General features: G+C 40.3%; 47 protein-coding genes. 20 read left to right on the top strand and 27 right to left on the bottom strand.

Annotation, left to right across the window (positions count from 1 at the left end; genetic code table 11):
• Positions 1-531: 531 nt before the first annotated feature.
• The 3 genes from NE848_RS16495 to NE848_RS16505 all read right to left on the bottom strand — a co-directional run bounded on the left by NE848_RS16495 (position 532) and on the right by NE848_RS16505 (position 6,956).
• Positions 532-2,430: a putative porin gene (locus NE848_RS16495; protein WP_252115707.1), complete on the bottom strand. Its 1,899-nt coding sequence runs from the start codon at positions 2,428-2,430 to the stop codon at positions 532-534.
• A 114-nt stretch (positions 2,431-2,544) separates the two neighbouring features.
• Entirely contained in the window at positions 2,545-3,912 is a 1,368-nt protein-coding gene (locus NE848_RS16500) for a RagB/SusD family nutrient uptake outer membrane protein (RefSeq protein WP_252115708.1), read from the bottom strand.
• Positions 3,913-3,923: 11 nt separating this feature from the next.
• Positions 3,924-6,956 carry a SusC/RagA family TonB-linked outer membrane protein gene (locus NE848_RS16505; protein WP_252115709.1) on the bottom strand — a complete coding sequence of 1,011 codons (3,033 nt, stop codon included), beginning with the start codon at positions 6,954-6,956 and terminating at the stop codon, positions 3,924-3,926.
• A 186-nt stretch (positions 6,957-7,142) separates the two neighbouring features.
• On the opposite strand from NE848_RS16505, the gene NE848_RS16510 reads away from it, so the two are divergent.
• From NE848_RS16510 to NE848_RS16520, 3 genes are all read left to right on the top strand, one after another.
• Positions 7,143-7,739 (top strand): ribonuclease HII, encoded by a 597-nt coding sequence (locus NE848_RS16510; RefSeq protein ID WP_252115710.1) that lies wholly within the window; start codon positions 7,143-7,145, stop codon positions 7,737-7,739.
• A gap of 33 nt (positions 7,740-7,772) precedes the next feature.
• Positions 7,773-10,208 (top strand): hypothetical protein, encoded by a 2,436-nt coding sequence (locus NE848_RS16515; RefSeq protein ID WP_252115711.1) that lies wholly within the window; start codon positions 7,773-7,775, stop codon positions 10,206-10,208.
• 78 nt (positions 10,209-10,286) lie between these two features.
• On the top strand, positions 10,287-10,685 hold the full coding sequence (locus tag NE848_RS16520; protein ID WP_252115712.1) for a hypothetical protein: 399 nt from the start codon (positions 10,287-10,289) through the stop codon (positions 10,683-10,685).
• 7 nt (positions 10,686-10,692) lie between these two features.
• Here NE848_RS16520 and lipB read toward each other — a convergent pair whose 3' ends face one another.
• On the bottom strand, positions 10,693-11,400 hold the full coding sequence (gene lipB, locus NE848_RS16525) for a lipoyl(octanoyl) transferase LipB (protein ID WP_252115713.1): 708 nt from the start codon (positions 11,398-11,400) through the stop codon (positions 10,693-10,695).
• A 2-nt stretch (positions 11,401-11,402) separates the two neighbouring features.
• On the bottom strand, positions 11,403-11,561 hold the full coding sequence (locus tag NE848_RS16530) for a YqaE/Pmp3 family membrane protein (RefSeq protein ID WP_108173096.1): 159 nt from the start codon (positions 11,559-11,561) through the stop codon (positions 11,403-11,405).
• Positions 11,562-11,760: 199 nt separating this feature from the next.
• On the opposite strand from NE848_RS16530, the gene lysS reads away from it, so the two are divergent.
• The 4 genes from lysS (at position 11,761) to NE848_RS16550 (ending at position 17,221) form a co-directional block, all read left to right on the top strand.
• On the top strand, positions 11,761-13,452 hold the full coding sequence (gene lysS / locus NE848_RS16535; RefSeq protein ID WP_252115714.1) for a lysine--tRNA ligase: 1,692 nt from the start codon (positions 11,761-11,763) through the stop codon (positions 13,450-13,452).
• Between the two features lie 121 nt (positions 13,453-13,573).
• Positions 13,574-16,069: a zinc-dependent metalloprotease gene (locus NE848_RS16540; RefSeq protein WP_252115715.1), complete on the top strand. Its 2,496-nt coding sequence runs from the start codon at positions 13,574-13,576 to the stop codon at positions 16,067-16,069.
• A gap of 129 nt (positions 16,070-16,198) precedes the next feature.
• Entirely contained in the window at positions 16,199-16,690 is a 492-nt protein-coding gene (locus NE848_RS16545) for a hypothetical protein (protein ID WP_252115716.1), read from the top strand.
• Between the two features lie 105 nt (positions 16,691-16,795).
• Positions 16,796-17,221, top strand: coding sequence for a hypothetical protein (locus NE848_RS16550; protein ID WP_252115717.1), 426 nt, complete (start codon positions 16,796-16,798; stop codon positions 17,219-17,221).
• Positions 17,222-17,274: 53 nt separating this feature from the next.
• Here NE848_RS16550 and NE848_RS16555 read toward each other — a convergent pair whose 3' ends face one another.
• The 13 genes from NE848_RS16555 to NE848_RS16615 all read right to left on the bottom strand — a co-directional run bounded on the left by NE848_RS16555 (position 17,275) and on the right by NE848_RS16615 (position 33,135).
• On the bottom strand, positions 17,275-18,498 hold the full coding sequence (locus tag NE848_RS16555) for a permease (protein WP_252115718.1): 1,224 nt from the start codon (positions 18,496-18,498) through the stop codon (positions 17,275-17,277).
• Positions 18,499-18,636: 138 nt separating this feature from the next.
• Positions 18,637-21,144, bottom strand: coding sequence for a heavy metal translocating P-type ATPase (locus NE848_RS16560; RefSeq protein ID WP_252115719.1), 2,508 nt, complete (start codon positions 21,142-21,144; stop codon positions 18,637-18,639).
• 255 nt (positions 21,145-21,399) lie between these two features.
• The gene (locus NE848_RS16565) at positions 21,400-21,720 is read right to left on the bottom strand and encodes a four-helix bundle copper-binding protein (protein ID WP_252115720.1); all 321 of its coding nucleotides are present in this window, start codon (positions 21,718-21,720) and stop codon (positions 21,400-21,402) included.
• Between the two features lie 134 nt (positions 21,721-21,854).
• Positions 21,855-22,850 carry a potassium channel family protein gene (locus NE848_RS16570; RefSeq protein WP_252115721.1) on the bottom strand — a complete coding sequence of 332 codons (996 nt, stop codon included), beginning with the start codon at positions 22,848-22,850 and terminating at the stop codon, positions 21,855-21,857.
• Positions 22,851-22,937: 87 nt separating this feature from the next.
• Positions 22,938-23,453 (bottom strand): helix-turn-helix domain-containing protein, encoded by a 516-nt coding sequence (locus tag NE848_RS16575; protein WP_252115722.1) that lies wholly within the window; start codon positions 23,451-23,453, stop codon positions 22,938-22,940.
• Between the two features lie 127 nt (positions 23,454-23,580).
• The gene (locus NE848_RS16580; protein ID WP_252115723.1) at positions 23,581-24,156 is read right to left on the bottom strand and encodes a DUF3347 domain-containing protein; all 576 of its coding nucleotides are present in this window, start codon (positions 24,154-24,156) and stop codon (positions 23,581-23,583) included.
• Between the two features lie 51 nt (positions 24,157-24,207).
• Positions 24,208-24,951 carry a PepSY domain-containing protein gene (locus NE848_RS16585; protein ID WP_252115768.1) on the bottom strand — a complete coding sequence of 248 codons (744 nt, stop codon included), beginning with the start codon at positions 24,949-24,951 and terminating at the stop codon, positions 24,208-24,210.
• Positions 24,952-24,991: 40 nt separating this feature from the next.
• Positions 24,992-25,480: a DUF305 domain-containing protein gene (locus tag NE848_RS16590; protein WP_252115724.1), complete on the bottom strand. Its 489-nt coding sequence runs from the start codon at positions 25,478-25,480 to the stop codon at positions 24,992-24,994.
• Positions 25,481-25,500: 20 nt separating this feature from the next.
• The gene (locus tag NE848_RS16595; RefSeq protein WP_252115725.1) at positions 25,501-27,195 is read right to left on the bottom strand and encodes an efflux RND transporter periplasmic adaptor subunit; all 1,695 of its coding nucleotides are present in this window, start codon (positions 27,193-27,195) and stop codon (positions 25,501-25,503) included.
• A gap of 8 nt (positions 27,196-27,203) precedes the next feature.
• Complete coding sequence (locus tag NE848_RS16600; protein WP_423748010.1) at positions 27,204-28,502, bottom strand: TolC family protein; 1,299 nt, start codon at positions 28,500-28,502, stop codon at positions 27,204-27,206.
• Complete coding sequence (locus NE848_RS16605; protein ID WP_252115726.1) at positions 28,492-28,860, bottom strand: four helix bundle protein; 369 nt, start codon at positions 28,858-28,860, stop codon at positions 28,492-28,494. The genes NE848_RS16600 and NE848_RS16605 overlap by 11 nt, the downstream gene beginning before the upstream one ends.
• The gene (locus tag NE848_RS16610) at positions 28,853-32,644 is read right to left on the bottom strand and encodes an efflux RND transporter permease subunit (protein WP_252115727.1); all 3,792 of its coding nucleotides are present in this window, start codon (positions 32,642-32,644) and stop codon (positions 28,853-28,855) included. The genes NE848_RS16605 and NE848_RS16610 overlap by 8 nt, the downstream gene beginning before the upstream one ends.
• A 98-nt stretch (positions 32,645-32,742) precedes the next feature.
• Positions 32,743-33,135 (bottom strand): HYC_CC_PP family protein, encoded by a 393-nt coding sequence (locus tag NE848_RS16615; protein WP_252115728.1) that lies wholly within the window; start codon positions 33,133-33,135, stop codon positions 32,743-32,745.
• A 231-nt stretch (positions 33,136-33,366) separates the two neighbouring features.
• Here NE848_RS16615 and NE848_RS16620 point away from each other — a divergent pair, with 231 nt between their 5' ends.
• Positions 33,367-34,314: an NmrA/HSCARG family protein gene (locus tag NE848_RS16620; protein WP_252115729.1), complete on the top strand. Its 948-nt coding sequence runs from the start codon at positions 33,367-33,369 to the stop codon at positions 34,312-34,314.
• Between the two features lie 16 nt (positions 34,315-34,330).
• Here the strand turns inward: NE848_RS16620 and NE848_RS16625 are convergent, their stop codons facing one another.
• Both NE848_RS16625 and xrtF read right to left on the bottom strand, forming a co-directional pair.
• Complete coding sequence (locus NE848_RS16625; protein WP_423748011.1) at positions 34,331-34,771, bottom strand: exosortase F system-associated membrane protein; 441 nt, start codon at positions 34,769-34,771, stop codon at positions 34,331-34,333.
• Positions 34,768-35,313, bottom strand: coding sequence for an exosortase family protein XrtF (xrtF, locus tag NE848_RS16630; protein WP_252115731.1), 546 nt, complete (start codon positions 35,311-35,313; stop codon positions 34,768-34,770). The genes NE848_RS16625 and xrtF overlap by 4 nt, the downstream gene beginning before the upstream one ends.
• Positions 35,314-35,401: 88 nt before the next feature.
• On the opposite strand from xrtF, the gene NE848_RS16635 reads away from it, so the two are divergent.
• Positions 35,402-35,857: a GAF domain-containing protein gene (locus tag NE848_RS16635; RefSeq protein ID WP_252115732.1), complete on the top strand. Its 456-nt coding sequence runs from the start codon at positions 35,402-35,404 to the stop codon at positions 35,855-35,857.
• 345 nt (positions 35,858-36,202) lie between these two features.
• Here NE848_RS16635 and NE848_RS16640 read toward each other — a convergent pair whose 3' ends face one another.
• The 4 genes from NE848_RS16640 to NE848_RS16655 form a co-directional block, all read right to left on the bottom strand.
• Complete coding sequence (locus tag NE848_RS16640; protein WP_252115733.1) at positions 36,203-39,193, bottom strand: DNA polymerase III subunit alpha; 2,991 nt, start codon at positions 39,191-39,193, stop codon at positions 36,203-36,205.
• Positions 39,190-40,413, bottom strand: a complete 1,224-nt coding sequence (gene dinB, locus NE848_RS16645; RefSeq protein ID WP_252115735.1) for a DNA polymerase IV — start codon at positions 40,411-40,413, stop codon at positions 39,190-39,192. The genes NE848_RS16640 and dinB overlap by 4 nt, the downstream gene beginning before the upstream one ends.
• Positions 40,414-40,510: 97 nt before the next feature.
• Entirely contained in the window at positions 40,511-41,767 is a 1,257-nt protein-coding gene (locus tag NE848_RS16650) for an ABC transporter permease (protein WP_252115736.1), read from the bottom strand.
• Positions 41,768-41,872: 105 nt separating this feature from the next.
• Complete coding sequence (locus NE848_RS16655) at positions 41,873-42,598, bottom strand: DUF6503 family protein (protein ID WP_252115737.1); 726 nt, start codon at positions 42,596-42,598, stop codon at positions 41,873-41,875.
• Between the two features lie 230 nt (positions 42,599-42,828).
• On the opposite strand from NE848_RS16655, the gene purH reads away from it, so the two are divergent.
• From purH to rodA, 6 genes are read left to right on the top strand one after another with little or no spacing between them, the layout of a single operon-like run.
• Positions 42,829-44,361 (top strand): bifunctional phosphoribosylaminoimidazolecarboxamide formyltransferase/IMP cyclohydrolase, encoded by a 1,533-nt coding sequence (gene purH, locus NE848_RS16660; RefSeq protein WP_252115738.1) that lies wholly within the window; start codon positions 42,829-42,831, stop codon positions 44,359-44,361.
• A 41-nt stretch (positions 44,362-44,402) separates the two neighbouring features.
• A complete protein-coding gene (locus NE848_RS16665) occupies positions 44,403-45,431 on the top strand; it encodes a rod shape-determining protein (protein ID WP_072553762.1) in 1,029 nt (342 codons plus the stop codon).
• Between the two features lie 15 nt (positions 45,432-45,446).
• The gene (gene mreC / locus NE848_RS16670) at positions 45,447-46,268 is read left to right on the top strand and encodes a rod shape-determining protein MreC (protein ID WP_252115739.1); all 822 of its coding nucleotides are present in this window, start codon (positions 45,447-45,449) and stop codon (positions 46,266-46,268) included.
• A complete protein-coding gene (locus tag NE848_RS16675; protein ID WP_252115740.1) occupies positions 46,258-46,764 on the top strand; it encodes a rod shape-determining protein MreD in 507 nt (168 codons plus the stop codon). Before mreC ends, NE848_RS16675 begins: the two co-directional genes overlap by 11 nt.
• On the top strand, positions 46,761-48,629 hold the full coding sequence (gene mrdA / locus NE848_RS16680) for a penicillin-binding protein 2 (RefSeq protein ID WP_252115742.1): 1,869 nt from the start codon (positions 46,761-46,763) through the stop codon (positions 48,627-48,629). The genes NE848_RS16675 and mrdA overlap by 4 nt, the downstream gene beginning before the upstream one ends.
• Positions 48,630-49,877: a rod shape-determining protein RodA gene (rodA, locus tag NE848_RS16685; protein ID WP_252115744.1), complete on the top strand. Its 1,248-nt coding sequence runs from the start codon at positions 48,630-48,632 to the stop codon at positions 49,875-49,877.
• 133 nt (positions 49,878-50,010) lie between these two features.
• Here the strand turns inward: rodA and NE848_RS16690 are convergent, their stop codons facing one another.
• Positions 50,011-52,164: a carboxy terminal-processing peptidase gene (locus tag NE848_RS16690; RefSeq protein WP_252115745.1), complete on the bottom strand. Its 2,154-nt coding sequence runs from the start codon at positions 52,162-52,164 to the stop codon at positions 50,011-50,013.
• A 148-nt stretch (positions 52,165-52,312) separates the two neighbouring features.
• On the opposite strand from NE848_RS16690, the gene surE reads away from it, so the two are divergent.
• From surE to NE848_RS16710, 4 genes are read left to right on the top strand one after another with little or no spacing between them, the layout of a single operon-like run.
• Complete coding sequence (surE, locus tag NE848_RS16695; protein WP_252115747.1) at positions 52,313-53,095, top strand: 5'/3'-nucleotidase SurE; 783 nt, start codon at positions 52,313-52,315, stop codon at positions 53,093-53,095.
• Positions 53,088-53,369, top strand: coding sequence for a hypothetical protein (locus NE848_RS16700; RefSeq protein ID WP_252115749.1), 282 nt, complete (start codon positions 53,088-53,090; stop codon positions 53,367-53,369). The genes surE and NE848_RS16700 overlap by 8 nt, the downstream gene beginning before the upstream one ends.
• 1 nt (position 53,370) lies before the next feature.
• Positions 53,371-54,486 carry a lipid-A-disaccharide synthase gene (gene lpxB, locus NE848_RS16705; protein ID WP_252115751.1) on the top strand — a complete coding sequence of 372 codons (1,116 nt, stop codon included), beginning with the start codon at positions 53,371-53,373 and terminating at the stop codon, positions 54,484-54,486.
• Positions 54,486-55,046, top strand: coding sequence for a C40 family peptidase (locus NE848_RS16710; protein WP_423748012.1), 561 nt, complete (start codon positions 54,486-54,488; stop codon positions 55,044-55,046). Before lpxB ends, NE848_RS16710 begins: the two co-directional genes overlap by 1 nt.
• Before the next feature lie 45 nt (positions 55,047-55,091).
• Here the strand turns inward: NE848_RS16710 and NE848_RS16715 are convergent, their stop codons facing one another.
• Entirely contained in the window at positions 55,092-55,277 is a 186-nt protein-coding gene (locus tag NE848_RS16715; RefSeq protein ID WP_252115771.1) for a hypothetical protein, read from the bottom strand.
• Between NE848_RS16715 and NE848_RS16720 the strand changes: the two genes are divergently transcribed.
• Positions 55,198-57,111, top strand: coding sequence for a ComEC/Rec2 family competence protein (locus tag NE848_RS16720; protein ID WP_252115770.1), 1,914 nt, complete (start codon positions 55,198-55,200; stop codon positions 57,109-57,111). The genes NE848_RS16715 and NE848_RS16720 overlap by 80 nt on opposite strands.
• An 8-nt stretch (positions 57,112-57,119) precedes the next feature.
• Here the strand turns inward: NE848_RS16720 and NE848_RS16725 are convergent, their stop codons facing one another.
• Positions 57,120-57,662: a thioredoxin family protein gene (locus NE848_RS16725; protein ID WP_252115755.1), complete on the bottom strand. Its 543-nt coding sequence runs from the start codon at positions 57,660-57,662 to the stop codon at positions 57,120-57,122.
• Between the last annotated feature and the right edge of the window lie 9 nt (positions 57,663-57,671).

Below are 57,671 nucleotides of genomic sequence, written 5' to 3' on the forward strand. Positions count from 1 at the left end.
TGTAATCCCTGTCAATTCAATATATCAATGAACTCTTTTTCAGTTGGCAGTTCCCAGTCTCAGTTGGCAGTCTTATCACTGCCTACCGCTTACTGCTACTGCATACTGATTCGTTAAAACCCAGGGAATCGAACCCTTATCCTGCGCCCCATCCGGCGGTCTCTCTTAATCTATCAGTCTGTAATTATGAACGGCTGCTCGCTCTGAAAGCGGGTGCAAATATACAACGCTTTTTTATTCCCCACCAAAAGTTTTTTATAAAAAATTTCGGTTTCTCCTTAAAAGCCTCAACTCCAACTCCATCGCCCTTTTCAACACCCTAATGAACATCGCTTCGTTCTCAAAGCGGGTGCAAATATACAGCCCTATTTTAAATGCACAATAGCTTTTTCAATTATTAATCACTTTTATTTGAAATCAATAATTTCAGCCAAAAAACCAAGAATTAGATAAGCTTCATTGAGATAGAATCAATAAAAACCAAAACTAAGCCAGGTTGAGAAAGAATTCGGCAATAAAAACCACCAAGTTTTAAAGAAAAAGATCCCAAACAAGCCCAAAACGGACAAGAAAATCGGTATAGGGATAGCCGGGAGCGGAAAAATTATTATTCCCATCGAGCAGGGCATTAAGATGCTCAAGCTTGAAAAATATTCGGGCCTTATCTACTTTTCCATTAAAGAAATAATCAACCACAGGGTAACCTCCCTGTTCCTGATCATTCCTTACATAAAATTCTGCCAATACCGGATCATATCCATTCATCTGGTATTTACTAAAATACTTCAGGGTAAAACCAGTTTGCAAATAGAGGGCCTTCTCAAACCAATGGTCTTTATAATAGATAGAATTACGAGTAACAAATTCAGGTAAATTCAAAACACCCACACCCTGCAAGACATTCTGATACATAACTGTATTATACGAGCCAAACAAACCAAGATCAAATTCTTTTTCAGCCTTTAGTTTTAAATACCTCACCTGCTCGCCTGCCTGAAACGGCTTCACCATACCTTCCTCATTCGGGGCGAAATAGGTGTAATTCTCAACCTGTGAAATGCTCCCGTAAAGAGAGCCAAATTTACGAGACCTAAAATCTCCAAAAATCCTCTGGGACACCTCATTTTCAAAATCATTCTGCCAGTTGTAGTTCACATAATCGCTTTGGTAAAGGAGGAAATTAAGATTGGGAGCACTGCTGTTCTGATTGATCCCAAACCGGATCCAGTTCTCTTTATCGAATTCATAAAAAGCCGTAGCCGCAAGGTAATTCCCGGGGAATTCATCCGAAAGATTAAGCTTTGCATCAGCCTCCAGACCAAAACCTCCAATCATTTTTTTATAAGCCCCCCCTATATGTAGTAAATTACCATTTATTCGATTTCCGATAGTGTCCCCAGGTTTTATATAAACAGAATTATACCCATAATCATAATTAGTATGCCCTGCTTTAAATGCTAATTCCCCTAAAAGGCGGTTAGAATATTTAGCCGAAACCTCATTAAAGAGCTTTTCGAATTTTGTAATATCCTTTAGACGGGAAGATTCAAAGGACTCCCCAAAAATATTATTCGCTGCAGACTGTTGACGAAAAACGAACTTCTCATAACTAAAATCAAAGATATGTTCCAGACTGATCTTATTGATTGAGTCTACCACATTAGTCAGCTCATATTCATGATCGAGGAAAAACCTCTTCCCAAACAGAACACTTTCAGCGTTTTCAAAATTGACCTCCAGAACCGATCTATCGTCAAATTCCGGCTCTTTGTTCAGATATTGCTCAATAGCCTGATCTGTAAGTCCTCCATTTTCTTGGTTCAATAGATCCTGAGAGACAAAATGTGCCTTAGCGTGATACTTCTCATTATCTGAATCATAACTAAACCCAAGCCTCAGATTTCCGGTGCTGGTTAGAATATGCTGATATTTTCCAAGCGCCCTGGCACCCTTATAAGCGATGAACATGTTCAGATTCCTGGAAGTATTTATAGTAAAAAAAGCGTCCAACTGCTGTCCCTGCTCAGGGACCGTCTTAAAATACAACTCTGTCCACGGGGTAGGCACATGGTAATAATCTATATCTTCAACTTCCATGAAATTGAAATGTCGAGCTCGTGCCCCGAAAAGCGGGAAAGTCTTCTTATAATCTTTCTGGTAACTCAGACTATTATAAGTCTGACCAGTGTTAGAAAAAGGCAGTAATTCAAAATTGTCCTTTCTCAGGTAATTGAATTTATAATCCTTCAGAATTGTTAGTGTTGTATCAAGGAAAGTAGTGTCATTTTTTACCGAAATGATCTTATATAGATCTATAGTCGGCATGGTGTCCTTTTCCTTCAGAGTTTTGTTCTCCGGAATCTGATTGGGTTGTTGCGCCCAGGCCTGAACAGTAAAAAATACGATAACGTAAAAAAGAAGTTTTTTCATAAACACTACTATTCAGGCAAAAATATAATATTTAACGCAAGATAACCGAAGTTCGTAAAAACAAAAAACCACCCTTTTCAGGGTGGTTCTCAATAATCTTATTAATTAAATGGCTTAGTAACCATCATTCTGAACCATGTTAGAATTCGCGTTCATTTCAGAAAGCGGGATTGGCCATGCAAACAGGTAACTTGGATAATTGATAACTTCAATTACACCTCCATCAGTACCTCTAGCTTCCATATCCATTCCTACACGAAGTTGATCATCATATCTGAATCCTTCGAATGCCAATTCTTTACGTCTTTCCAGAATAATGTTCTCCTTGGTAGCTTCAGTATAAAGAGATGCCCCTCTGTTAGCAGGAAGCTTGTTAAGCTCAGTTAATGCATCACCTCCTGTTTCCAATAGAGCCTCGGCATAGTTCAATACTACTTCTTCATAACGAATTAGAGGAATATTGTCTGTGAAGTTTACGTTATCAGGGTACTTCCCTACGTTTCTGATAAAATCACCATCCGTAGAAATTACTCCAAGACGAACGTCAGAAGCTTCATAGATACCTAAAAGTTCTGAGGTAGCTGTCACATCACCGTAACCACTTCCATCGTCATTGATCTGGTAGATGTAAGCTAAACCGTTAATTCCAGCGTTATCTACCTGACTAGCTGCTAATTCGAAAATTATATTCGGACCTCCATCGGTAGTCCAGCTACTAACGAAATTATCGGCTGGAACAATAGAATAGAGACCAGAATTGATCACTTCTTCAGCAGCAGATACTGCCCTAGACCAGTCACCGAAATAAACAGCGACTCTAGACTCTAAAGCTTTTGCAGCATATTTAGAGATGTAAACATTAGTGTTATCATACTGAGCATCCATCATTGAAAAAGCCGTTTCCAAATCGCTATAAATAGCGGCTTTAACCTCATCGATAGTATTTCTAGCTGGGAAAAGATCTTCTCCTTTATACTCTGTTACAATCGGCACACCAAGATTTCCATTTCCAGTATGCTGCTGACCATACTCTCTCAACAGGTCAAAATGAGCTAAAGCTCTGATGGCAGTAGCCTGTCCCTGAATGTGACGACCATAATCGACATCTCCTTCTAGGCTTTCAACATCAGCATTGATGATAATGTTAGTATTCGCAATTACCTCATAAGCATTATTCCATATCAGGTCTGAATTGTTATTGTAAACATACTGACTTTCAGTAGTATACCTACCTGAACCACCATTAGAGAATGCATTATCACTACGAACTTCGTTGGTAATGATCACATCCTGCCCATAGTATCCACTTGTAGACAGAATGCTGTGAATACCTTTTAAAATACTGAACAGGTTATCTACCTTATTTACGCTTTCCTCAACACTCTTACTTTGAGCCAGCGTAGGTTCTAAATCTTCAGTTGTACAGGACGAGATGGCCACTGCAAATGCCATTACCAGTCCTCTATAAATATATTTTTTCATCAATTATTTTTTTAAAAAGTTAAGTTAACACCTACCAACACGGCTTTTGTAGGAGGGGTTTCCAATCCTGTTTCCCCACCTAGATCCTGCTCAGGATCGTAAAGAAGGTTGTCATCTTTCACCCAGGTAGCAAGGTTGTTTCCTCTTATAAATATTCTTGCAGAAGTCATACCAATCTGCTCCATTGCAGCACTAGGTATATCATACCCAATAGTAACTGTTCTAAGTCTCAAGAAATCTGCATCATAAAGATACTTAGAATGTCTCTGCCATGGCTCTCCAGAAGTTGTCGCTCTGCTATATCTGGCATTATCTCCAGGCTGCTGCCATCTGTCCATCATAGCTCCGTATCCATTGTAGAAAAATAGCGGATAAACGTTCGTTTGGTTCAAATATCTGTGCCATCCTTCGTAGATCTTATGCCCACCAGCATAGTAACCCTGCGCGTTGACAAAGAAACCTTTGAAACTGAAATTAAGGTTCATACCAGCTGTCACAGTAGGTATTGCATTACCTCCCTGGAATACAGCCTCAGCATCATTAAAGTTAGTAGTGGTTTCACCATCTACTCCGTTGACATAATATTCATTTAATCCAGTTTCCGGATTAACCCCAGCCCAAGTTGGCATGTAGTACTCTCTTACAGGGTGACCTGTTTCGATACGATCTATAGTAGTAGTAATAGTTCTCTCAATTCCGTTAGGATCCAATGGTAGTTTTGTTACTTCGTTCTCTACAGTAGCAAGGTTACCTCCTATACTTAGGCTTACATCATTAGTATTAACAATATTCGCGTTAAGTTCAAATTCAAAACCTTGGTTCACTAGCTCACCAATATTCTGAGTTTGCTCGCCAAATCCAGTAGTCTGAGAAAGCGGTACATCTAGCAACAGATCTTCAGAATTTCTTCTAAAGTAAGTAGCACTACCTGTTAAGGTATTTTGGAACAATCCGAACTCTAGACCTACGTCAAGAGTTTTATTGATCTCCCAAGAAAGGTCTTCGTTACCAAAAGTATCTACTACCTGAGCTCCTTCTCCGTTATAATCAACACCATAAGTAAATAATGACTGGTAGTTATTCAACCCAATGTTTGCGTTACCAGTTTTACCATATGAACTTCTTAACTTTAAATAATCAATAGCTCCTGCTGAACTAAGAAAGTCAAATTTATGAAGGTTCAACGCACCTCCCACAGAGTAAAAATCACCCCATCTATTGTCTCTAGAGAATCTTGAGTTACCTTCTTTTCTATAAGAAAGGTTCAATACAAATTTACTGTCAAAAGCAGAGTACTGAAACAAACCTAAGTAAGCACCCATGTACCAGTCACTAAAGCTAGAAGTAACCCCGGTTGGAGTACCTGCACTCGTAAGGAAAAACAATCCATCATCAGCAAAATTATTACCGTCACCTCCTAGGAAGTAGCTACGGTTAGCCTGATACTCCTGAAGAACTTTAAGATCAAAAACGTGATCTGGATTGATCTCGAAATCATACTCTAGATAGTTCTGGAATACATAAAACGCTGTAGTTCTATCATACTGAGAAGCTTCCCCTGAAACAGGAACACCATATCCGTAGTTTCTGTTTCCGTAAGTTCTGTAGTTATAAAGCTGGAAATCCACATTGAATTTAGTTCCTGCTTTAAATCCACCTCCTATATTCCAATCAAGGGAGTTACCCGAAATAATACGGGTAAAACGGTTTTCACTGAAGTCATCCCTAGTTATAATCAATGGGTTAGGCAATGCTCCCCCAACCTGAGCTGGAGTACCATCCTCATTATATGGCTGCCTTAATGGATTCATGAAGTAAATTGCAGTCCTTGGACTTGCGAAATAAGCACTTCTCTCCAAAAATGCATCCTGGAAAGAATGAGAAGCCGTGTTATTTGAAGAAAACTTCAAGCTTGGATTGAAATCCTTAGAGAAATTCAAAGATCCAGAAATCCTCTCAAATTCAGAACCGATAACAGTTGCTTCCTGCTGAAGATACCCAAGGGAGGCAAAAAACCTGTTATCCTCACCTCCACCAGAAGCAGACAAACTATACTGCTGATAAAGAGCATCGTCATTAGAAAGTACCTGCTGCCAGTTTGATTCAGGGCGACCAGCTTCATCCCATTGTGCGAATAATCCGCTACTTGTAATAAGATCTTCAGCTTCAGCTTCAGTAGCAGCAAGCCCATCATTAACATAAGCCTCAGCAGCAAGCTCTAATCTTTGAGCATTAGTTAGAGGAGTTGGCTGATCTATTGCATCATTCTGGAAACCTACCTGAGAAGTAAAGTTAAACTTGGTAGTTCCATACTTACCACCTTTAGTAGTAATTAAGATAACCCCGTTTGCACCACGAGCACCATACTGAGCAGTAGCAGAAGCATCCTTTAATACAGTGATAGACTCGATAGTTGACTGATCTATCGCAGCCAAGGCACTAATAGTAGAAGTAGCAGTACTCGCACTAACGTTTCCGTTATTAACCGGCACACCATCTATAACATACAATGGCTCATTACCAGCTGTAATAGAAGAAATACCACGAATCCTGATATTCGCAACAGAACCAGGAGTACCTGAAGAGTTAGATACTGTTAAACCAGCAACATTACCCTGAAGCGCCTGATCTACAGAAGCAGCAGCATACTCGCTAAGCTTCTCCTCACTAACTTCCACTAAGGAACCGGTAACATCGGATTTCTTTTGAGTAACATAACCAGTTACAACAACCTCCTCTAAAGCACCAGCATCAACAGCCATGGTTACATTATAGACATCAGAAGAACCTACTGTAATCTCCTGACTTGCAAAACCAACGTAACTAAATACCATTACGTTTCCAACTTCGACATCTATGTCGTAGTTACCATCAAAATCGGTTTGAGCACCATTACTTGTACCCTTAACAATGACATTTACTCCTGGTAAAGGCAAGCCATCTTCATCTAAAACCGTACCTGAGACGGTCTTTTCTTGCGCAAAACCAATTTGCACAACTAACACCAATAACAGTGTTAGAAATCCATTTAATCTTTTTTTCATTATTTGTTAAATTTGAATTAGCCGCGCCAAAAATCACAATAATTTCTTAATAAAACAAAATTATTTTGGAGATTATATCCCCGCAAGGAAACAGGCTATTCCTAACATGTACAGTTATTTAACAATCGATAATTTTTAAGATTTGTTAAGCCTAGATTATCGATAATTTCTTAATATTTTTGCCACATGCTGTCTTTTTACAATCTAAATTTTTCTGTCGCTGGAACCGATGAAGCAGGACGAGGCTGCCTTGCCGGACCGGTAACGGCCGCGGCTGTAATTCTACCCAAAAACTTTGACAATAAGCTTATTAACGACTCCAAGACATTAAACCTCGCTACAAGAAACAACCTAAAGAATTGTCTTGAAAAGGAGGCAATCTGCTATGGCGTAGCTCATGTCTTTATGGAAGAAATAGATAAAATAAATATCCTGAACGCTTCAATACTTGCCATGCACAGGGCTCTCGAAAAGTTAAACAAAACTCCTAACCATATAATTGTTGATGGGAATCGTTTTAAACCATTCAAGGATATCCCATATGAATGCATCATTAAAGGTGATGGGAAATATATGAGTATAGCAGCGGCTTCCATCCTGGCCAAGACTCACCGGGATGCGTATATGGAACAGATCCATCAGGAATTCCCCATGTATAACTGGAAAAAGAATAAAGGCTACCCAACTAAAGAACACCGCGCAGCCATAGAAAAATATGGTGTCACAAATTATCACCGAAAAAGTTTTAAACTACTTCCCGATCAATTGACGATTGATTTTTAAGTTCTTATTTTTGCCATAAACCAACCCCGGCATATGAAAAAACTGATCATACTGGTTCTCAGCTTTTTTGTTTTTGCATGTTCAGATAACACCAAAAAAGAATTCAGTTTAACAGATCACATTCCGCAGGACACCGAGATTTTTTTAGTTTCTCAAGACATCCAGGGATTTGTTCAGGAACTTGCCGCTAATGATTTTATAAAAAGCAACAAGTTCCCACTAAAAGAAAGGATCTCTTCCCAGTTGAAATTCCTTGAACACCTGAATCTAAACCATGAGACAGGGATTAGTTTTTCGAATCTCGCCTCCGAAACCTTTACGTTTACCATTACCACAAAAAAGGATTCGGCACTGGTACAACTGGATTCAGTAAAAAATAAAGCTGTAGAGACCATTACCGAAGGCAATGTTGATTTTCAAAGAATTGAACTCAACAACTCCACCTTTTTCCTCCATGAAAGTGGAAATACAGCAATAATTAGTAATTCCCGGCAGAAAATCCTGGATATAGGAAATCAGACCAAATTGTTAAAGAACGAAAGCTTCGAAAAAGCCTTTAATGCTTCAGATCCTAACAAGTCCTCTGTTTTCATAAAACATAATGCAATCGAAGAAATTTCAGATTTCTTCAATAAATTCAATTTTCCCAATTTTGAAAATTTCGCCGAATGGAGTGTTCTGGATCTTGATGTATCAGGTTCAGGGTTTAGGGCTAACGGGCTGAGCTTAGGGAGCAGTTCCACAAAACTATTAGAGGTATTTTCGGGTACAACTCCAAAGAATATCGAAAGTGCCAGGATATGTCCTGAGGACTTTTTGAGCATGTATGCTTTATCATTTTCATCTTTTGGAAAACTCCATTCAAACCTTCAGAAAATAAAAACGGACACTACCCAGGCTAATTATCCAAAAGTGCTGGATCATATACGAGAAATTGCGTCTATTCAACTAAAAAACGGCGATATGGTAGTTCTGAATGCTGTTGAAATTGAAGCTGCGAAAGAACAACTTGCGGGAATTGGAGATCCCATTGAAACATATCGTGGTTCTTCCATTGTAGAGTTGAACACAGATTTAGGTCTTCGGAAAGTGTTCTCGGGCCTTCTAAACATGAAAAGAAATAAGTTCTATACGATAATAGAGCATTTTATCCTTTTTTCGAATGATGCAGATGTGCTTAAAAAAGCGCTTACAGATTTTCAAAATTCAGATGTCATTTCGGAAAGATCATATTTCAATGAATTAATAGGATCTCTTTCTTCCGAATCTTCTATGATATTCATTGCACAACTTCCAGAATTTATTGAAGAAACTAGTGAGAATGATAAATCTCAAAAATTAAAATTAAAAAAGAACAGTCTGGCTGCATTGCAGATAATCAGCGAAGGGGATTTTGCACATCTTCATGGAATATTCTCGAATTCAGAAAATAGCGATGTTGCAGCAAATGGAGCCGAACAAATGGCTTCCATTAAACTGGATCACCCTCTTGTAACCAATCCCGTATTTTTCAAAAATCATCGTACAGACCAGATGGATATTGCCGTTCAGGACGAGAACAATCTGCTTTACCTTATCTCTAACAAGGGCAACATCTTCTGGAAAAAACAAATGGACAGCCAGATCACCAGCCCGATTTATCAGGTTGATCTGTTCAAAAACGGGAATCAACAACTGGCCTTTTCTACCGGCTATAATATGGAAGTCCTGGACCGGGATGGCAATAAGGTGAAAGGTTTCCCAATTAAATTCAACAGTGCACTCACCCAACCTCTTTCGGTTTTTGATTATGATAAAAACAGAAATTATCGTTTTGTTCTTACTCAAAACCAAAGGGTTTATATGGTAGGGCCAAAGGGAAAAGCGATAAGAGGATTTGATTTTGAAAAAGCAGGAAGTGATGTTATTAAAGCTCCCAAACATATAAGATTAGGCTCCAAGGACTATATACTCGTGGCCGAAGAATCCGGAAAGCTAAATATTCTAAGCAGGCAGGGAAACATACGGGTTCCGGTCACAGAGAATATTGATTTTTCTGAAAACGACTGGTATGGGTATAATGGAAAATTTGTTTCTACCGCTCCAGAAAATGAGCTGATAGAAATTTCACAACAGGGCCAGGTTTCAACAAAAAATCTGGAACTGGCAGAAAACAATCGGGTAGTCGCTAATGATGATCACCTTGTGTACCTGAATGAGAATCAGCTTTCCATTGATGGCAATATTATTAATCTAGATTATGGGTTATATACCGACCCCCAGCTATTTGAATTCAGAAAAAGAACTCTTATCGCTCTTACCGATACTCAGACTCATAAAGTGTATGTGTTTGATCAAAAAGGGAAACTACTTGATGGCTTCCCGGTCTACGGAAATTCTCCTGTAGATATCGCAAACGCCGATCTGGATTCAAGACTGGAACTAGTAGTAAAAGGCGAGGAAAACGAAATCCTGCTCTATAAACTTTAATAGTTTTAAGGGCGTTCCCGTATCGGAATCCTAAAGACTTCCCTTTAACTTTAATCCTCAGAACTATAAATGCTGATAATGGATTTAAGGTTACTTATTCTTGTTATTCTGTTAATTCTACCGGCCAGGCTAAACTCACAAAAGAAACTTCAAAGGCCTTCCGGAGGTATCGGTATTGAAAGCATCGACTCTGTAGTAGCTAATTCTTTCAATATATACGATTATATATTTGATTATAAAATGAGAATGGAGGCCGGAGAAATATTAAATGAAGAGGAAATGTGTCGGATAGAAGAATTTTCTGTGCATTCCGAAATTTTAGAAAAAAATGCCATAAAGGTTAGCTCATATTTAGATACTGAAAGTTTTTTAACCCGGGTAAAAGGAACCATACAGCTTCAACGTGCAAAAAGAGTCCTGGCTTACTGTCGCCAAACCAGCAATGAAATCATGATAAAGCAAAATGCAAATAATTAATCCTTTACTAGTTGTTCTTCACCAGTTGTGCTTCGAATAAATTCTGAAAATGCTTCAGAAGTTTTTCCTCCACTTCTACCAGATCAATTTCCTTCTTCCCGAGCTCTACATTTAGTGAAGTAACAGCCTTTCCTTTAATTCCACAGGGGATGATATTGTCAAAATAACCAAGATCTGCATTTACATTCAGCGCAAATCCATGCATGGTCACCCATCGACTTGCCCGCACTCCCATTGCACATATCTTTCGGGCAAATGGTGTTCCTACATCTAACCAAACACCAGTTTCACCTGGACTTCTTTCAGCCTTTAAACCATATTCTGCCAAAGTAAGAATGACCATTTCTTCCAGAAGTCGAAGATATTTATGTATGTCAGTAAAGAAATTATCAAGATCCAGTATAGGATATCCGACGATCTGCCCAGGGCCGTGGTAAGTGATATCCCCTCCTCTATTGATTTTATAGAAAGTAGCATTTTTTTCCTTAAGCTCTTTTTCAGAGATCAAAAGATTCTCCGAATCACCACTTTTACCCAAAGTATAAACATGAGGATGCTCCACAAACAAGAAATAGTTTCTGGTGTTAATATTAGTTTCCTCCCTCCTGTTCTTTATCTTCAGATCAAGGGTTTTCTTGAACAATTCTTCCTGATAATCCCAGGTTTCCTTATAATCTTTTACTCCTAAATACCGGACCTCAACTTCTTTGTTCATAGCTAGGATTTCGGATTATTTAAAATTATTAGTGCGGCGATCACCCCGGGAACCCACCCCAAAAGGGTAAGGATCAGCACGATCAGGATAGAACCACAGCCTTTATCATAGACCGCTAATGGCGGAAATAATACAGATAAGATAACTCTCCAAATACTCATTGAAGCAAATTTTCATGCAAAGATAGAATTATTATTTCGGCTTTTAATTGCGTTGTGTGGCAGGCTGATAGTCACTATATTTGCATCCGCATTTTGTTGAACCCTATCCCTAAACCTCTTCCCGATGGAGAGGAGAAAAAGAATCCTGAAAGGATTTTAACTTAAGGGCTGGGGAGATCAGTTAGAAAAACATAGATATATGCAGCAATTATCAGAACAGGAACAAATTAGACGAGAAAAATTAGCGGCTATTCGTAAAGCCGGCATAAATCCTTATCCGGCCGATCTTTTTCCGGTAGATCATACCACGACAGATATCAAGGAGAATTTTGAAGACGGAAAGAAAGTGGTGATCGCAGGAAGGTTAATGTCTAGAAGAATTCAGGGGAAGGCTTCTTTCGCAGAACTTCAGGACTCAAAAGGAAAGATCCAGGTTTACTTTAACAGGGACGAAATCTGCACAGGTGAAGACAAGTCTAAATACAACGATTTCTATAAGAAATGGCTGGATATAGGCGATTTTATCGGGATTGAAGGCGAATTATTCAAAACCCAGGTAGGTGAAATGACGGTGATGGTGAAAGATTTTCATCTCCTTAGTAAATCAATCAGACCGCTTCCGCTTCCAAAGACCGATAAAGAAGGAAATGTTCATGATGGGTTTAACGACCCCGAACAAAGATATCGTCAGCGTTATGCCGATCTTGCGGTGAATCCTAAAGTGAAGGAGATCTTCGTTAAGAGAACAAAACTGTTCAACGCAATGCGAAATTTCTTCAATGAAAAGGGATATTTCGAAGTTGAAACTCCTATCCTTCAGTCGATTCCCGGAGGTGCTGCGGCAAGACCATTTGTTACGCATCACAACGCGCTTGATATTCCACTATATCTAAGGATAGCTAACGAGCTTTATCTAAAAAGGCTGATCGTTGGTGGATTTGACGGGGTATACGAATTCTCCAAGAACTTCAGAAATGAGGGTATGGACAGGACTCATAATCCTGAATTTACGGCAATGGAGATCTACGTGGCCTACAAGGATTACAACTGGATGATGGAGTTCACCGAGAAACTGCTTGAACATTGTGCAATTGCGGTTAACGGAACTACCGAAGCGACTTTTGGCGAACATAAGATCAACTTCAAAGCCCCTTATAAACGGCTTACCATGACCGATGCCATCAAGGAATATACTGGATTTGACATTACGGGAAAATCTGAAAAAGAACTCTATGATGCAGCGAAGGGAATGGGAATCGAAGTTGACGAAACCATGGGTAAAGGAAAACTGATAGATGAGATCTTCGGTGAAAAATGTGAAGGTAACTTTATACAGCCTACTTTCATTACCGATTATCCCAAGGAAATGAGTCCGCTTTGTAAAGAACACAGGGAAAACCCTGAACTTACCGAGCGTTTCGAACTTATGGTCTGCGGGAAAGAGATCGCCAATGCATATTCTGAGCTTAACGATCCTATAGACCAGAGAGAGCGTTTTGAAGAGCAGTTGAAACTTTCAGAAAAAGGAGATGATGAAGCCATGTTCATTGACAATGACTTCCTTCGTTCACTGGAATACGGAATGCCACCAACATCCGGACTAGGTATTGGGATGGATCGTCTTATCATGTTCCTTACAAACAAGCAGTCTATCCAGGAAGTATTGTTCTTCCCGCAGATGAAACCTGAAAAGAAAGCGGTGGAATTAAATGAAGACGAAAAAGCGGTTTACAAGCTTTTAAAGGCTGATGAGATCTTCGAATTAAATGAGATCAAGGAGAAATCAGGCTTGAGCAATAAAAAATGGGATAAGTCCCTGAAAGGGCTTAGAAAACATAAAATGATCGAGGTCTTTAAAGAAGACGATGATATGAAAATCAAGATTTCTTAAAAATTCTTTAAACCATTTAGAATAAGATTAGTCCAAAGACTGCCGAAAGGCGGTCTTTTTTATTTTCTGATTTAAAATTTCCGTCTTCACATCAAATCTGTATTAACTAAAACAAGAATTTATGATCAAGAACCAGAGCCTAAAGCTGTTGCTTTTAGCCCTCTCATTATCGGTTTCCAGCTGTGCTGTTTTTCAGAAACAGGAAAAAGCACCTGCTTCTGCCGCCAGTAATGACTCCCAAAAAGATAAGAACGGAATTAAACCTTACGACAAGGTGATCACTAAGGATGCAAAAAGTGACGAAGGATTATTTACCGTTCATAAAGTTGAAGACAAATATTTCTACGAGATTCCAGACAGCCTGTTTAACCGGGAAATGCTCACCGTAACTCGTATTGCCAAGACCGCCAGCGGAATTGGTTTTGGCGGAGGCAAACAGAACACACAGGTTCATCGCTGGCAAAAGAAAGGCGATAAAGTACTGCTGAGGGTAGTTTCTTATGATATCTATGCCAATGATTCACTTCCCGTTCATGAGGCGGTGGTAAACTCAAATTTCGAACCTATCATACAGTCTTTCGATGTAAAGACAGTTGGTAAGGATTCTATCAGTAAAACTACCGTGATCGATGTGACCGATCTTTATACCAAAGATGTTCAGCCATTAGGCCTTCCAGATCGTACCAGAAAACAATACAAAGTCTCAAGACTTGACGAAAGCAGGTCTTACATAGACACTATTAGGAGCTATCCTGAAAATATCGAGATAAGACACGTAAAGACCTACAATGCAGGCGAGCCACCATCTAATGAGAGCATGGGATCTATTTCCATGGAATTCAGCAATTCCATGATCCTTCTTCCAAAAGTTCCAATGGAAAGAAGGTATTATGATGAGCGCGTTGGCTGGTTCACTACAGAGCAAACCGATTATGGCCTCGCTGCCCAGAAAAGTAAAACCGTAGAGTTCATTGACCGTTGGAGACTTGAAGTGAAAGAGGAGGACATGGAGAAGTTCAAAAATGGAGAACTTGTGGAGCCAAAGGAACCAATTGTCTATTATATAGACAGGGCCACTCCTGAAAAGTGGAGACCTTTCATTAAGCAGGGAATTGAAGACTGGCAGGTTGCCTTTGAAGAGGCCGGTTTCAAAAATGCAATTATCGCAAAAGATGCACCAACAGTTGAGGAAGATCCGGATTGGAGCCCGGAAGATGTAAGATATTCGGTAGTCAGATACCTGGCTTCCCCGATTCCTAATGCTAACGGTCCTCACGTAAGTGACCCGAGATCTGGAGAAATCCTGGAATCAGACATCAACTGGTATCATAATGTGATGACCCTTTTAAGAAACTGGTTCTTTGTACAGACTGCAGCGATCAACCCGGAAGCTCAGGACGTAGAATTCAAGGACGAAGTAATGGGAAGACTCATCAGGTTTGTTTCTTCTCACGAGGTTGGTCATACTTTAGGCTTACCGCATAATATGGGAAGCAGTGTTGCTTATCCTGTGGAAAAACTGAGGGACCCTGAATTTACCCAGCAATACGGTACCGCACCATCTATTATGGATTATGCAAGATTCAATTATGTCGCTCAGCCTGAAGATGGCGATGTAGCTTTGATGCCGGAAATTGGCCCATACGATAAATATGCCATTGAATGGGGTTATCGTCCGATTCCTGAAAAAGAAGGAAAGGAAGAAAAGCCGGTTCTTGATGAGTGGATCCTGGAACATGCCGGTGATGCTATGTATCGCTTCGGAAGACAGCAGGGTGGCGGTGTTATAGATCCAAGTTCACAAACCGAAGACCTTGGGGACGATGCGATGCTTGCAAGTGAATACGGAATTAAAAACCTGAAACGAATCGTTCCTAAACTTATAGAGTGGACGGCTGAAGACGGTAAAAACTATGAAGATCTGGACGAACTTTATGGACAGGTTCTTTCCCAGTATAATAGATATATGGGCCACGTGGCGGCCAATATTGGAGGTGTATATGAATATTATAAGACCTACGATCAGGACGGGGCGGTTTATACTCATGTAGACAAAGAAACCCAGGAAAGAGCGATGGACTTCCTGCAAGAGCAGCTTTTTGAAACTCCAGAATGGCTTATTAATCAGGATATTTTCAATAAAATTGAATTTGATGGAAACATTGAGCGCATTAGAAATATGCAACAAAGAGCACTGAATAATATCCTCGATTTCGGAAGAATGTCCCGTCTGATGGAAAATGAAGAGATCAACGGCAAAGAGGCTTATTCTTTACTGGATATGATGACCGAGCTTCGAAAAGGAATCTGGAGCGAGGTTTATTCAGGAAAGGAGATAGATCGCTACAGAAGAAATCTTCAAAGAGCTTATATAGAAAGACTGGAGCATTTGATGAATGAAGAGCAGGACGAGATCCCTGCCAGATGGAGAGAATGGGTAACCAGAAGTAATATTGACGTTTCACAGAGTGATATAAGGCCTGTTGTACGAGGTGAGCTGAACACACTGGAAAGACAAATTAGAAATTCTTTATACAGGTCTGGGGACACCCTAACGCGATATCATCTTCAGGATGTGCTTAAGCGTATAGACCTTATTCTTAACCCGGTAGAATAGCAGCTTTTAACATATACAAATGAAAAAACTATCACTTTAACAGTGATAGTTTTTTTTATGTTAAAACATATACTCGCAGATTCTATATCCCTTAATTTTAAGTGAGTATAAACCAAAACTTTTAAAGTGATGAAGAATATTAGCTTATTATTAGTTGTGCTATTCCTTTCTTTTGGGGTATTTGCCCAGGTAGACAAAAATAAGGGAAAAGCAAAAGGTCATGAAAAACAGGCTATGATGGATGATCCCGAACCACATGCCATGATGTACGCCGATAAAATGGCGACTCGCTTAAGCCTGAATGCAGAGCAGAAAGCAAAGATCAAAAAAGCTCAAATGAAGAGACTGGAAGCCCAAAAGGAACTCATGGCAGACCATATGGATGATATGGCTGATGAACCCGAAGATATGGCCGATGAAAAAGCAAATATGCATAAGCAAAGGATGAAAATACAGGACGATTTCAAAGAAGAGATGAAAGAGATCCTGAATGAAAGTCAATATGCCAAATGGAAAGTGATGCATGAAAGAGAAATGAAAATGCATAAGGGGGAGATGAAAATGCAAGGCAAGAAAAAAGGCAAAAAAGATAAGTCTGATGATGACGATACCGAATATTAGACTTTCAAAAAAAGCTTTTACAAAACAGGGCAAACGCCCTGTTTTGTTTTTAAACCAATTGAAACTTGAAGAGTCAAATAAACTCAACGTCAAAACCTTATGATTATGAAAAACCTAATCACTCTAATGCTCCTTCTTTTCAGCGTAGTCGCATTCGCCCAGGAAAGAGGAGAAAGAAGATCAGAAATGTCTGATGAAGAAATGGCAATTCTTGGAGCTAAAAGACTGGCTATGCAACTAGACCTCAACGAGGAACAGGAAGCCAAACTTAAGGAGCTCTATACTAAAAGAATTGGGGAACAAAGAGAACTGATGCAGGAGCGGCGTAAGGAACGTGAGGAAATTCGAAAGGAATTACAGAAGGAACGCGCCAAAATAAGAGAAGAACACCTGGAAATGAGTGAAGAATATAAAGCTGAACTGAAAAAGATCCTTACCGAAGAACAGTACACTAAATGGGAGCAGCTTCAGGAAAAAAGACGGAAAGGAAGAAAAATGCATATGCAAAAAGGAAGAAGAAATCAGGGATAAATCCCTGTTCCCAATTACTAACCTGTAGGGCCTAACGGCCCTTTTTTATTTTATCAGTTTACGAAAAACTTTATAGCAAGTCCCGCAATCAGCCAGGCATAACATACAAACGCAATATATTTAAGCGTTTTTTCTAAAACCTGGCTTTTAGGAGCCATTTCTTTCATAAACATCACATCCTTTCTTTTAAAGAATCCGAGATAAAGCAAATAGCCGGAAATTGCCAGAAATACCATGTTCAACCAGAAAGTATAATTGATCTTAAAGTATTCGGTATCCATGATCTTCACAGAAGAAGGATCTGGAAGAAGGTTTAACAAATTAAAGCCGTAATGCAATGCCAGTGATGCCCCGATTAAGGAAGTAAATAAAAGAAACAGGATAAAGAAACTCATTTTCCATCCATAATATTTGGCATTGATCCTCAAGATCGGGAAGACTACCAGGTCGCTGAAAATAAAGGCCATCACCCCGGCAAAACTAACGCCCTTTCCAAATAATAAAGCTGCCAGAGGAATATTCCCCATAGAACCTATAAAGGTGATAAATGCAGCCACCGGCCCTACAATAATATGTTCCAGGATGGTAAAAAATCCAAGATCTGCATTTCCCTGGCCACTATTGATAAATAAAGTCTGGAAAAAAGAATCGGGCACAAAAGCAGCAACAATACCCGCAATGGTAAACCCTATGGTGACATCCTTCCACACCATCTTCCATTCCATCGCGTATTGCTGAGAAACTTTTGCCCATCCTGTTTCAGATTTCATCTTTTTTTTCCAGGATTTATCAGGATCGGCATCATCATCGTCTTCACTGTCCAGGCGTTCACGCGCTTTTTTGATCAGTTTTTTAGGATTTATAAGTCTGATCAATAGCCAGCTTATGAGAATCAGTATTATTCCACCCACATATTCCCCAACCACAAATTGCCAGCCCAGGAAAATTGAAATAATAATTCCCAGTTCTATAACCAGGTTGGTGGAGGCAAGAAGAAAAGCGATGGATGAAACAAAGCTGGCACCTTTTTTAAACAGACTTTTGGTTGATGCGAGAGCAGCAAAACTACAGGAACTACTAATAAACCCGAAAAAGGTTCCGAGTAAGAGCCCTTTAGATTCTTCCTTTCCCATGGTCTTTTGCATTCGTTTTTCGGTCACAAAAACCTGTATCCCGCTACTTATTACATATCCCAGAGCAAACGCCCACAAGGCCATCCAGAAAAACCCGGCTGTAGTATAAGCCGCTTCTCCCCATTGACTTAAAAAATCCTGCATATTTAAAGTTCATTTTAAACCCTGAGACTAGTTCAAGGTAACATTATCAAATAAAATGTCATTTCGAAGGAGTCCCGATAACTAGCGGGAAGATTGAGAGATCTCTTTAGATTTCTCACTTCGTTCGAAATGACTATTTCAATCCAGTTTAGCGTTTCTTAACCTCAGGGCATTCCCTATTACAGAAACCGAGCTAAAGCTCATCGCCAAGGCTGCGATCATAGGTGAAAGCAAAATTCCAAATACTGGGTAAAGTACCCCTGCAGCTACAGGAACCCCTATAATGTTATAGATGAGTGCAAAGAATAGGTTCTCCTTGATATTTCTCATCACCTTTTCACTAAGCTTTTTCGCTTTCAACACTCCTTTTAGATCTCCCTGAACCAGGGTGATCGCGGCACTTTCTATCGCCACATCGGTTCCTGTTCCCATGGCAATTCCAATATTGGCCTTTGCCAAGGCGGGCGCGTCATTTATACCGTCACCCGCCATGGCTACTTTTCGTCCTTCTTTCTGAAGCCTTTCAACTTCTTTCAATTTATCCTGAGGCACCATTTCAGCTTTAAATTCAGCCAGATTCAGTTGCTTTGCCACGGCTGCCGCGGTCTTTGAGTTGTCACCCGTAAGCATGATCACCTTCACTCCATGTTCCTGCAGCTCCTTTAAAGCCTCTGCGCTGGTCTTTTTAATAGCATCGGTAATGGTGATATATCCAACCACCTTTCCATCTATGGCAAAATAGGATACGGTCTTACCCTGTTCGCGCTCTTCAATCACTTTCCCTTCTACTTCGGGGCTGATCTCGGCCTTTTCCGCCTCCATTAATTTATCATTCCCAAGGGCAAGCCTTTTTTGCTGAAGTATGGCATGAACTCCCTTTCCTGTAACCGCATTAAAATCTGATGCTTCTTCAAATTCAATATTCTCATCTTTTGCATAATTCACGGTGGCAAGGGCAAGCGGATGCTCACTCTGGGCATTAACCGAAGCTATGAGTTTTGCAATTTCCTTTTCCGAATGATCTGAATTTACCGAAACCACCTTTTCCACCGAAGGTTTTCCCTCGGTAATAGTCCCGGTCTTATCGATAATAAGCGTATCAATCTCATTGAATTCTTCCAGAGCCCGCGCATTTTTGATAAGTACACCATTTTGAGCTCCCTTACCTACCCCTACCATTACCGACATTGGAGTGGCCAAGCCAAGTGCACAGGGACACGCAATAATAAGTACTGCGATAGCATTCACGAGCGCATAGACATAAGCCGGCTCAGGACCGTAAATTGCCCAAACGATAAAAGTGATCACCGATACCAGTACCACGATCGGGACAAAATAAGCCGAGATTCTGTCAGCAAGTTTCTGAATAGGCGCCTGGGAACGGCTGGCTTCATTTACCATTTTAATGATCTGGGAAAGCAGGGTTTCATCCCCCACTTTTTCAGCTGTCATGGTGAAACTCTGATTTCCATTAATGGTACCGGAACTTACCTTATCTCCTTCGGCTTTATCAACCGGTATAGGCTCTCCGGTGATCATGGACTCATCGATGCTGCTTTTTCCACTTTTAATAATCCCATCCACCGGGATCTTCTCGCCCGGTTTAACGCGAAGCACATCGCCTTTTTCAATTTTATCTACCGAAATTGTTTCTTCTTTTCCGTCCTTTATCCTAACGGCGGTATTGGGAGCCAGTTTGAGTAATTCCTTGATGGCGGAATTCGTTCGGCTGTGGGCGCGGGCTTCAAGCACCTGGCCAAGCAAAACCAATGTAAGGATAACAGTTGCAGCCTCGAAATATACATGCACCGTTCCCATTTCGGTCTTGAACTGTGGCGGGAAGAAATCGGGAAAGATCAGTCCAAATACACTAAAAACCCATGCTACTCCGGCACCGATCCCTATCAGGGTGAACATATTCAGGTTCCACGTTTTGATAGAACGATAAGCTCGTTCAAAGAACATCCAGGTGGCATAGAATACCACGGGTAATGAAAGCCCGAATTGAACCCAATTCCATATTTTCATCCCGGCTACTTCATAAAGCGGGTTACCCGGGATCATCTCAGACATTGCAATAAGAAAGATGGGGACTGTAAAAGCCACCGAAATCCAGAATTTTCGAAGCAATTTTTTATATCCTTTTTCTTCGGCAGAAGCCTCTGGTTCCATTGGTACCAGGTCCATCCCACAAATGGGGCAGCTTCCGGGTTCATCCTTCACCACTTCCGGATGCATAGGGCAGGTGTATTTTGTAGAGGAAGATTTCAGGCTTACTTCTTCCACAAGGTCCATCCCGCATACGGGACAGTCTCCAGGCTTATCATAAGTTTTATCGCCTTCACAATGCATAGGGCAATACCAGGTTCCCGTACCCTTTCCTTTTTTCTCCGCTGCTTTTTTATTAGGATGGTGGTGCTTATGAGAATGGTCGCCTGGCATCATTATATGATAATTTCCTCCGGCTTCCTGAAGGGCTTTTTCAAATTCTTCAATTTCAATATGCTTTTCCATTGAAATCTCCGCCTCTGCCTTGTCCAGATCTACTGAAGCCTTAGTTACACCCGCAACACCATTTAAAGCATGTTCAACATGCGACCTGCATCCATTACAGGTCATTCCGGTTATTTTATAAGTATGTTTCATTTTATAAATGTGATCACCTGAAGTTATTATTTTTCAAAGAATTATAGAATACGAAGGTAAGACAGGTGAAATCGGGAGATGTTCAATCTTTTGGAAAAAACTTTTAAAAAATAATAGGCTGCCTAAAAAGTCTATACTTCGTCAAGCTGAACTAGTTTTCAGCTTCTAATCAACATTGATTTTTCAATACGCTAAGATCCTGAAATGAATTCAGGATGACCTTTTCCTGACCTTTTAGACAGCTATGATATTTCTTTAAGCCAGATAGGCTTCACATGCGCTTGCACATTCCCTACATGCTTTTGCACAATCCTGACAATGTTGAGCATCATGCTTTCCACACTCTGTAGCACAGTCCTGGCATATCTTTTTACAATATTCAACCAAAGCTTTTACATCGGCATAGTTCGTAGCTAAAACCTGGTTTAAAGTAGAACAAACCTCGGCACAAACTCGATCGGTTCTAATACAGTCTACCATCTTCTTTACATCCTGCTCATCCAGGCAGGCATCAGCACAATAATTACAGTGATTGATACAATTACCAAGTGCATTGATCAGTTTCTCATTCCTCATAAGTTGTTGATTTTTTATGGTTTATAATAAATATAGAAACGACTCAAAGGACCTACTTATAAAATTATGCTAAGTTCTTTCGGTTTTAAATATTTTTAACCTTGAGGATGAAAATTTAGGATATCATATAGAATTCAAACCATCTTCCAGCTCCATCCATCCTGTCTTACCAGGGTTTGAAATAACCTGCGGGTATTAATGAGTTCCTCGTTCACCTCTATATTAGACCTGTCCTCTATAATTAGACCCAGCTCCTTGAGTATACTGGTCTCAGCCAGAGGTGGGGCCTCCTCTATGATTTTAATATGTGTAACCTCAGTGATTACTTCCCGGTAGTTCTGAAAGGCAATTTCAAGAGGTTTTAAATCCATCTCATTTGGGCTTTTCTCTTTATCTATTTCATATTTGAGTAAATACAGTGCCTCGTGTAACCTGGCCAGCTGTAAAATCACCGCATTCTTTTCTTTCCAGTTATGGAAATAATGGATTACCGGATAGGCCCGGTGATTCTGACTGTGATGCACAAGTGATTCAGAAAGGTCATTGATCTTTTCTGTAAATTCTCTAAAATCCTTACCGTTCCAGGAATTAACGAGTATTTCTTCCGGGCTGTTCCCTAAATTACTTAATCTAATTCCTAATTTTCGTTGTTCTATAATTGCCGAAAGAACCGGAATAAAATAAGTCACGGACATGGTCAAAAGAATAAGACCTGTAAATGAATAAATGGCAGAAATTATTCTCCAGCTATTTAAAGCTGGGATGTAATCGCCAACGCCAAGGGTAGAAATAGTAAATCCGGCATAGTAAATCTTTTCTAACAGACCGGTGGCCTCCTTTGTTGTACTGTTTATTACCGAACCTTCATGCGATGCAAGAAGTAGCACAAAGCTTGACCAGAGAAGAAATACCCAGATCAGAACAATAGAGATAAGTAATATGTATCCGGTGTGGGATAATATCTTCTTCTTTCCATCTCTTCCAGACATTTTCAGAAACAGGGTCCAGAATCCATGGGAGAACCTGCTTGTTATCAATCCGCCGCCTTGCATGGATAAAGTTGTTTGAACAATATCCAGGACTGTGAATAAATAGATAAGGACTCCCAGGCTAAGAAGGATTATTTCCATAAAGGTTTATCAAATCAGAGATTACCAATATGAATGAACAAAATTATAAAAGAATCTTTCCTAAAATAGCCTTAAATCTTTGGAAGTCTATACGGCATCCAAGCTGTTCCTGTCATTCAGCTTAAGGCTTTTGTATTCTGAAGGAGTATAACCGGTAGCTTTTTTGAATGAGGTAGATAAGTATGCCGGAGTGGAATACCCGAGAAGATCTGCAATTGCCGCCAGGCTGTATTCGTCATTATCTATTAGTTCTTTAACCCGTTCAGTTCTCACAGCGTTGTAAAACTTCTGAATGCTCTGACCTTCTTTCTCGGTGAATAGATGAGTAATATGACTGTAATCGTAATTCAGCTTTTGAGTCAGTATCTCAGATAGTTTTTTATTGGAAGGATCATTGGAATACACCTCATCAATAATAGTAGATTTGATCTGGTTGATCATTTTTTCATTCCTATCCTGAACTATCTCAAAACCTACTTTCTCAAATTCCTTCTGAAGTTCGTGCTGCTCAATACTGCTGAGGCTCCTATGTAAATTGGCTTTCCCCAACTGTACATCCTTAAAGGGAATATCCAGTTTATTTAAAATGTTTTCTACCGTCATGATACATCTCTGACAGACAACATTCTTTATTTGAATTTGAAATTCTTCCACTTAAGCCTAATATAGCCTTATAAAATTAGTAAAAAAATCAGGCTGAAAAATTCCAGCCTGATTTTAAATATCGATCTTACATGATGGTTTCCTCTACCCTGCCACATTTTAGCATTTTATCACCAAAATATGGGTTTCTGATCTGCTCAGAGTCTGAATACCAGTAATCTCCTCTTCCTCCAAAAGCCATAGGACAAAACTGTTTATATATCTTTCCTGAAGAAATAGCTTCCTTTAATACTGGTTCCATAGCTTTGGTAAGGCTGGAAAATATATCTCTTTGTTCCTCAATATTTGAAACATCTAGAAACCGCTTAGCTCGTAAGGCTATCTCATTAGTTCTGGCCTTTTCACCATAGACATCTACCAATTTACCTGCAGCTTCCTTTACGGCAACATGGTCACTTTCTACTAAAGCCGTCTTTATAGACAGATAATGTTTATAAGCCTGTTCTACCGTATCGTTTTTAAATTCTACCATACTTTTTTCAGTTTCCTTGGTATGGTCCATACCTTCAGCTTCTTGATGCATCTCATGCCCATCGTGAGTCGAGGAATCTTTCTTATCTTTTTTGCTATCGCCACAAGATGTTAAAACCAAACTTCCTGCGATCATACTCAATGTGATTAAACTTCTTAAATTTCTTTTCATCTTTTTAATTATTAATCTGTTATTATTTTTTGACGTATTTAATTATTGTTATTACACTCTTGTTTTTTTCTTTTTAGCTTTCTTCTTTTTTTTCTTTGGCTGCACCACTTTCCTTACTGTTGGTGAAGAAATATACCACAGTAAAAAACCACTAAGAACAGTGATCAAACCGAGTAAAGAGAAACTGCGTAAGGCCAGGTTATTAAAATCATCCCTTCCTTCATAATCCATTGTATGGGTCATCCACAAGAAATCAAACCATCTCCAATCTCTGTGCCTTACCGTTCTGAATCCACCATTGGTCGCCCCTATATAGGCCTTAAGGTTTTCATCGGTCTTATAGGAGATCACATAGGCCGGCAAAAGATTTTCCCTATATTCATGATGCTTTCCGGTTTCAGTGATCCTCTCCACTCCTGATACTTCAAGCTCATCTTTCATGTATCTACCTGCTATGGATAAAGCATCTTCTTCACTAATTTCGTCCAGTTTTTCCCCGGTATGGGCATTCATCAGAATCTCACCATTTATAAAATAATAAGGATTCCCGGAAATCTCCTGGAGATCGATAGAAGTAACTTCTAATTCAGGAGCAAGTTCAGACGGGCTTTTTAAATCATTAAAGGCTGCCTGTTCCGGATGGTGCTTTTTAAAATGGTCTCCATGTATCTCATCCAGATCGGTCCAGCTGAAATAAAGTCCGCTTACCGTCCACATGATAAACTGGATACCTATAAAAATACCCAGATACCTGTGGATCTTCCGGATATTCATCGCTGTTTTTCTCTTTACTATCATTTAAAAAATTTGAATTGGGATTTATTTATTAATTACTCTATTTCTCGTTTTCCAGTCGGTAGATAATCTTCTTCATCTGAGCGATCTCCCTTTTCTGTGCTTCTATAATTTCTTTAGCCAGTTTTTTAGTTTCAGGATCTTTGATATCTGCTCTTTTGCTTGTTAGAATTGCTATAGAATGGTGAGGGATCATGGCCTTCATATAAAGTACGTCGCCAATTATAGGTGCTTGTGCCCTTACCAGTCCGAGGGCACTAATGAATAAGACAAGACTTCCCACGTAAATGGCGATATTCTTTTTCCTGTTCTTATACATATTCAGCATAAAAGAGAGCATGACCACTGCCATAGCCGCAATTCCCAAACAGGTCATGTAAAATCGCGTAAGACTAAAATAAACATGATCAATTTCATAGGTATTTAGGTACATAGTAATGTACATTGCCACAAATGAAAGACCTAACATCAGGAAAAATCTGGTATAATTATTACCAGTCTTGTGCTCTTCTTTGTTCATTGAATTCATAATTTCTCGTTTATGGTTAGTTACTTAAGTTCTTTGGTCACCTCTCCACAAGAAAGCATCGCTTCCCCGTAATACGGATTTCTAACTTCTGAAGAAAGGCTTAGCCAATCAGCCCCCTTATTAGAGTCTGCCATTGGGCAGTGCTGCACATAAACTGCCTGCCCCAGGCTATCAATATTTGCCGTAAGGGCTATCATATTTTCTGAAAGGATCACAAAATGAGCCCTTTGGTTCTCCAGGTTCTCATTTTTAGAAATCGCCTCCAACATCTCCTTCACTTTATTGAAATGAGCTGCAGCCATTCCCTGGAGTTTGGCTTTTGGAAGTTTTTCCAGCATAGATCCCGCACTTTTCATAGCTTTCTCAGGATTTGAATCTACAAGAGCGTCTTTAAGCTTAAAATATTCATCCAGGCTTTTTACGAATTCCTTTTGAAAATCCTCCGAAAGTTCCATTTTCATATTCATAGCCTGCTTTTTTTGGCTTTTGGGATTGTTCATCATAGACCTTTTTCCCTGAAGCTGTGCCGCCGCATCTACGGTAAAAGTTCCATTGGTCACCACTTCATCTCCATCACTCAGGCCTTCCAGCACCTCATAACTGTTATCAAGAGCATCGCCCAGTTTCACTTCCTTCATCTGAAAGACCGGTTCATCAGGACTGGTCTTTACATACACCAGTGAACGCGTACCGGTCCATAACACTGCTGATCTGGGGATCAGAATAGATCCTTCGTGAATGCCTTCAGGTCTTTCGAGTTCCGCCTGTACGAACATGCCCGGTTTAAGCATATCATCGGTATTTTTAAGCTCCACCCTTACTTTTACCGTTCTGGAACTTTCATCCAGCAATGGATCGATAAAGGAAATTTTTCCGCTGAATTCCTTATCGGGGTATGCATTAGCTGTAATCTTCAATTCCTGCCCTACATTCAGATTCGATATCTGGGACTCATAAGCGTCAAAAACCGCCCAAACAGTATTAAGATTTGCAATCTTATATAGAGGTTGTCCCTGCTTCACATAATCTCCTTCCTGAACAAGTTTTTCCGTAACAGTCCCTGTAACGGTTGCATACACGGGCAGATTCTCCCTAACTTCTCCCGTAGATTCTATCTTATCTATCTGGGCATCGCTAAGTTTCCAGTATTTCAACTTATTTCTAACCGCCTTATAAAGTGCCGGCTGGGATTCTTTTAATTTTGCAGCTGTAAGCAGTTCCTGTTGTGCCGCCACAAGATCGGGTGAATAAATAGTAGCCAGTAGCTGCCCCCTGTTTACACTCTCTCCGGTATAAGCAACTGACAGGTTTTCTATTCGGCCGCCTACATGACTGGACTGTACTGCATTGGCTTCCTCATTCTCCTTTATCTTTCCTGAAAGGTTTATCTTTCCCGGGGTAGCATCGGCATTTCCCACCACACTAGTCTGAATATTTGCCAGGGTCATGGCATTTTCGGTCATTTTGAATTCATCGGCAGTCAAGCCTTCTGCTCCGGCCTCAGCGGGAATAAGATCCATCCCGCAAATAGGACAGTCTCCCGGTTCGGGTTGCATGATCTGCGGATGCATGGAACAAGTCCACATTTGAACCTCTTCTGAATGCTCATGAGCTTCAGAAACTTCAGAGCTTCCTTCTGAACTGTTATTAAAGATGAGATATCCCAGTAACAATCCTGCAAGCATTACAACTATATAGGTTATATATTTTTTCATTTTTATAATTATTTATCTGTACCTAAAAAATATTCTATCATAGCCGTTTCCTGATAATAATCAACCACAGCATCAATAAGGTTCATCTGGATCTTTAATTGCAGCTCCTGAATATCCAGTACATCATCAAAGTCCAGTTTACCTGTTTCGTAAGTCTTAATAAGGATATCCTCGGCATTCCTGGCCTGTTCAAGATTATCTAACTGAATATTCCAGGTTATCCTTGCTGATGACCTTTCGTTCAAAGCGGATTCAAGTCTGCTCTGTAATTGGTTTACCCTCTCTTCTTTCCTTTGGGTCACTTCCTGCTGCCTCAATTCATTCTGTTTGGTCACAGAACTGTATTTATTATTGAAAATAGGAATGGAAACCGAAACCATTGGCATCAAAATATCCTTACCATTATCGGGCATATCCATATCGGTACGTTTGGCCACGTTCACATAATCAAGCCCTAAACCCAGTTTAGGCAGTGCGTCCTTTTTATTTAACTCTTCAGCCTGAAGAATGCTTTCTGAAAGTCCGTCAAACTTCAGGATCTCAGGATTCACTTCTATATTCCCCGGCACCAACAAAGTATCGGTTTCTTCTATCCACAGGCTATCCGGTAAATTTACTTTTAAAGAAGCTTCGCGATTCAAAGTTTTATTAAACTCCACTTTTTTGGAATCATATTTCAGACTAAGGCTTTCCTGTTGCTGCCTTAATTCATTCTGTCTCATTTTTAATCTCAATACCTCAATAGCAGAAGCATTTCCTGCTTCAACTGAATTCAGTGCCAGCTGATGATAGAGTTCCAGCAAATCGATATTCTCCTGAAGCACCTCCTGTTTTTCCTGAAGCGCATAGAGCTGATAATAATTCTGGCTCACAGCAAGAGCAATTTTTCTTCTCGCAATATCGGCTTCGATATCTTCCACTTTTACCATGGCTCCTGCAGCTTTTTCCCTGGCATCGATCGTTCCAAACCATGGAAGCATTTGCCTTACAGAAAATCTCACAGTTTGCGGACCTGTCCGGGTTTCTGGCTCGCTCACAAATATCCCGGCACTCAATTCGGTATCGGGTAGTGAGTTCACCTCCTCTACCTTCTCCCTGGCAATATCTACCCGGGAATTATAAGCACGAAGCTCCGGATTATTAGCCTTTGCTTCTAGAATATAACTTTCCAGTTGCTGAGCACTTATTGAGTGAAAAGTGAAAAGTGAAATTGTAAGCATCAGAATTAAGCTGGAAGCTGGAAGCTGGATATACTCAGCATCAATTTTTCGCTTTTCAGAAGATATATTCCATTTTTTATTTTTCATAATTCTTCCAGTTTTGATGAAGTTTCGTGATTTTTCGACCTACTATAGCATTTTGGTCAGTCAGCCGTTGAAAAGTTTCATTATTAATATAACCGCAGTCAAAAGAAAATTTCAACCAAGTTTCGACCTCTCCATTTGATCCTAACGCGTGGATCAAATGTTGTTTAAAGGTGTTCTCATAGTTCCTTTTTGACCATCCCTCTGAAATATTTGCCGGCACCGATCTGCTTGCCCTTACCAATTGAGAGGTAAGTGAATAAATCTCCTCTTTGGGAAAATTTCTCGTTATCTGAAAAACATCCATTGCCAGATCATATGATTCGGTATAAACTTCTAAATTCTGAAAAGAATTAATCATATTTTTCTTTTTTTCCGGTTTCCAGTTTCCAGCTTCCAGCTTTTAGTTTTTCACTTTTCAATTTCAACCTACTTTCCTTTCGCCAGCTAAACAACACCGGCACCACAAATAATGTGATAAGTGCGATCAACATTCCACCAAAACTGGGGATAGCCATGGGTATCATGATATCGCTTCCTCTTCCGGTAGAAGTAAGTACGGGCAATAATGCCAGGATAGTTGTTGCCGTGGTCATCAAACATGGACGAATCCTTTTTTCACCGGCTTCCACGACCGAAGCCCTGATCTGTTCCTTATCCTCCGGATCATTACGATCAAAGGTCTGGGTCAGATAGGTGGCCATTACTACTCCATCATCGGTAGCAATCCCGAATAATGCGATAAAGCCCACCCATACGGCCACACTCAGGTTGATATTTTTCATCTGGAAAAGGTCTCTCAGGTTCTCTCCGAAAAAGTTGAAATTCAGAAACCATTCCTGCCCGTAGGCCCACATCATCATGAAACCACCACCGAAGGCCACAGCTATTCCGGCAAACACCATCAGCGAGGTAGAAACCGATCTGAACTGGAAATACAGAATCAAGAAAATTATCAGTAACGAAAGTGGAACCACAAAAGCAAGCGTTTTTTCAGCTCTTACCTGGTTTTCGTAGGTTCCCGTAAATTTATAACTGATCCCATTCGGCATTTCCAACTCGCCACTATCTATTTTTTGCTGGATAAGTTTCTGTGCATTTTCAACCACTTCCACCTCGGCATAACCATCCTGCTTATCAAAAAGAACATATCCAACCAAGAAAGTATCTTCACTTTTAATCACCTGTGGCCCCTGTTCATAACGTATTTCAACCACTTCTTCCAGGGGTACGGGATTTCCTTTTTCAACAGGGATATAGATATTCTTCAAGTCTTGCGGAGTATTCCGAAGTTCACGAGGATACCTTACCCTGATTCCATAACGTTCCCGCCCTTCAACGGTCTGACTAAGGCTCATGCCCCCCACTGCCACTTCCAGAACTTCCTGTACATCGTCTATACTAATCCCGTACCGGGCCAGCCTGTCTCTTTTTATATCAACCAGTAAATAGGGTTTTCCAACGATCCTATCGGCGAAGACCGCCTCGTCCTTAACCCCTTCGGCCTCCTTCAGAATATCTTCCAGCTTCATCCCGAAAGCTTCTATCTGTTTCAGATCCTGACCTTTGACTTTAATCCCCATTGGCGCACGCATCCCAGTCTGGAGCATTACCAAACGGGTCTCGATCGGTTGAAGTTTAGGCGCCGAAGTCACCCCGGGCAATTTTGTTGCTTTCACGATCTCATTCCAGATATCATCGGGCGATTTTATATCAGGTCGCCAGTTTCTGAAATATTCTCCATCCTCATCGGGGATCAGATCCTGTCTTTTAAGTAATAAAGGATTTTTAACCAGGGAGTCGGCATAATTTGCTTCATTATCAACCTCCAGGTTGGGGTTAGCAGCAAGTTTCCCATTCTTCAACACAAAGAAATTGTCTTCATTCACCCTGTACCGCTGCTGTTTCCCCCTCTCATTCTGCATATATTCAGATTTATACTGAATTACATTCTCATACATGGATAATGGAGCAGGATCGAGAGCCGATTCGGTACGACCGGCCTTCCCTACTACAGTTTCTATTTCGGGAATATTGGCCACTGCCATATCCAGCTGCTGCACAACCCTTTTATTTTCCTCTACTCCTGAATGTGGCAGAGAGGTAGGCATCAGCAGGAATGAACCTTCATTTAGGGAAGGCATAAATTCCTTCCCGGTATTCCGCATAATTACAGCACCAGCAATCACAATGGCTAAGGGAATGGAAAGGAAAAGCAATTTATTCTCAAGTGCCCACCTAAGGATCTGGACATAGTATTTTTTAAACAGCCAGAAAAACGCCAGCAACCCAAAACTAATAAAGCCTACAAATAACAGATTCCAGAAAATGTTCTTATCAAGCCCAAGTGGTCTCCAGTACTGCGCTAAAAGGAAAATAATCACTAATGCCGAAATCACCACGTTGAGCTTGTTGGCCATATTCCTATCTATACGACCCCTATTTTCAAGAATTCCACCAATACCAAAAGCCATAAGGGCCAGACCCAGCAGAATACTATAAAAAAGACCTGCAAGACCAAGTAAGATGAGGAACCCATATAACACTGGCACTAGCTTATCTTTTACCCTGTCCCTTTGAAAAATAAATGCTGCAAAGGGCGGAATGAGAAATAAAGCAACCAGTACGGCCGATGCCAACGCCATTGTCTTTGTAAATGCCAGCGGCCTGAATAACTTCCCTTCGGCTCCAACCATAGTGAATACCGGAAGGAAACTTATAATAGTGGTAAGGACCGCGGTGAGGATCGCTCCCGAAACTTCAGAAGTCGCATTGTAAACAATCTGATTAGTAGTTTGGTCTTTGGTTCTTTCTTTATGATGCCTGATGATATTTTCGGTGAGAATAACTCCAAGGTCCACCATGGTACCAATCGCGATCGCAATTCCTGAAAGCGCCACGATATTTGCCGGAACTCCAAAGAATTTCATCGATATAAATACCATTAATACCGCCACAGGCAGGAGGCCGGAGATTAAAAGGGAAGCCCTAAGATTGAAAACCATAACCACAATTACGAGAATGGTGATAAGGATCTCCAGAATAAGCGCCTCATTCAGAGTCCCCAGAGTTTCCTCAATGAGTTCGGTCCTGTCGTAGAAGGGAACTATGGTGACCTGAGAGGTTCTGCCATCCTTTAATTCTTTGCTTGGCAAACCACTGCTTATCTCATTGATCTTATCCTTGACGTTATTGATAACTTCCATGGGATTGGCTCCATAACGAGCCACCACCACTCCTCCAACGACCTCAGCTCCTTCCTTATCCAAAATCCCTCGACGTTCTGCGGGCCCAAGTGATACGTTTGCAACATCCTTTACTTTAAGTGATGTATAATCTTTAGAAGCGACAACGGCATTTTCAATATCCTCCACCGATTTTACATAGCCAAGGCCTCGAACCAGATATTCGGCCCTGTTGATCTCCAAAGTCTGAGCACCTATCTCCCGGTTAGTCTCTTTTACGGCTTTTACGATCTCACTGAGTGAAATTCCGTATTGCCGCATTAGCTCCGGTTTCACATCGATCTGATATTCCTGAACATATCCACCGATGGAAGCTACTTCAGAAACGCCACTAGCTCCGGAAAGGGCATATTTCACATAATAATCCTGAATGCTTCTAAGTTCCTGAAGATCCCATCCACCAGTCACATTTCCATCTTTATCACGACCCTCCAGGGTATACCAGAAGATCTGCCCGAGTCCGGTAGCATCCGGTCCGAGAGATGGATTAACTCCTTCGGGTAATAATCCGGCAGGGAGTGAATTCAGCTTTTCAAGGATTCTGCTTCGACTCCAGTAAAATTCAACATCTTCCTCAAAGATCACATAGATACTGGAAAAACCGAACATAGAAGAACTCCTGATCGTTTTCACTCCGGGCACACCAAGAAGTGAAGTCGTAAGAGGATAGGTGATCTGATCTTCAATATCCTGAGGAGACCTACCTGGCCACTTCGTGAAAACAATCTGCTGATTCTCTCCAAGATCTGGAATAGCGTCCACTGCAACAGGATCGTTAGGAGCAAATCCAATGTCCCAGTTAAAAGGAGCAGTGGTAACTCCCCAGCCAATGATAACGGCAAGTAATAAGACCGCAACCAGTTTATTTTCTATTAAAAATTTGATGCTTTTATTCAGCATATAAATGATAATTAAACATTAATTAGAATAAAAAAAGTCAATAACACGACTTTCCTAAAAGCTCTTCAGTTTTAGGATAAATCCAATAACGTTCAATATCAAATGAGGAATACCTGGTCTACAAGCTGAATATCCCTCACCAGTAACGGAGGAGAATAATCTTTAAATGGAATAATCTGTTTGGGTAAACTTTCAAACAGATCAAAATAGGCATAAGTGAATGTAGTTATAAAAACCTGCTGATGAAGATCGAAAGAATCAAATGAGATCTTTAGCTCATCCTGCCCTTCCACCGAAACTTTTTCATTGGTACAGCAATGATTTTCGGCCGAAGTACTCATCTGCATTCCGCAGGTCTTTGCTTTGGAGAATACCGCCTTATCTACTAAATGCTCCCCGCAAAAATGTTTATCTACCGTAAAAGACATGGTAGACAGCATTACCAGGAAAGCCATCATTAGAGAAACAATATGTCTCAAAGCGTTTTTCATCGCCTACAAAAATACATTTTTTTTCAATATCAGCATTTTAGGTTCTACAAATCCCTAATCTTCCGCCAAATCTATACCGAAAATCTGAATCCATATTTCAACTTTTGGGAAAAATATTTCAAAATACAATCCTGATTTACACTTTCAAAGGCCAGGAAAATTTGATACTTGAAATTAAACTTAATATATGTAACTTTATGTATATCAAAAACTTAAAAGCACACATTAAAAATGGAAAACGATAAGATAATTGCTGTAGTAGGGGCTACCGGTGCCCAGGGAGGCGGACTTGTAAGAGCCATCCTGAACCATCCGGAAGGAGGATTTAAAGCAAGAGCTATAACCCGGAATCCTTCTTCAGACAAAGCTAAAGAATTAAAAGCCCAGGGGGCTGAAGTAGTTGAAGCAGATATTGACGACAAAGAAAGCATTATAAAGGCATTTAAGGGAGCCTACGGGGCTTATTGCATGACAAACTTCTGGGAGCATTTTTCTCCCGAAAAAGAACTACAACAAGCCAGGAATATGGCTGAGGCAGGAAAGGAAGCCGGCCTTAAACATGTAATTTGGTCTACCCTGGAAGACACCCGAAAATGGATTTCACTTGACGATGATCGCATGCCCACCCTGATGGAGAAATACAAGGTACCACATTTTGATGCTAAAGGAGAGGCTGATGAATATTTTTCTAATAGCGGCATTCCATACACTTTATTATTCACGTCATTCTACTGGGATAATTTTATACACTTTGGAATGGGACCGCAAAAAGGGGAAGATGGTGAATTGGCTATCACTCTCCCCATGGACAATAAACAACTTGCCGGCATAGCTGCTGAAGATATCGGAAAATGTGCCTTTGGAATCTTTAAAGCAGGAGACACCTATAAGAACAAAATTGTGGGGATAGCGGGAGAACATCTTACCGGCAAGGAAATGGCAGAAACCTTCACGGAAGTCTATGGCAAAAAAGTGAATTATAATGCCATAAAACCAGAAGTTTACCGAAGCTTTGATTTCCAGGGGGCAGATGACCTCGGAAATATGTTCCAGTTTTATGCAGAAGAAGAAGAGTATTTCTGTACGATCAGGGATGTAAATGCCACCCGGAAACTGAACCCTGAGTTACTAAATTTCAGGCAATGGCTGGAACAGAACAAGGATAAGATGGATGTTTGAGATATTTTTAAAATTTTCAAGTTTTCCCGTAACTCATAAGCCGGTAATAATAAAAGGCAGGAAGCAGAATCAGCAGGAAAAGTGGATGAATGAGAAATCGGCGCACATAGAATAAGGCCAGATAATGCTCACGCTCGATATTCAGCACCAGGAAGATGAATACAGAAGTTGCCATAATATACAGCGCGGCATACAGCAGTATTGAAAACTTGAGGATTCCCAGGTCTCTGAAGCATATATAGATTATAGCCAAAGAGATAATTGAATTCAAGGAATATCTAAGGCTAAGATTGATCATAAGCTTTGCCATATCCATGGGTGGAATGATCCCTAGCAGGTAATCTGACTTAAAGAACACTATGAGCGGATCATAAAAGAGATCCTGCTCAAAAAATCTTATTGCCGCCAGCAGTAGGGTTAAAATCCCTATTTCTACTATACGATATCTTCTTTTTATCCTTTTTTCCACACCGAATAGATTCTAACCCAGATTAACCATAGTATAAATACTGTACCGTAAATGGCAAGCGGAAAAAACACGGAGTGCATAAAACCTGAATACTGGGGATATTCATAAATACTAACGGCGAGGATTACGATTCGCAAAATATTCGCCACATAGATGATCACCGATCCTGCAAAAATATACATGAAAGTACTTAAAGGCCGCCCAAAGAAAGCCAGCACGAAAGAAATAAAAAGAATTATGATGCTCGCCGAATTACAGCCTTCTACAATTCCGGCAAGAAAAATGTCTTCTACCATTAATTTCATGGATAAACCTGTGTGGTGCATCACCACTTCTGTTTCATATCCCAGACTTTCCATCAGTGTTCCGCTTTGCCTCGCTACAAGTTGTGTGAGAGGATCAGGCACCGGATTCTCTGTATCATACAGGATAAGATAGCCGTTATACAAGCTTGAAAAAAGGAAATAGCTGCCCAGAAAAATGAAAATAAATCGTAGAACAAGGCGGTATTTACGAAATAAACTGAGCAAATTACAGTACGGTTTTTAACAAATTTATAGAAATCAAAGGCTCACTTTACACTTTAAATTGAATACTTTTGCACTAAAGATTGTTAATATGCCATTTCAGAAACTCAAGCCCCAGATAGAAGAGATACTTCAAAACAAAAAAGAGTCGGTTGATAATCGGCTTTCGGAAGTTTGTGAATTATTGCAAACCAATATCCCTTATTATGATTGGGTAGGCTTTTATTTCAAAAATGGCGATAAGGAAGAGTTGAAATTAAAGTCTTTCGCAGGTGAACCTACCGATCATGAAATTATTCCTTTTGGAAAGGGAATTTGTGGTCAGGTTGCGGTCTCTAACAAGAATTTTGTGGTGCCCGATGTAAAGGCACAGAACAATTACATTGCCTGCAGTATTCATGTAAAAGCTGAGATCGTTATCCCGCTTTTCGTAAATGGAGAGAATATAGGCCAGATAGATATAGACAGTCATACCGAGGACCCGTTCTCTCATGAAGATGAGATTTTTCTTGAATGGGTGAATAAAAAAGTAGCTGAGATATTATAAATCCTTATTTTATAAAATCAAAACCCTCTTAAAAAGAGGGTTTTATTTTTTGATATATAGTGTAAAAATCCTGATCACAACAGAATTACAAGAATTAGAAATAAAAGGGTAAAGAACCCCAGCAGTTGTACAATAGAACTCACATAATCTTTTTCAATTTCATTACCCATCTCTTCTCTCTTTCTTTGGAATCAAATATAGCAAAGCTAAACCCTGACTATTAACCATTTAACTAACTTTAAATCTTTTTAAAATAAATTAAGGAAACATATGTAGGACGGAATCAGAATTTTAACGCGAACTTTAATTTTATCGATTTTTTTGGTCCAAAAAACTATCTGAAAATCATGCGATTTTCACTTTAAAAGAATTATCTACCAGTCTCGGGTCCTGTGCCGTTTCCTGTCTTACAATACTGCTTATCCTTATCGAAACATAATCGAAACTACTGGCAACCGTCCCCCTGCAAAAATAGATTCCCTTCCCTCTTATAGGATATTTTTCTGAAGTATCCGGAAACTGAACAGTATCAAAAATATCGCCTTCCTTATCGTAAAACGTCCCGAAACGCATGATCTTGTTATTCACGGTTCCCGCGGTTCGTGTAGTAATAAGATTTCCATAGATTTCGATCTCCCTTCCCACATATTTCCCCAAGTCTTTTGCTTTTACACATTCCTTCATAGGATATTTTAATAATTCAAACTGACTGCAAAGCGGAAACCCCAGAAGTTCAAACTGATCATAGGCCTCTACCAGCCGGGAAATCTCAAACTGGGGCAACTCAAAATCCCGGTACTTGGGTTTGAACAATAAGGGCTGGTTTATTCGGGATGTATTCTTGCTGAGTTTGAAATGAGCTTTCCAGAGCAGGTGATATTTATCGAATCCTGTAAATCTGAATGCATTTATCTTCAGCAGAATGCTGAGCTGTTCTATAGAGATCGAAACCCTGTCAAGAAAATCCTCAAAACTGCCAAACTCTCCAAAGAACTGCCGGTTTTCCAGGATCTGCTGGATCACTTTGTCTTCCAGGTCCTTGATATAGCCGAAGCCCAGGTATACATCCCTACCATAAATAACATTTGGGTGATCGCTTTTGTTAATACAGGGCGCATGTATTTTCCCGCCCCATCTCCTTATCTCCTGAATATAGGTCTGGATATTATAAAAACCACCGCCATTGTTCAATGCCGCCACCATGAATTCCAGCGGAAAATAACGCTTAAGGTAAAGGCTTTGATAACTCTCCACCGCATAAGAAGCTGAGTGCCCTTTAGGAAAAGCATAACCTGCAAAAGAAGATATCTGTTCCCATATCTCTGCCGTAAGCTCTGGAGAGTATCCTTTTTCCTGGCAATTATTGTAATAAGTCTGCTCTACCCTTTCAAGATCAGCCTTTGCTACCTTCTTACCACTCATACCCCGCCTTAGAACATCGGCATCTTCAAAATTTAGTCCGGCAAATATATGAGCTACCTTCATCACGTCTTCCTGGTAAACCATAACACCATATGTTTCTTTCATAATTTCAGCCATTACTGGATGTGCCTGTTTTCGTCTTTCAGGGTCTCGGTGACGTTTAATGAACTCTTCCTTCATCCCTGCGCTGGATACGCCCGGCCTAATCACCGAACTAGCCGCCACCAGGTTCATATAATTATCTGTTCTCAGCTTTGTAAGCAATCCTCGCATCGCAGGTGACTCTACATAGAAAACCCCCATGCAATCTCCTTTTTTCAACAATTCATTGATATTAGGATCCTGGGTAAAAGCCTTATAATTTTCAATGTCTTTCAATTCCGCTTCCGGCTGATTCTTTTTAATAAGCTCAATGGCATCGGTGATCTTGGAGAGTCCGCGCTGGGCAAGAATATCGAATTTATGAATTCCCACATCCTCGCTGATGTTCATATCTATCTGAACCGTTTCAAAACCCTTGGGTGGCAAAAATGTTCCGCAATAATTATAAACAGAATCATTTAAAATGAGTATTCCTCCCGAATGTACACTGAGGTAATTTGGAAAACCTTCGATGAGTTTGCTATACCTCAACACCAGTTTCTCCAGGTGATCCAGTTCCCGGTAATTAAAATAGCCGTCTGAAAGCTTATCAATATTCTCCTTTGGAAGACCGAAAACCTTTCCCAGTTCCCGGGCAACCGCTTTGCGTTTGAAGGTGACATAAGTACCCATCAGCGCCGTGTTCTGATATCTTTCAAAGATATACCGCGTGATATCTTCCCGGTCCCGCCATGAGAAGTCGATATCAAAATCTGGTGGAGAAGCTCGATTCTCATTGATAAAACGTTCGAAGTACAGATCAAGCTCAATGGGATCTACATTCGTGATCCCGATGATATAGGCCACTATGGAATTCGCCCCGCTTCCCCTGCCCACGAAAGGATAATTCATGGAACGGGCATAACTAACAATATCATAATTGATAAGAAAATAAGAGACGAATTTCAGTTTAATAATGGAAGCTAGTTCCTTCTCCAGCCTGTCTTTCACCTCCTGATCGGCTTCAGGATAGCGCCTGGATAGATTCTTATCACAGAGTTCCCGTAACCGCCTGATATCTTCTGCTCCACTATTGCCATAAATCTTTAAATTCCGGTTCTGTTCCCTTCCAAATTCAAACTCTACACGACACTGTGAGAGAATCTCTTTGGTATTTTCCAGGATATGGGAAAAATCTTCAAGTTCTTTCAGAATAGTTTCTGTCGGGATAAACCGATGAGAAAATGATCCCTGCTCGGTTTTAGGAAGCCTGCTTAAAAGTTCATTATTATCTATTGCTCTCAGTAAACGGTGTGCGTTATAATCCCTTTTGGTTTCAAAGCTCACTGTTTGAAGCAGCACCAGTTTATCTTTCAGGTTTTTATAGTTTGAAAACTTCAGCTTTCTAAGGTTTTCTATGGAAACACCTATAAATTCATTTTCCTTAAAATCGATTCTATTCTGAGTAGCTACCTTTTCAAAAGGATAAATAATAATACAGTCTGGCAAAGCAGGCGCATCGGGCTCGAACTTCTTCTGAACATGAATATGCTTTGAAAGATGTTCGTTCAGCTGCCTAAAACCATCCTCGTTCTTTGCAATCCCAACATATTTCTGGTCTGCGCCACTCCTGAAATCTATCCCCACTAGAGGTTTAAATTTGCTTTCTTTCTCTTGAGTCATTTTGAGAAAGCTAAGGCAAGCCGAGGTATTATTGATATCTGTCACCGCCAGGCACTCTACCTTATTTTTTTCGGCTAATTCACATAGTCGCTCCAGGGAAAAAGTCCCGTACCGAAGTGAATACCAGGTATGACAGTTCAAATAGATCATTGTTTACGGTGTGCCAGCACGATTGGAGGTTGTCCATTAAAAGGGTTACCCATTCTACCGATGGTCTTTACTTCCATTCCCACGGCCCTTTTCACGCTATGCTCCCCAAAGCGCTGCCTGATCTTATCCAGAGAATTGTAAAGACTGAGGATCTCTTCGGAATCTTCAAAAAGATTTATCTGATAGTGACCAGCCACAAGTCCGCTGAAACGAACCCCGATAAGCCTTATGAGTAAACGCCTCGTATAGAGTTTTTCAAACAGTTCCTCCACCTTCGGAATAAGGATATGATCGGCACTGGTATAGGAGATCTTAGCCTGTTTGCTCTGCGTCTGAAAATCGGAATACCTAATCTTCACTGTAATTACCGAGGCCAGTTTATTTCCTTTCCGAAGCTGGTAGGCGAGACTTTCGGCCATTGCGACCAGTGTGGCATGCAACCTCACCATGTCTATGGTGTCACGGTTAAAGGTACGCTCGGTAGAAATGGATTTTCGCTCATGAAATGGAACGATGGGAGGATCATCAATGCCATGAGCACGTTTCCAGATGATACGACCATTTTTACCAAGAACACTTTCCAGCATCTCCACCGGCATTTCCTGGATGGTCCTTATCTTTCTCACGCCAAGATTCAGCAACGCCTGAAAGGTCTTGCTCCCTATCATCGGGATCTTATTGACTTCCAGCGGAGCCAAAAACCCCCTCTCCTCTCCTGCTTCGATATATTTTTCAGCATTGGGCTTGGCTTCCCCGGTAGCGATCTTGGAGACTATCTTATTTCGGGAAAGCCCGAAGGAAATGGGAAGTCCGCTTTCCCTGATGATGGTCTCTCGCAGTTCATGAGCAAATTTCTTCACTCCAAAAAAACGGTCCATTCCCGTAAGATCTGCATAGAATTCATCTACACTGGCTTTTTCAAATGTGGGCACCTGACTTTTGATAATATCGGTGACCACTTCAGAATGATGCATATAGACGGACGCATCACCCCGAATATAGGTGGCATGAGGACATAGCCTTCTTGCCATTTTCATGGCCATCCCCGAATGCACTCCAAATTTCCGGGTCTCATAACTACAGGCAGCGACCACTCCCCTATCGCCAAGACCGCCAACAATGAGTGGCCGTCCCTTCAACCGGGAGTCCTTCAGACGTTCTACAGAAACAAAAAATGTATCTAAATCCAGATGTAATATTGACTTAGTTTTACTCTTCATTTTGGATTATTTCCATTTAATAGGATATTTTCCAAATTTATAAAATCATCAAGTCATTTTCAGAAATTGAATGTTAAAAAATAGCCGAAAAAAATATCTACATTCCGGTTCTAATAGCTTCCACCGGATCCAGCTTGGAAGCCGAAACGGCAGGAATAATTCCGGAGATCAGACCTATAACAGCCGAAACCAGGGTTCCGATAAGAATATTAAGCGGGGAAAGGACGAACTCGAAATCACCGGTAAACTGGGAAGCTATGATAGAAACCAGCCATACAATGAAAAGTCCAACCAGACCTCCAATAACCGAGAGTATGATCGCTTCAAAAAGGAATTGAGAAAGAATGAATTTATTTTTTGCTCCAAGAGATTTCTGGATCCCGATAAGATTTGTTCGTTCTTTTACACTTACGAACATGATATTTGCGATCCCGAATCCGCCCACCAGCAAAGAGAAACCACTAATTACGATTCCGATGATATTTAACTGACCGGTGATATTATCTATAAAATCGGCAAAGCCCTGAAGCTGATTAATAAAGAAATTGTTGATCTCTCCGGGTTTAACCCCTCTCATGCTTCTCATTTCCTGCTCCAGCCTGGCAATGAATTCATCATTATCCACTCCGTCTTCAGGTTTAAGCACGATTTGTGGAAATACAGTACCTTTTGTGGTTCCATATACCCTTCGGGCAAAATTAGCAGGAACAAAAACCTGGCTATCCCTTGAACCTCCAAACAAAGACTGGCCCTGTTTCTTAAGAACCCCGATCACTGTAGCTCTACGGCCAAAAATCCGTATCTCTTTCCCGAGGGGATCGATCTCTCCAAAAAGATTGGAAGCAATCTCATGACCAAGCACGATCACTCCTGCACCAGCCACCGCTTCGGGTTCATTAAAAAACCGGCCTTTTTCAAATTCAAAAGCCTCAATGTCATAATATTCATGCGTAACAGCCCCAACATCCACACCTGTACTGGTGACATCCCGGTATTTCAGGGAAGCCCCACCGGGAACACCCAGGGCAAAACTTATAGCCTCAATATCTGGCAGGTTTTTCTTTAAATTCTGGTATTCTTCATAAGTAACGTCAGGAAACTGTTCTCTCTTCCAGCGTGGAATGTCTGAAGGACCAAAATTGAACCTCATCACTACCACAGTGCTGTTATCTAAAGCACTAAGACTACCAGTAATGTCTTTTTTCAGGGAATCAACCGCGGCAAGTACTGCTATAATCGAAAATATACCAATGGTAACACCAAGCAGGGATAGAAATGTTCTTAAGCGGTTATTCCTAAGCGCACTTAGCGCAAAATTGAAGCTTTCCTTAAGTACACGTAAATAGATTAACATGATGTCGCCTGCTGGTTATAAAATTCAAGAATAGGACGCCTGCACTCTAAAAGTGTTACAATTTTTCATGTAATTCCTTCAGCTGGATTATAAATTTATAGAATTTTACCTGAGAATATCTGTACCCAGCAATTTATCATTGGAATTATAGAACCATCTCCTGGTTTTCGGCATTTTAATTCCTTCAATTTCTTCAATACCTTCCAATAGGATGTATTCTCCACTATCGGGAATTATCTCACCTGAAGTTTCATCTGTTTTAAAGAACTGATATGCTTCCAGCGCATAGGTTTGAGGGTTGAAGTAAAAATTCCATACATCACTCCCTACCCCTTCATCGTAGGTGACATTCACTTTTAAATATTCCTTATCCATAAAGGTCACCTCTTCCAGACTTTCCAGATTGGTCCCAAGATCCAGAAGCTTCATTGGAAGCCCGTAAAGGTATTCGTAATAGTCTTTATACAAATTCGCTCTATCGCAGTTCAGATCGTTATTTTCCGCTTCTTCAGATGAGAATTCCTGTCTCCCGTTCAGCTTTAAAATGCATTCATTTTCATCAATTATGTAGGTCTTAGTAATGGTATCTGTGCGGGCTTCTAACGAGAAATATTCGTTCGGAAAATCAATAACCACCTTACTAAACCTGGAAGGTTTATCATGCATGCTTAATTCGATATTAAGCGTATCACTAAATGTTTTCCACTTATTGGAAGGATCGTGATAAGCTATAGACTTCAAAACAACATCTTCGGCTTTTTCCTCCTCATTTTTACAGCTTAGAGCGGCAAACAAAACCGCGATCAACAATCCAGTTACTTTTAATTTCATGATCTGTGTTTTCATTGCAATTTAGTTATTTCAAAAAAGCCATGATCACATCAAAAATATCCAGATTTAATTTCCACAAGATGGGACTAAAAAGGCCTATTCAAAAACCACCGGGAATGAAAACAACTCCAACTAAAACGTTATCATAAAAATTACTGATAATTAGCCAAATTGACTTTCTCATTTTTAGCTGAATTGGTTACTTTTGCAGCTTTAACAAACACAACACAATGAGCGAATTAAAACAAGCAAAATCTGCTTTAATTTCAGTTTTTAGTAAAGATGGGCTTGAACCCATAGTAAAAAAACTTGATGAACTTGGTGTAACCATCTATTCTACAGGAGGTACCGAAAAATTCATCAAAGATCTCGGGATAGATGTAATTCCTGTTGAAGATGTTACTTCCTATCCTTCAATTTTAGGTGGAAGGGTAAAGACGCTTCACCCGAAAGTTTTTGGAGGGATTCTTAACCGTCAGGAAAATGAAGGTGATGTAAAGGAACTGGAACAGTACGAAATTCCGCAGATAGACATTGTGATTGTGGATCTTTATCCATTCGAAAAAACCGTTGCTTCGGGAGCTTCAGAACAGGATATCATCGAAAAGATCGATATTGGAGGAATCTCTCTTATTCGTGCGGCTGCCAAGAACTTTAAGGATGTTACCTGTGTTTCTTCGGTAGACGACTATGAAGATTTTCTTGCGTTACTGAATGAAAAGAATGGAGAGACAAGTCTTGCAGACAGGAAGAAATTCGCTACAAAAGCATTCAATATCTCTTCACATTACGATTCGGCCATCTTCAATTATTTCAACCAGGAAGGTGAAGTGAATTCTTTCAAACAGAGTGAATTGAAAGGAAAAGAACTGAGATACGGAGAAAACCCGCATCAAAAAGGAACTTTCTATGGAGATTTTGAGGCAATGTTCGAAAAATTGCATGGGAAGGAACTTTCATATAACAACCTTCTGGATGTTGATGCGGCCGTTAATTTGATGAACGAATTCAAAGGTGAAGCCCCTACATTCGCTATTTTAAAACACAATAATGCCTGCGGACTTGCACAACGTGACACGATTCATCAGGCTTATGTAGATGCCCTGGCGGGAGATCCGGTTTCGGCTTTTGGCGGAATCCTGATCAGCAATGTGGAAATTGATGCCAAAACTGCTGAAGAAATCCACAAACTTTTCTGCGAAGTGGTGATCGCTCCGTCATTTTCTGCCGAAGCACTTGAAATCTTAAAAGGTAAGAAGAACCGAATATTATTAATTCAGAAAGATATTGAGCTTCCTAAAGACCAGGTAAGGACCTGTCTCAATGGAGTTTTGGTTCAGGATAAAGATCTTAAAACCGATAGCCTGGAAGATCTGAAACTTGCCACCAGCAATAAAGCTACAGATGAGGAGTTATCTGACATGATATTTGCATCAAAGATCTGCAAACACACAAAATCGAATACTATCGTTTTAGCTAAGAACAAACAACTTTGTGCCAGCGGAACAGGACAAACCTCGAGAGTTGACGCTCTTAAGCAAAGTATCGAAAAAGCTCACTCCTTCAATTTTGACCTTAAGGGTGCCGTGATGGCCAGTGATGCATTTTTCCCTTTCCCCGATTGTGTTGAGATCGCAGGAAATGCAGGAATTACAGCCGTGGTTCAGCCTGGAGGATCAATAAAGGATCAATTGAGTATCGATTATTGCAACGAAAATAATATCGCAATGGTGATGACAGGAACTCGCCATTTTAAACATTAATTTTATTACATTTACCCAAACCTCAATACTTATAACATACTATGGGATTTTTTGACTTTCTCATTGAAGAAATTGCGATAGACTTAGGTACAGCTAACACCCTGATAATTCATAACGATAAAGTTGTTGTAGACAGCCCCTCGATTGTAGCCCGCGACAGGACCTCGGGTAAGATCACAGCCGTGGGTAAGGAAGCAGCGATGATGCAGGGTAAGACTCATGAGAATATCAAAACTATCCGCCCTTTGAAAGATGGGGTAATTGCCGACTTTGATGCCAGTGAGAAGATGCTCACCATGTTCATCAAGGAAATTCCAGCACTTAAGAAAAAGCTTTTTACTCCTGCGCTTAGAATGGTGATCTGTATCCCTTCTGGTATTACAGAGGTGGAAATGCGCGCCGTTAAAGAGAGTGCAGAAAGGGTAAATGGTAAAGAGGTTTATCTTATTCATGAACCTATGGCTGCTGCGATTGGTATTGGGGTAGATATCATGCAGCCAAAAGGGAATATGATCGTGGATATAGGTGGTGGTACCACCGAGATCGCGGTGATCGCTCTTGGAGGTATCGTGTGTGACAAATCGGTAAAGATCGCGGGTGATGTTTTCACGAACGATATTGTTTACTACATGCGTACGCAGCATAACCTCTATGTAGGTGAGCGTACCGCTGAAAAGATAAAGATCCAGATTGGTGCGGCAACCGAAGATCTTGAGGTTCCGCCAGAAGAGATGAGTGTACAGGGTAGAGACCTTTTAACAGGGAAGCCTAAACAGGTGAACATCTCTTACCGTGAAATCGCAAAAGCTCTTGACAAATCTATCCTGAGAATTGAGGATGCCGTAATGGAAACCCTTTCTCAAACTCCGCCGGAACTTGCTGCAGATATCTATAATACGGGTATCTACCTTGCAGGTGGTGGTTCAATGTTAAGAGGATTAGACAAGCGTTTATCACAAAAGACCGATCTGCCCGTTTATATTGCTGAAGACCCATTACGTGCCGTAGTACGAGGTACGGGTATAACCCTTAAAACACTTAACCGTTATAAAGGAATTTTGATCAAGTAGGAGAAGTTTTAGTTTATGCAGCAGATTTTCAATTTTCTTATAAAGAATAAGAATTCCATTCTATTCTTATTTCTGCTTGCGATATCCATCTTCCTTACTATTCAGAATCATGCCTTTCATAAAAGCAGGTTTATAAGTTCTGCCAATTTCGTTACGGGAGGAATCTATTCCTGGTCTAACAGCATCAACACCTATTTACATCTTGATGAATACAATGAGAGATTGCTGGAGGAAAATAATAAACTTCGCAATATCATTTCCAATATCAATGATAGCATCTCGATTGAAAAACAGCTTGACAGCACTTCTTTCGAAGGCGATTATTTGTTCAGGACTGCCCGTGTGATCAACAATAATTTCTCAAAACCCAATAATTATCTTACACTTAACCGTGGAGAGAAATCGGGGATCCATCCTGAATATGGGGTAATTACCAGTCAGGGAATCGTTGGGATCGTAGACAGGGTGAATAAGAATTACTCCAGGGTCATTTCAATTCTTAACAGTAATTCAAGGATTAACGCACAACTGAAAAACACGAATCATTTTGGCAGCCTGGTATGGAATGGAGAAGATCCTAATATCGTTCAGCTAATTGACGTACCGCGACAGGCGCCCCTTCAAAAGGGAGATACAATAATCACCGGAGGTAGGTCGTTGATCTTCCCAAAAGGATTACCTATAGGAAGCATAACAGATTTCACTCTTGACCAAACGCAGAGCTATTACACGATTAATATTGAGTTATTCAACGACATGACCAATATTGGCTATGTATATGTGATTGAAAATGTAAATAAAGAAGAAATTAAAGCCTTACAGGAAAGTGAACAGTAGCATAATATCAAATACACTAAGATTTGTTTTGCTGGTATTTTTACAGGTGTTAATACTAAACAACATCAATTTTGCCGGCTACATCAATCCATACCTGTATGTGCTTTTCATCCTGCTTTATCCGTTCACGGGAAATCAAAGCCTGTTTTTATTTCTCTCCTTCCTTATTGGCATAAGCATTGATATTTTTGAGGATAGCGGAGGAATAAACGCGGCAGCATGTTTGGTTGCGGCTTTTGTAAGACCAAATTTACTCAGGTTCTCTTTCGGAATAAGCTACGACCACCAGAACATACGCCTTTCTGCGACTCCTTTTGGCGCGAAATTGAGCTATGTTTTTCTGATGGTTATAATACATCATTTTGTATTGTTTTCTTTGGAAATGTTTAGCTTAAACCATATAATGATCATACTGAAAAAAACATTTTTTTCAAGTATATTCACAGTGACCTTAATCCTTCTAAGTCTTACACTTTTCAGCAGAAAATATAGATGAGAAAAGTATTGCTTTACATAACCATACTCACAACGGGACTGATATTTATCGGACGGCTTTTCTATCTTCAGGTGGTGGACACTTCTCTTGCTATAAGGTCCAGGGACAATGCTATTAAGGTTATTTACGATTATCCTCAACGCGGATATATTTACGACAGGAACGGCGATTTAATGGTTTCCAACCAGCCTTCTTATGATGTGATGGTGATCCCAAGAAACCTTAAACCATTTGACACTACCGAATTTTGCAACATCCTGAGTATTGAACGTAAAGATTTGGAGAAAAAGCTCGACAAGGCACGCATATATTCTCCAATGCTACCATCGGTGATAATACCTCAGCTCACCAAAAGTGAATATGCCATCCTCCAGGAGAAAATGAGGAAATATGAAGGCTTTTATATTCAGAAGAGATCCCTCAGGGATTACCAGGTAGATCACAGTGCAAATGTTCTGGGCTATATAGCCGAAGTAAACCAGGCCACGATCAATGACAACCCCTATTATATTTCCGGGGACCTTATCGGGCGTGCGGGCGTGGAAGCCTATTATGAAGAATTGCTCCGCGGTGTAAAAGGTGTAAAATATATCCAAAAGGACAGATTTAACAGGGATATTGGTCCATATAAGGATGGCATCTATGACACCCTTCCCGAAAAAGGAAAGGATATCAGCCTGACTATTGATGCCCAACTTCAGGAATACGGAACCCGGCTTATGGAGAACAAAAGAGGCGGCATAGTTGCTATTGAACCGGAAAGCGGTGAGATCCTGGCCCTGATTACGGCTCCTAACTACGATCCTGCCAAGCTTGTGGGTCGTAAGCGCTCTCCTAATTTTACCGAATTATATTACGACACCATTGCTCGCCCATTATATGATCGTGGACTCCTTGCGGAATATCCTCCAGGCTCACCTTTTAAGACCCTGAATGCCCTTATAGGGCTACAGGAAGGAATTGTTGATACCGATGATAAATTCTCCTGTAATCATGGTTATGCATATGGAAGAGGAAGAAAACTGGGCTGCCATGCTCACCGAAGCCCCCTGGATATGATCCCTGGAATAGCAAATTCCTGTAACGCCTATTTCTGTAATGTATACCGAAGGATCATAGAAAAATATCCTTCACCTCAGGAAGGTATTGATGCATGGAATGCCCATCTAAAGAGTTTTGGCCTGGGTGATTTTCTTGGTTCAGATTTCTATACAGGAAAGCCTGGTAAAATTCCGGATTCAGATTATTACAATCAAATATATGACTATCCAACCTATAAATGGTATGCCACCGCTACCCTTTCTAATGCAATCGGACAGGGCGAGGTTTTAATGACTCCTATTCAACTGGCAAATATGGCTGCTACTATCGGAAATAAAGGATGGTATTACACACCACATATTCTGAAGGAAATTGAAGGCAAACCTATTAAAGAAGAAAAGTTTACAAAAAAGAATTACACAACAATCGAGGAAAGACATTTCGAACCTGTGATAGAGGGTATGCATGAAGTATACAAAAGCGGAACAGCATCTACTTTAAGAATTCCCGGAATCGAGATCGCCGGTAAAACAGGAACAGCTGAAAACTTCACCAAAATAGATGGGAAAAGAGTTCAGCTCACCGACCATTCAATATTTGTGGCCTTTGCTCCTGTAGATAATCCCAAGATCGCAATAGCGGTTTTCGTTGAAAATGGGTACTGGGGAAGTCGGTATGCAGGCAGGATGGCCAGCCTCATGATAGAAAAATACCTTAAAGGTACGATTACAAGGACCGACATGGAAGAATGGATATTAAGCCACAGTCTGGAAGAGGAATATGCGAAGCCTCTTAGTGGTGAACCTTTCAAAATTAACCAGTAAATGAGCAGAAACAGCGCAGGATTTGACTGGATAAGCATTTTTATTTATTTAATTTTAATCTGTTTTGGCTGGGCCAATATTTACTCAGCTTCCCTGGGGACAAATACCGGTTCCTTTTTTGATCTAAGCCAGCCATACGGGAAACAGGCACTTTTTATAGGACTTAGTATATTTCTTATAATTATCATTCTCTCCATAGAAGCGAAGTTCTACCAGCGATTTTCCAGTATAATTTACTTAATATCCCTATTATCACTGGCGGGGCTCTTTGTCTTTGGAAAAACAATCTCGGGAGCCACTTCCTGGTATTCCTTTGGAAGTTTTGGGATCCAGCCCTCAGAATTTGCCAAATTCGCAACGGCCCTCGCGCTTGCTAAATATCTAAGCGATATACAAACAAATATCAGGCAGCTGAGTCATCAGGTAAAGGCATTTATCATTATTGCCATTCCGGCGCTACTTATTGTGCCTCAACCAGATCCCGGAAGTGCCCTGGTATATGCAGCTTTCTTTTTTCCGCTTTACAGGGAAGGACTATCCGGATTCTACCTGGTTACAGGGCTTTCAGCGGTTGCCGTATTCATTCTAACACTTCTTGTAGGCCCTTATTGGGTTTCGGGAGTTGTTCTGCTAATAGGGCTCTTTCTTTTCTTCAGAAAAAGAAAAAAAAGACCCGGAAGGATACTTATTACCCTTTTTGCGATCATTTCAATTGGATTGAGCTTCTCGGTGAACTATATTTTCGAAAATGTATTTGAGCAGCGCCACCGTGACCGTTTCAACATCGTTCTGGGGAAAGAAGTTGATTCCAGGGGAATTGGCTACAATACCAATCAAAGTGAGATCGCCATAGGCAGTGGTGGATGGCTTGGAAAGGGATGGACAGAAGGCACCCAAACGAAGGGGCATTTTGTACCCGAACAGCATACCGATTATATTTTTAGTACCGTCGGTGAAGAATGGGGGTTTTTAGGAAGTGGTATGGTTGTTCTTCTTTTTGTACTTCTACTAATAAGACTGCTTCAGCTGGCAGAACGACAACGCAACCAGTTCACCAGGATCTATGGTTATTCAGTGATAGGAATTCTGTTTATACACTTCCTAGTGAATATAGGAATGGTAATCGGAATCTTTCCTACAGTAGGAATTCCTCTCCCCTTCTTTAGTTATGGAGGATCGGGACTCTGGGGTTTCACCATCCTGCTATTTATATTTATCAAGCTGGACTCAGACAGGCTGTCTTACTAAGCACATTTATCGGTTAACAACAGAATGGCTGCTATTAGCAATATAATTACGGGATAGATATATTTTCTTTTCATCTGGTTAAGACATAAAAAAACCCGGAAACTCAATTCCGGGTTTTTAATGATACAATATATTAGTTTTTCACTTTCTTCTTTCTGTCCACATCAGCTAGTTTGTTCCGAGTGATGTTGTTCATCTTAATATCCGAAAGCACATTGATAGCTTCTTCGATATAAACATCCTTACTCAGGCTCTCATGCCATCTTTCTCTCTTCTCCTTCAGAATCGTATCTGTAACAAAAAGCTCTTCTTCATATGGCAGTGAAGTATAGGTAAGGTTTGTCCTGTAATCTTTTATAGCATCGAACTCCTTAGCCCTCTGTTTTTCCTGCTCAGCTTCTCTAGCATACTCTTCATAGCTAAGAGGGTAACTGGAATCTTCACTCTGAGTTTTCACCCATTTGGCGTTTTCTTCAATTAGCTTTAATTGCTCATTTTCGCTCATTCTCTTTTTACTGGCTTCAATAGCTTCATCATAACCTACATAACCATTCCAGATATCATAGTCGGCAGCATCTATCTTATCCCATGGCAGTGGGTTTTCCTGATCCTTTTCACCTATATCAACAAAGCTGTAACGGTCTGGAACCACCACATCACTTTTCACACCTTCAAGCTGTGTAGATCCTCCGTTCACTCTGTAGAACTTCTGAGTGGTAATCTTAAGAGCTCCCATGTCTCCCATATCATTATTTCGCAGCCATCTGTTCAGATCTATCACATTCTGAACCGTTCCCTTACCATAGGTTTGTTTACTACCTATAATGATAGCTCTTTTATAGTCCTGCATAGCTGCGGCAAGGATCTCTGAAGCTGAAGCCGAAAGTTCGTTTACCAAAATCACCAGCGGACCATCCCAAAGCACCTGCGGATCTTCATCCTTAAGCACTTCTTTACGCTGACCGTTAGATTTCACCTGAACGATAGGTCCTTTCTCAATGAACATCCCCGCGATATCTACCACGGTTTTAAGAGAACCTCCACCATTATTTCGAAGATCCAGAACCAGACCCTCCATTCCTTCTTTCTTAAGGCGAATAATGTCCTGCTTGATATCTGAAGCCGCGTTACGCTCTTCATAATCGGTCATATCAAAATAGAATTTTGGGAGGTTGATAACACCAAACTTTCTTCCTTCCTTTTCAACCATTGAAGTCTTCGCATAAGTTTCTTCAATTTCGATAACGTCACGAGTAAGAGTTATTTCTTCGATATTACCCATTACCTTTTTACGGATTGTAAGGGTAACCTTGGTATCCTTTGGCCCCTTGATAAGGTCTACAGCATCATCTAAACGCATTCCTACGATACTTACCGCTTCTTTTTCATCTTCCTGCTTCACTTTAAGGATCACATCACCTTCGCTGATCTCCTCACTTCTCCATGCAGGCCCACCGGAAATCACTTCTGTAATAGTGATATTATCACTGTCTTTGATAAGACGTGCTCCAATTCCTTCCAGTTTACCAGACATGGCTATATCAAATCTATCCTTGTCCTGCGGAGCAAAATAGAAGGTATGAGGGTCAAATTCCTCAACAATTGAATTTATATAAACTGAGAAATAGTCTTCTCTTTCAAGGTCGTCTGTAAAGTCGTAATATCGGTCTATATTAGACATTGTTGTTTCCCTGGCCTCTTTCTCCAGTTCAACATCCGACTTCATTTCATAAGAATCATCCTCTTCTTTCTTCTGCTTTTCATCCTGTTTAAGGTCATAATACGTGATAAGAGTGTTGAATTTCAATTGCTCTTTCCACCTTTTCCTCATTTCTTCTTTAGAAGAGACATATTCAAGACTATCGTAATCTGTATTTATGGTTTCATTTTCAGTAAAGTCAAATGGTTCTGAAAGGATATCCTTGTACAGAGATCTGGCTTCTTCCATTCTTTTACCCAAACGAGCATAAGTAAGATTAAAGAATTCTATATTCTTTCCTTTGATCTGATCATCTATTTGATTCTTGTATTTGTTGAATTCCTCAACATCCTGGGCATATAGAAAACGTTTCGAAGGATCCAGGTTTTCCAGGTAATCTTCATAGACGTTAGCTGAAAAACTGTCATTTATATCTTTCGCATCATAGTGGCCCTGATTAAGCACATAAGTAATAAGATCAATAAGAAGCTTATCTTTATTGGGGTCATCAAACTTTTTGGTAGTAAAACTACAGGCAGCAGCAGCCATTAAAAGGACCACCGCTAAAATTTTAAAATTCCTTTTCATAACTCGTTTTAATTTCGTCATCGTTTGGTTACCATAAGTATAGTAAAAACTGTGCCAATGAGTTGTATAATCAGCACTAATTTGTTAAACCACTAATATAAGCTTTCCTTATTTAAATTCTTATTTTAGCGAAACCAAATATTTATGAATGAGTAAGAAAAAACCGCTTATCCTGGTCACCAATGATGATGGCATCACAGCCCCGGGTATAAGGACACTTGTGGAAGTTATGAAAGAGCTGGGAGATGTGATCGTAGTGGCCCCGGATAGCCCTCAAAGTGGGATGGGGCATGCCATCACTATAAGCGACACTCTTTTTTGCGAACAGGTTACCATAAAGGAAACTTACAAGCATAAGGAATATAGTTGTTCGGGAACCCCGGCCGACTGTGTAAAGATCGCCACACAGGAAATCCTTCATCGCAAACCCGATCTTTGCGTAAGCGGCATCAACCACGGCTCAAATTCCTCTATAAATGTCATTTATTCAGGCACAATGAGTGCTGCTGTAGAGGCAGGCATCGAAGGCATTCCAGCTATTGGCTTTTCCTTACTGGATTACTCGCTTAATGCCGATTTTGAGCCTACCAGAAAATATGTAAAGAACATCACCAGGAATGTACTTAAGAACGGCCTGCCAAAAGGAGTTGTTCTCAACGTTAATTTTCCTAAATTGAAGGATGGCGCAATAAAAGGAGTGAAGGTATGCCGACAGGCGAATGCACACTGGGAAGAGGAATTTGACAAAAGGACGAATCCGCAAGGGCGTGACTATTACTGGTTAACAGGAAAGTTCGTAAATATGGATGATGGTGAAGATACTGATGAAAAAGCCCTGGCTGAAGGTTATGTTTCTGTAGTTCCGGTACAATTTGACCTTACCGCCCATCACTTTATTAAGGATCTAAGCAGCTGGTCTCTGAATGATTAAACAAAACATATTCACCGGATTCTTAACAGGGATTGCCGCAAATATTGCGGGAGTAATGCTCTATATCACCTTACTTTCAGAGGCTGATATAGATGCTACATTACAGGATGCCGTAGCCAATGGTTATCTTGGAAAAATAATCGCTCTGGGTGCCATTTTGAATTTTCTGCCCTTTTTCGTTTTCTTAAAAAAGAAACAGAATTATCATGCCCGCGGGGTATTACTGGCAACCGTGAGTGTTGCAGTGGCAGTGGCAATCTATAAATTCTTATAGAATGAAGTATTATATCATCGCCGGCGAAGCTTCAGGGGACCTGCATGCCTCTAACCTTATGAAGGCCCTGAAAGGAGTAGATAAGGAAGCTGAATTCCGCTTCTGGGGTGGTGATCTTATGCAGGAACAGGGTGGGACTCTGGTAAAGCATTATAAGGAACTAGCTTTCATGGGTTTTTCAGAGGTGATCATGAATCTGAGAACCATCTTCAATAATATCAGGTTTTGTAAAGAAGACATCAAAAGCTTTGATCCAGATGTGATCATTTTTGTGGATTATCCCGGGTTTAACATGCGTATAGCAAAATGGGCCAAAACTGAAGGCTATAGAACGCATTATTATATATCTCCTCAAATCTGGGCCTGGAAGGAAAACAGGATCAATAAGATCAAGCGGGATGTAGACCAGATGTACGTGATACTTCCATTTGAAAAGGACTTTTATACTAACAAGCATGATTTTCCCGTTCACTTTGTAGGACACCCTTTACTGGATGCGATTGAAAACAGGCCTCCTGTAGATACTGCCAGCTTTAAAAAGAAGCATGGACTTGACAAAAGACCTGTTATAGCCTTACTTCCGGGTAGCAGGAAACAGGAGATAGAAAAAATGCTGAAAGTAATGCTGAGTATCACCGATAATTTTAAAGACTATCAATTCGTAATTGCGGGCGCCCCTAGTCAGGATCGGGAATTCTATGAAGGTTTTATGAAAAGGTCTAATATCAGCCTTATTATGAACAGGACCTATGACGTTTTAAGCATTGCACATGCGGCCCTTGTGACCTCGGGAACTGCAACCCTGGAAACGGCCCTTTTCAAAGTACCTGAAGTGGTTTGCTATAAGGGAAGTTATATCTCCTATCATATTGCGAAACGCATCATTAACCTTGATTTCATTTCCCTGGTAAACCTTATAATGGGAAGAGAAGTGGTGAAAGAACTTATACAGAACGAGTTTAATTCAAAAAATCTTAAAGACGAACTTAACAGGATTCTGGATGAAGAGAACAGGAAAAGAATCTTTGGAGACTACTATGAGCTGGAACAAAAACTGGGAGGCAATGGTGCCAGCAGAAAGACTGCCGAATTGATCTACCAAAACATTACAGCATGATGAACCGTTTAATAAAAAGATCTTTTTTTGCGACCGGTCTTTTTATTCTGATCGGTACATTTCTTACTTCATGCGGATCATCTAGATCCAGGGTGATCACTACCAAGAAAGAACAGAACAAAACTGAAGAGGTTACCCAGGTATATGACCGAAATCCAGCCGCAGAACCAGAAAATGAGATTGTCTTTAAAGTGGTTCATACTGCTAAAAAATTTGAAGGTACCAGGTACAAATACGGTGGAACAGACAAAAAGGGAATGGATTGTTCCGGACTCATTTACCGCTCATTTCTGGAAGAAGGCATCTCCCTTCCCCGGACTTCCCGGGCCATGTCACTCGAAGGAAAACGCCTGTATCTAAAAGAAGTAAGTGTTGGGGACCTCCTCTTCTTTGAAACCAACAAGAACCGCAAAGTGATAAACCATGTGGGGCTGGTAGTAGATGTGAATAAGAATGGTATTTATTTTATACATTCTTCAACTTCCCGGGGCGTCATTATATCCTCTCTTTCAGAGTCCTACTGGTATAATAATTTTGTGATGGCCCGAAGAGTGATCTGAAAATTTTATATCTTCTGAATGTAAAAAGCTTTCATTGAAGAACTTTCAGTTTATCTTTCTTCGTCTTTCCCTATACCTCATTGCAGGTATCTTTTTTGCTTTCAATTTTTCTTTAAATGAGCAATTTGTTCTCGTCTTCTTTTCAGCTTCACTGTTATTTTTCCTCTTTGCGTATTTCAGATCAAAAAGACAGCTCTTTCCTGACCCATTGATGGGGATTGCCACTTTCATCTTCATTTTTACTATGGGAATCTTCAGCGCCTTTTACTCGATCCCGACGAACCAGTCCGAACATTATCTTCAGAAAGCTTCAGAGTCTCAAAAAGAATTGTTCGCAAAGGCAACCGTTACAGAAGAATTGAAGCCTACAGCTTATTCGAGCAGGTATATTTTGAAGGTAGATGAACTGATTACAGAAAATAAAACTCAGGCTGTCAGAGGCAAAATACTATTAAATATCAGGATTGATTCTTCGGGCCTTCAACCCGGCAATGAAATATTTCTTCCATGGACTCCGGAAGAGATAGCAGTACCGTTGAATCCTTTTCAGTTTAATTACCGGAAATACATGCAGAATCTGGGGGTTGAAAGACAGCTCAATCTTCAGTCTGAACAGATAAATGTACTGCATAGAAGCAATAGCAACCTTTTAAACCTCGCATGGGGTTTTAGAGAAGATCTGATCACAGAGCTGAAAAAGTATGATCTAGAGAAAGAAGAGTTAGCCGTGTTCCAGGCTCTTATTCTGGGGCAGCGAAGAGAGATCGATGATAAACTGTACAAAGATTACGCAGCTGCCGGAGCGATACATATCCTTGCGATTTCCGGCCTTCATATTGGTATTCTGCTGCTATTGCTAAATTCTCTTCTAAAGCCAGTGGAAAGGCTTAAGTATGGCAAATACCTTAAAGCATTTCTTGTGATAGTACTCTTATGGTCCTTCGCCCTTCTAACCGGGTTAAGTCCTTCGGTGGTACGTGCGGTAACCATGTTTACATTCATAGCCATAGGCCTTCAACTTAAAAGGAAAACCAGCCCACTTAACAGTCTGTTTCTCTCACTTTTCTTTCTTTTACTTATCAATCCATTTTACCTATTCCAGGTTGGATTCCAACTTAGTTATCTTGCGGTATTCAGCATTATTGTATTCCAGCCCTTCATTTACAGACTTTTCACAACAAAAATCAAAATCATTGATTATTTCTGGAAAATGGTTTCGGTTAGTTTAGCTGCCCAGATAGGTATCCTAGCCTTAAGCCTGTTCTATTTTCACCAGTTCCCTGGTTTATTCCTCCTAAGCAACCTGGTTGTTCTTCCAGTTCTGGGTTTTGTACTTGCCTTTGGGATCCTGATCATTCTACTCGCATTGGCTAATATCCTTCCAGAAGTACTGGTCGAGGTTCTTGGCAGTATTCTAAAGCTTTTGAATTCTTTTATCAGGCAAATAGCGGGTATTGAGACTATGGTCTTGAGCGACATCGATTTCAGCATTTTTCAATGCATAGCAGCATATTTAATACTAGTGGGAATCCTTCTCATCCTCTCAAAGCCAAATTTCAGGAGACTTTGTTTCCTTCTAATCAGTATACTGATATTCCAGCTTGCGAGTTTTTATAATAAAACAAGTATCCCGTCATATGAGTTAGTTGTATTCCATAAAAGCCGGGAGACCATAATTGGAAAAAAGCATAAAAAAGAATTAACCCTGTTTACGAAAACAGAGACTGAACCCGGCTTTTTGAAGTCTTATATAAGAGAGCGAAGAATTGAAAATGTAAAGCAGAAGGAGATTCCCTATATTTTTCAAATTAAAGATCAGTTATGCCTGGTGGTTGATACAACTTCGAACTATAATGTAATTAGCTTTCAACCTGAAATCATCTTTTTGAGAAATTCGCCAAAATTAAACATCGAAAGGCTGATAGACAACCTTCAACCCAAACGGATAATTGCCGATGGCAGTAATTATCCATCTTTCGTAAACCGATGGGAAAAGACCTGCAGAACAAAAAAAATCCCTTTCCTCTATACCGGTGAAAAGGGAGCGTTTATTTTTAATCAGTAAAACTGGTTTTAGCTTGAAAACGTGCCTTCAAACTCCTCCTGGTATTTTTTCCATTCCTCATCGGTCTTTACTTTCTTATAATCGTCTGTAGCAAAAACTTTCAGAAATATTTCCAGCTGTTTTGGGGTAAGATATCCTTTCAAAGGACTTAGGAATTCTCCCTTTTCATCAAAAAACACCATTGTAGGATAGGCACTAACACCCATCGCCAGTGCAAACTGGTGAATACTGTTTCGTCGCTGGGCCTTCTCAGGATCATAATTAGGATTTTTAAAGACCTTGTCTCGATAGTTTATCACCTCGTTCCCTTCGGCATTGAACTTCACCGCATAGTAATGCTTATTGATATATTCTACAACGTCTTTATTACCAAAAGTATTCTTATCAAGCATCTTACATGGCCCACACCACGTAGTATAGGCATCTACAAAAATCTTCTTAGGCTGCTTTTTCTGGGCTTCCAGCGCCTCATTCATACTCATCCATTTTATTTCCTGAGCATTGACTGCAACACCCATCATCAGCATTAAAAAAAGGAAAAATCTCTTCATAAATTCAAT

Origin of the sequence: Gramella jeungdoensis (genome assembly GCF_023805255.1) — a bacterium.
GTDB lineage: Bacteria > Bacteroidota > Bacteroidia > Flavobacteriales > Flavobacteriaceae > Christiangramia > Christiangramia jeungdoensis.

Coding starts and splice junctions, on each gene's coding strand:
- NE848_RS16495 (WP_252115707.1), bottom strand. CDS start 2,430: ATGAAAAAACTTCTTTTTTACGTTATCGTATTTTTTACTGTTCAGGCC.
- NE848_RS16500 (WP_252115708.1), bottom strand. CDS start 3,912: ATGAAAAAATATATTTATAGAGGACTGGTAATGGCATTTGCAGTGGCC.
- NE848_RS16505 (WP_252115709.1), bottom strand. CDS start 6,956: ATGAAAAAAAGATTAAATGGATTTCTAACACTGTTATTGGTGTTAGTT.
- NE848_RS16510 (WP_252115710.1), top strand. CDS start 7,143: ATGCTGTCTTTTTACAATCTAAATTTTTCTGTCGCTGGAACCGATGAA.
- NE848_RS16515 (WP_252115711.1), top strand. CDS start 7,773: ATGAAAAAACTGATCATACTGGTTCTCAGCTTTTTTGTTTTTGCATGT.
- NE848_RS16520 (WP_252115712.1), top strand. CDS start 10,287: ATGGATTTAAGGTTACTTATTCTTGTTATTCTGTTAATTCTACCGGCC.
- lipB (WP_252115713.1), bottom strand. CDS start 11,400: ATGAACAAAGAAGTTGAGGTCCGGTATTTAGGAGTAAAAGATTATAAG.
- NE848_RS16530 (WP_108173096.1), bottom strand. CDS start 11,561: ATGAGTATTTGGAGAGTTATCTTATCTGTATTATTTCCGCCATTAGCG.
- lysS (WP_252115714.1), top strand. CDS start 11,761: ATGCAGCAATTATCAGAACAGGAACAAATTAGACGAGAAAAATTAGCG.
- NE848_RS16540 (WP_252115715.1), top strand. CDS start 13,574: ATGATCAAGAACCAGAGCCTAAAGCTGTTGCTTTTAGCCCTCTCATTA.
- NE848_RS16545 (WP_252115716.1), top strand. CDS start 16,199: ATGAAGAATATTAGCTTATTATTAGTTGTGCTATTCCTTTCTTTTGGG.
- NE848_RS16550 (WP_252115717.1), top strand. CDS start 16,796: ATGAAAAACCTAATCACTCTAATGCTCCTTCTTTTCAGCGTAGTCGCA.
- NE848_RS16555 (WP_252115718.1), bottom strand. CDS start 18,498: ATGCAGGATTTTTTAAGTCAATGGGGAGAAGCGGCTTATACTACAGCC.
- NE848_RS16560 (WP_252115719.1), bottom strand. CDS start 21,144: ATGAAACATACTTATAAAATAACCGGAATGACCTGTAATGGATGCAGG.
- NE848_RS16565 (WP_252115720.1), bottom strand. CDS start 21,720: ATGAGGAATGAGAAACTGATCAATGCACTTGGTAATTGTATCAATCAC.
- NE848_RS16570 (WP_252115721.1), bottom strand. CDS start 22,850: ATGGAAATAATCCTTCTTAGCCTGGGAGTCCTTATCTATTTATTCACA.
- NE848_RS16575 (WP_252115722.1), bottom strand. CDS start 23,453: ATGACGGTAGAAAACATTTTAAATAAACTGGATATTCCCTTTAAGGAT.
- NE848_RS16580 (WP_252115723.1), bottom strand. CDS start 24,156: ATGAAAAGAAATTTAAGAAGTTTAATCACATTGAGTATGATCGCAGGA.
- NE848_RS16590 (WP_252115724.1), bottom strand. CDS start 25,480: ATGAATTCAATGAACAAAGAAGAGCACAAGACTGGTAATAATTATACC.
- NE848_RS16595 (WP_252115725.1), bottom strand. CDS start 27,195: ATGAAAAAATATATAACCTATATAGTTGTAATGCTTGCAGGATTGTTA.
- NE848_RS16600 (WP_423748010.1), bottom strand. CDS start 28,502: ATGAAAAATAAAAAATGGAATATATCTTCTGAAAAGCGAAAAATTGAT.
- NE848_RS16605 (WP_252115726.1), bottom strand. CDS start 28,860: ATGATTAATTCTTTTCAGAATTTAGAAGTTTATACCGAATCATATGAT.
- NE848_RS16610 (WP_252115727.1), bottom strand. CDS start 32,644: ATGCTGAATAAAAGCATCAAATTTTTAATAGAAAATAAACTGGTTGCG.
- NE848_RS16615 (WP_252115728.1), bottom strand. CDS start 33,135: ATGAAAAACGCTTTGAGACATATTGTTTCTCTAATGATGGCTTTCCTG.
- NE848_RS16620 (WP_252115729.1), top strand. CDS start 33,367: ATGGAAAACGATAAGATAATTGCTGTAGTAGGGGCTACCGGTGCCCAG.
- NE848_RS16635 (WP_252115732.1), top strand. CDS start 35,402: ATGCCATTTCAGAAACTCAAGCCCCAGATAGAAGAGATACTTCAAAAC.
- NE848_RS16640 (WP_252115733.1), bottom strand. CDS start 39,193: ATGATCTATTTGAACTGTCATACCTGGTATTCACTTCGGTACGGGACT.
- dinB (WP_252115735.1), bottom strand. CDS start 40,413: ATGAAGAGTAAAACTAAGTCAATATTACATCTGGATTTAGATACATTT.
- NE848_RS16650 (WP_252115736.1), bottom strand. CDS start 41,767: ATGTTAATCTATTTACGTGTACTTAAGGAAAGCTTCAATTTTGCGCTA.
- NE848_RS16655 (WP_252115737.1), bottom strand. CDS start 42,598: ATGAAATTAAAAGTAACTGGATTGTTGATCGCGGTTTTGTTTGCCGCT.
- purH (WP_252115738.1), top strand. CDS start 42,829: ATGAGCGAATTAAAACAAGCAAAATCTGCTTTAATTTCAGTTTTTAGT.
- NE848_RS16665 (WP_072553762.1), top strand. CDS start 44,403: ATGGGATTTTTTGACTTTCTCATTGAAGAAATTGCGATAGACTTAGGT.
- mreC (WP_252115739.1), top strand. CDS start 45,447: ATGCAGCAGATTTTCAATTTTCTTATAAAGAATAAGAATTCCATTCTA.
- mrdA (WP_252115742.1), top strand. CDS start 46,761: ATGAGAAAAGTATTGCTTTACATAACCATACTCACAACGGGACTGATA.
- rodA (WP_252115744.1), top strand. CDS start 48,630: ATGAGCAGAAACAGCGCAGGATTTGACTGGATAAGCATTTTTATTTAT.
- NE848_RS16690 (WP_252115745.1), bottom strand. CDS start 52,164: ATGAAAAGGAATTTTAAAATTTTAGCGGTGGTCCTTTTAATGGCTGCT.
- surE (WP_252115747.1), top strand. CDS start 52,313: ATGAGTAAGAAAAAACCGCTTATCCTGGTCACCAATGATGATGGCATC.
- NE848_RS16700 (WP_252115749.1), top strand. CDS start 53,088: ATGATTAAACAAAACATATTCACCGGATTCTTAACAGGGATTGCCGCA.
- lpxB (WP_252115751.1), top strand. CDS start 53,371: ATGAAGTATTATATCATCGCCGGCGAAGCTTCAGGGGACCTGCATGCC.
- NE848_RS16710 (WP_423748012.1), top strand. CDS start 54,486: ATGAACCGTTTAATAAAAAGATCTTTTTTTGCGACCGGTCTTTTTATT.
- NE848_RS16715 (WP_252115771.1), bottom strand. CDS start 55,277: ATGAAAGTGGCAATCCCCATCAATGGGTCAGGAAAGAGCTGTCTTTTT.
- NE848_RS16725 (WP_252115755.1), bottom strand. CDS start 57,662: ATGAAGAGATTTTTCCTTTTTTTAATGCTGATGATGGGTGTTGCAGTC.